General features: G+C 66.0%; 54 protein-coding genes, 2 tRNA genes and 1 riboswitch (1 of these 57 cut by a window edge). Of the genes, 41 read left to right on the top strand and 15 right to left on the bottom strand.

Translation table 11 applies throughout. From position 1 onward, the window contains the following. On the bottom strand, window positions 1-125 hold the 5' end (the start) of the coding sequence (locus tag NFC73_RS17015; RefSeq protein WP_254752077.1) for a hypothetical protein. 1270 nt of this gene lie to the left of the window's left edge; only the first 125 of its 1395 coding nucleotides appear in the window; the start codon lies at window positions 123-125; its stop codon lies beyond the left edge, outside the window. A 297-nt stretch (window positions 126-422) separates the two neighbouring features. On the opposite strand from NFC73_RS17015, the gene NFC73_RS17010 reads away from it, so the two are divergent. The 4 genes from NFC73_RS17010 to NFC73_RS16995 all read left to right on the top strand — a co-directional run bounded on the left by NFC73_RS17010 (window position 423) and on the right by NFC73_RS16995 (window position 4259). Further along, window positions 423-494, top strand: a tRNA-Gln gene (locus NFC73_RS17010). Between the two features lie 143 nt (window positions 495-637). Continuing rightward, window positions 638-713 (top strand) — tRNA-Glu (locus NFC73_RS17005). Between the two features lie 217 nt (window positions 714-930). Next, the gene (locus tag NFC73_RS17000) at window positions 931-2646 is read left to right on the top strand and encodes a dynamin family protein (protein WP_254752075.1); all 1716 of its coding nucleotides are present in this window, start codon (window positions 931-933) and stop codon (window positions 2644-2646) included. Beyond that, window positions 2643-4259: a GTPase gene (locus NFC73_RS16995; RefSeq protein WP_254752073.1), complete on the top strand. Its 1617-nt coding sequence runs from the start codon at window positions 2643-2645 to the stop codon at window positions 4257-4259. Before NFC73_RS17000 ends, NFC73_RS16995 begins: the two co-directional genes overlap by 4 nt. A 5-nt stretch (window positions 4260-4264) precedes the next feature. On the opposite strand, the gene NFC73_RS16990 is transcribed toward NFC73_RS16995, so the two are convergent. Further along, window positions 4265-4804 (bottom strand): DUF1697 domain-containing protein, encoded by a 540-nt coding sequence (locus NFC73_RS16990; RefSeq protein WP_254752071.1) that lies wholly within the window; start codon window positions 4802-4804, stop codon window positions 4265-4267. A gap of 45 nt (window positions 4805-4849) precedes the next feature. Then, a complete protein-coding gene (locus NFC73_RS16985; RefSeq protein ID WP_104061235.1) occupies window positions 4850-5569 on the bottom strand; it encodes an IclR family transcriptional regulator in 720 nt (239 codons plus the stop codon). Between the two features lie 113 nt (window positions 5570-5682). On the opposite strand from NFC73_RS16985, the gene leuC reads away from it, so the two are divergent. From leuC to NFC73_RS16955, 6 genes are all read left to right on the top strand, one after another. Then, window positions 5683-7137 (top strand): 3-isopropylmalate dehydratase large subunit, encoded by a 1455-nt coding sequence (leuC, locus tag NFC73_RS16980; protein WP_254752069.1) that lies wholly within the window; start codon window positions 5683-5685, stop codon window positions 7135-7137. 9 nt (window positions 7138-7146) lie between these two features. Then, complete coding sequence (leuD, locus tag NFC73_RS16975) at window positions 7147-7749, top strand: 3-isopropylmalate dehydratase small subunit (RefSeq protein WP_254752067.1); 603 nt, start codon at window positions 7147-7149, stop codon at window positions 7747-7749. Window positions 7750-7963: 214 nt separating this feature from the next. Beyond that, entirely contained in the window at window positions 7964-9289 is a 1326-nt protein-coding gene (gene murA, locus NFC73_RS16970) for a UDP-N-acetylglucosamine 1-carboxyvinyltransferase (RefSeq protein WP_254752065.1), read from the top strand. 10 nt (window positions 9290-9299) lie between these two features. Continuing rightward, the gene (locus NFC73_RS16965; RefSeq protein ID WP_254752063.1) at window positions 9300-10067 is read left to right on the top strand and encodes a lysophospholipid acyltransferase family protein; all 768 of its coding nucleotides are present in this window, start codon (window positions 9300-9302) and stop codon (window positions 10065-10067) included. Continuing rightward, a complete protein-coding gene (locus NFC73_RS16960) occupies window positions 10067-11116 on the top strand; it encodes an NAD(P)H-dependent glycerol-3-phosphate dehydrogenase (RefSeq protein ID WP_254752061.1) in 1050 nt (349 codons plus the stop codon). Before NFC73_RS16965 ends, NFC73_RS16960 begins: the two co-directional genes overlap by 1 nt. Window positions 11117-11118: 2 nt before the next feature. Continuing rightward, complete coding sequence (locus NFC73_RS16955; RefSeq protein ID WP_254752059.1) at window positions 11119-12267, top strand: D-alanine--D-alanine ligase family protein; 1149 nt, start codon at window positions 11119-11121, stop codon at window positions 12265-12267. 39 nt (window positions 12268-12306) lie between these two features. On the opposite strand, the gene NFC73_RS16950 is transcribed toward NFC73_RS16955, so the two are convergent. Further along, window positions 12307-12810, bottom strand: coding sequence for a DUF3515 domain-containing protein (locus NFC73_RS16950; protein WP_254752057.1), 504 nt, complete (start codon window positions 12808-12810; stop codon window positions 12307-12309). Between the two features lie 153 nt (window positions 12811-12963). Here NFC73_RS16950 and thiL point away from each other — a divergent pair, with 153 nt between their 5' ends. From thiL to rsmD, 4 genes are read left to right on the top strand one after another with little or no spacing between them, the layout of a single operon-like run. After that, complete coding sequence (gene thiL / locus NFC73_RS16945) at window positions 12964-13974, top strand: thiamine-phosphate kinase (protein ID WP_254752164.1); 1011 nt, start codon at window positions 12964-12966, stop codon at window positions 13972-13974. 22 nt (window positions 13975-13996) lie between these two features. Next, window positions 13997-15007: a DAK2 domain-containing protein gene (locus NFC73_RS16940; protein WP_254752055.1), complete on the top strand. Its 1011-nt coding sequence runs from the start codon at window positions 13997-13999 to the stop codon at window positions 15005-15007. Then, the gene (locus tag NFC73_RS16935) at window positions 14997-17279 is read left to right on the top strand and encodes an ATP-dependent DNA helicase RecG (protein ID WP_254752053.1); all 2283 of its coding nucleotides are present in this window, start codon (window positions 14997-14999) and stop codon (window positions 17277-17279) included. The genes NFC73_RS16940 and NFC73_RS16935 overlap by 11 nt, the downstream gene beginning before the upstream one ends. Window positions 17280-17288: 9 nt before the next feature. Then, on the top strand, window positions 17289-17912 hold the full coding sequence (rsmD, locus tag NFC73_RS16930; RefSeq protein WP_254752051.1) for a 16S rRNA (guanine(966)-N(2))-methyltransferase RsmD: 624 nt from the start codon (window positions 17289-17291) through the stop codon (window positions 17910-17912). 31 nt (window positions 17913-17943) lie between these two features. Here rsmD and NFC73_RS16925 read toward each other — a convergent pair whose 3' ends face one another. Together NFC73_RS16925 and NFC73_RS16920 are read right to left on the bottom strand one after the other, a co-directional pair. Then, window positions 17944-18732 carry a spermidine synthase gene (locus tag NFC73_RS16925; protein ID WP_254752049.1) on the bottom strand — a complete coding sequence of 263 codons (789 nt, stop codon included), beginning with the start codon at window positions 18730-18732 and terminating at the stop codon, window positions 17944-17946. Continuing rightward, window positions 18732-19961, bottom strand: a complete 1230-nt coding sequence (locus NFC73_RS16920; protein WP_254752047.1) for an aminotransferase class I/II-fold pyridoxal phosphate-dependent enzyme — start codon at window positions 19959-19961, stop codon at window positions 18732-18734. Before NFC73_RS16920 ends, NFC73_RS16925 begins: the two co-directional genes overlap by 1 nt. Before the next feature lie 43 nt (window positions 19962-20004). On the opposite strand from NFC73_RS16920, the gene coaD reads away from it, so the two are divergent. The 7 genes from coaD to ftsY all read left to right on the top strand — a co-directional run bounded on the left by coaD (window position 20005) and on the right by ftsY (window position 28120). After that, a complete protein-coding gene (gene coaD, locus NFC73_RS16915) occupies window positions 20005-20505 on the top strand; it encodes a pantetheine-phosphate adenylyltransferase (RefSeq protein WP_141140891.1) in 501 nt (166 codons plus the stop codon). 136 nt (window positions 20506-20641) lie between these two features. Next, a complete protein-coding gene (locus tag NFC73_RS16910; protein WP_254752045.1) occupies window positions 20642-21166 on the top strand; it encodes a YceD family protein in 525 nt (174 codons plus the stop codon). A gap of 36 nt (window positions 21167-21202) precedes the next feature. Continuing rightward, a complete protein-coding gene (rpmF, locus tag NFC73_RS16905) occupies window positions 21203-21406 on the top strand; it encodes a 50S ribosomal protein L32 (protein ID WP_009356569.1) in 204 nt (67 codons plus the stop codon). 21 nt (window positions 21407-21427) lie between these two features. Then, window positions 21428-22168, top strand: a complete 741-nt coding sequence (gene rnc / locus NFC73_RS16900) for a ribonuclease III (RefSeq protein ID WP_254752043.1) — start codon at window positions 21428-21430, stop codon at window positions 22166-22168. A gap of 8 nt (window positions 22169-22176) precedes the next feature. Next, entirely contained in the window at window positions 22177-23124 is a 948-nt protein-coding gene (gene mutM, locus NFC73_RS16895) for a bifunctional DNA-formamidopyrimidine glycosylase/DNA-(apurinic or apyrimidinic site) lyase (RefSeq protein WP_254752041.1), read from the top strand. Window positions 23125-23265: 141 nt separating this feature from the next. Continuing rightward, the gene (gene smc / locus NFC73_RS16890) at window positions 23266-26856 is read left to right on the top strand and encodes a chromosome segregation protein SMC (RefSeq protein WP_254752039.1); all 3591 of its coding nucleotides are present in this window, start codon (window positions 23266-23268) and stop codon (window positions 26854-26856) included. 55 nt (window positions 26857-26911) lie between these two features. Beyond that, on the top strand, window positions 26912-28120 hold the full coding sequence (ftsY, locus tag NFC73_RS16885; protein WP_254752037.1) for a signal recognition particle-docking protein FtsY: 1209 nt from the start codon (window positions 26912-26914) through the stop codon (window positions 28118-28120). A 78-nt stretch (window positions 28121-28198) separates the two neighbouring features. Here the strand turns inward: ftsY and NFC73_RS16880 are convergent, their stop codons facing one another. Further along, window positions 28199-29440 carry an MFS transporter gene (locus NFC73_RS16880; RefSeq protein ID WP_254752035.1) on the bottom strand — a complete coding sequence of 414 codons (1242 nt, stop codon included), beginning with the start codon at window positions 29438-29440 and terminating at the stop codon, window positions 28199-28201. 227 nt (window positions 29441-29667) lie between these two features. Between NFC73_RS16880 and NFC73_RS16875 the strand changes: the two genes are divergently transcribed. Then, the gene (locus NFC73_RS16875; protein ID WP_254752033.1) at window positions 29668-31017 is read left to right on the top strand and encodes an ammonium transporter; all 1350 of its coding nucleotides are present in this window, start codon (window positions 29668-29670) and stop codon (window positions 31015-31017) included. After that, window positions 31014-31352 (top strand): P-II family nitrogen regulator, encoded by a 339-nt coding sequence (locus tag NFC73_RS16870; RefSeq protein ID WP_056349123.1) that lies wholly within the window; start codon window positions 31014-31016, stop codon window positions 31350-31352. The genes NFC73_RS16875 and NFC73_RS16870 overlap by 4 nt, the downstream gene beginning before the upstream one ends. Window positions 31353-31483: 131 nt before the next feature. Here the strand turns inward: NFC73_RS16870 and NFC73_RS16865 are convergent, their stop codons facing one another. Next, window positions 31484-32887: a glucose-6-phosphate dehydrogenase gene (locus NFC73_RS16865; protein WP_254752031.1), complete on the bottom strand. Its 1404-nt coding sequence runs from the start codon at window positions 32885-32887 to the stop codon at window positions 31484-31486. A gap of 88 nt (window positions 32888-32975) precedes the next feature. Here NFC73_RS16865 and ffh point away from each other — a divergent pair, with 88 nt between their 5' ends. Continuing rightward, a complete protein-coding gene (gene ffh / locus NFC73_RS16860; RefSeq protein WP_056349117.1) occupies window positions 32976-34556 on the top strand; it encodes a signal recognition particle protein in 1581 nt (526 codons plus the stop codon). Between the two features lie 102 nt (window positions 34557-34658). Continuing rightward, window positions 34659-35393 carry an alpha/beta hydrolase gene (locus NFC73_RS16855; RefSeq protein WP_254752029.1) on the top strand — a complete coding sequence of 245 codons (735 nt, stop codon included), beginning with the start codon at window positions 34659-34661 and terminating at the stop codon, window positions 35391-35393. 4 nt (window positions 35394-35397) lie between these two features. Here NFC73_RS16855 and thiC read toward each other — a convergent pair whose 3' ends face one another. Continuing rightward, entirely contained in the window at window positions 35398-37215 is a 1818-nt protein-coding gene (gene thiC, locus NFC73_RS16850) for a phosphomethylpyrimidine synthase ThiC (RefSeq protein WP_372494684.1), read from the bottom strand. After that, a riboswitch (TPP riboswitch) is annotated at window positions 37210-37317 on the bottom strand. (Overlaps the previous gene by 6 nt.) Before the next feature lie 155 nt (window positions 37318-37472). On the opposite strand from thiC, the gene NFC73_RS16845 reads away from it, so the two are divergent. From NFC73_RS16845 to NFC73_RS16770, 16 genes are all read left to right on the top strand, one after another. Next, window positions 37473-38348, top strand: coding sequence for a VOC family protein (locus tag NFC73_RS16845; RefSeq protein ID WP_254752027.1), 876 nt, complete (start codon window positions 37473-37475; stop codon window positions 38346-38348). A 113-nt stretch (window positions 38349-38461) separates the two neighbouring features. Beyond that, window positions 38462-38899: a hypothetical protein gene (locus NFC73_RS16840; protein WP_254752025.1), complete on the top strand. Its 438-nt coding sequence runs from the start codon at window positions 38462-38464 to the stop codon at window positions 38897-38899. A gap of 212 nt (window positions 38900-39111) precedes the next feature. After that, complete coding sequence (gene rpsP, locus NFC73_RS16835; RefSeq protein ID WP_056349101.1) at window positions 39112-39528, top strand: 30S ribosomal protein S16; 417 nt, start codon at window positions 39112-39114, stop codon at window positions 39526-39528. Between the two features lies 1 nt (window position 39529). Next, window positions 39530-39772 (top strand): RNA-binding protein, encoded by a 243-nt coding sequence (locus NFC73_RS16830; RefSeq protein ID WP_056349097.1) that lies wholly within the window; start codon window positions 39530-39532, stop codon window positions 39770-39772. Window positions 39773-39885: 113 nt separating this feature from the next. Beyond that, window positions 39886-40431: a ribosome maturation factor RimM gene (gene rimM / locus NFC73_RS16825; protein ID WP_254752160.1), complete on the top strand. Its 546-nt coding sequence runs from the start codon at window positions 39886-39888 to the stop codon at window positions 40429-40431. Next, complete coding sequence (trmD, locus tag NFC73_RS16820) at window positions 40432-41307, top strand: tRNA (guanosine(37)-N1)-methyltransferase TrmD (protein WP_254752023.1); 876 nt, start codon at window positions 40432-40434, stop codon at window positions 41305-41307. It abuts the gene before it with no gap. A 242-nt stretch (window positions 41308-41549) separates the two neighbouring features. Further along, window positions 41550-41909 carry a 50S ribosomal protein L19 gene (gene rplS, locus NFC73_RS16815; RefSeq protein ID WP_056349088.1) on the top strand — a complete coding sequence of 120 codons (360 nt, stop codon included), beginning with the start codon at window positions 41550-41552 and terminating at the stop codon, window positions 41907-41909. An 83-nt stretch (window positions 41910-41992) separates the two neighbouring features. Next, a complete protein-coding gene (lepB, locus tag NFC73_RS16810; protein WP_254752021.1) occupies window positions 41993-42670 on the top strand; it encodes a signal peptidase I in 678 nt (225 codons plus the stop codon). Beyond that, the gene (lepB, locus tag NFC73_RS16805) at window positions 42671-43522 is read left to right on the top strand and encodes a signal peptidase I (RefSeq protein ID WP_254752019.1); all 852 of its coding nucleotides are present in this window, start codon (window positions 42671-42673) and stop codon (window positions 43520-43522) included. A gap of 11 nt (window positions 43523-43533) precedes the next feature. Continuing rightward, window positions 43534-44262 (top strand): ribonuclease HII, encoded by a 729-nt coding sequence (gene rnhB / locus NFC73_RS16800; protein WP_254752158.1) that lies wholly within the window; start codon window positions 43534-43536, stop codon window positions 44260-44262. Window positions 44263-44355: 93 nt separating this feature from the next. Beyond that, entirely contained in the window at window positions 44356-44682 is a 327-nt protein-coding gene (locus tag NFC73_RS16795; protein WP_254752017.1) for a DUF2469 domain-containing protein, read from the top strand. A gap of 123 nt (window positions 44683-44805) precedes the next feature. Continuing rightward, window positions 44806-45162, top strand: coding sequence for a YraN family protein (locus NFC73_RS16790; protein ID WP_056349077.1), 357 nt, complete (start codon window positions 44806-44808; stop codon window positions 45160-45162). Then, a complete protein-coding gene (locus tag NFC73_RS16785) occupies window positions 45163-46707 on the top strand; it encodes a YifB family Mg chelatase-like AAA ATPase (protein ID WP_254752015.1) in 1545 nt (514 codons plus the stop codon). 13 nt (window positions 46708-46720) lie between these two features. Beyond that, window positions 46721-47905 (top strand): DNA-processing protein DprA, encoded by a 1185-nt coding sequence (gene dprA, locus NFC73_RS16780; RefSeq protein WP_252601570.1) that lies wholly within the window; start codon window positions 46721-46723, stop codon window positions 47903-47905. 50 nt (window positions 47906-47955) lie between these two features. After that, window positions 47956-48882 (top strand): tyrosine recombinase XerC, encoded by a 927-nt coding sequence (locus tag NFC73_RS16775; protein ID WP_254752013.1) that lies wholly within the window; start codon window positions 47956-47958, stop codon window positions 48880-48882. 271 nt (window positions 48883-49153) lie between these two features. After that, complete coding sequence (locus tag NFC73_RS16770; RefSeq protein ID WP_056349065.1) at window positions 49154-49657, top strand: DUF3145 domain-containing protein; 504 nt, start codon at window positions 49154-49156, stop codon at window positions 49655-49657. A gap of 158 nt (window positions 49658-49815) precedes the next feature. On the opposite strand, the gene NFC73_RS16765 is transcribed toward NFC73_RS16770, so the two are convergent. The 6 genes from NFC73_RS16765 to NFC73_RS16740 all read right to left on the bottom strand — a co-directional run. Then, window positions 49816-51051, bottom strand: a complete 1236-nt coding sequence (locus NFC73_RS16765) for a beta-ketoacyl-[acyl-carrier-protein] synthase family protein (protein ID WP_141140869.1) — start codon at window positions 51049-51051, stop codon at window positions 49816-49818. Between the two features lie 152 nt (window positions 51052-51203). Next, window positions 51204-51449, bottom strand: a complete 246-nt coding sequence (locus NFC73_RS16760) for an acyl carrier protein (protein ID WP_009359314.1) — start codon at window positions 51447-51449, stop codon at window positions 51204-51206. 81 nt (window positions 51450-51530) lie between these two features. Further along, complete coding sequence (locus NFC73_RS16755) at window positions 51531-52592, bottom strand: beta-ketoacyl-ACP synthase III (protein ID WP_254752011.1); 1062 nt, start codon at window positions 52590-52592, stop codon at window positions 51531-51533. Then, entirely contained in the window at window positions 52589-53518 is a 930-nt protein-coding gene (locus tag NFC73_RS16750; RefSeq protein ID WP_254752009.1) for an ACP S-malonyltransferase, read from the bottom strand. The genes NFC73_RS16755 and NFC73_RS16750 overlap by 4 nt, the downstream gene beginning before the upstream one ends. 88 nt (window positions 53519-53606) lie before the next feature. Continuing rightward, a complete protein-coding gene (locus NFC73_RS16745; RefSeq protein ID WP_056349053.1) occupies window positions 53607-54851 on the bottom strand; it encodes a PucR family transcriptional regulator in 1245 nt (414 codons plus the stop codon). 184 nt (window positions 54852-55035) lie between these two features. After that, the coding region (locus NFC73_RS16740; RefSeq protein ID WP_443703144.1) for a transketolase-like TK C-terminal-containing protein at window positions 55036-56665 on the bottom strand (1630 nt) is incomplete at its 5' end.

The raw sequence follows: 56665 nt of genomic DNA, 5'->3' as shown, positions 1-56665 counted from the left end.
ATCCTGCCGGTGACCAGGGTGTAAAACCCAAGCAAGGCGATCAGCATCAGGGCCAGGACGGCGATGGCAAGCTGCTGTGCCCGGGTTCGGGTCGTGGTGGGCGCGGCGGCACGACTTTGTGTCACGGTGGGTCCTCTCGACGGTTTGCCGGCAGTGTGAATTCTGCCGGCCACCCACCTGGACCAGGGGCGGCAGTCCGGACGAAAAACGACACTCCGAAGGGCCTGCAGCAGAGGCAGAGGGTGGTTACTCTCGGGTAACTTACCGAGAGTAAACTTATTCCCGGTGATCTGGCAAGGGGTTCACGCTTTGGGCCTTCGGTGCCGATTTGTGCCAGCCCAAAGTCTCGGGTAGAGTAATTTCTCGTGCTGAGGCGCACGGAGCAGGGCTTGAAGCCCGAAACTCCGGCCCGAAAGTATCATTGGGATATGGTGTAATTGGCAACACTACGGTTTCTGGTACCGTCATTCTAGGTTCGAGTCCTGGTATCCCAGCTCTGTTTGGTCGCAGGCTAACCGCGGCAAATCAGTGGTTTCGGATCGGTCCGCCGATTTGAAACGCGCGCTGAGTGTATGAAATACTCACTTAGCAAACCGGCCTGGAGCCGGTTGGAAGTGAAAACTTCCTGGAAGTACACGGCCCCATCGTATAGCGGCCTAGTACGCTGCCCTCTCACGGCGGTAACGCGGGTTCGAATCCCGCTGGGGTCACCAATGAACGGTCCCGGGCATCAGCCCGGGGCCGTTTTTTCGTTTTGGAGGCTGCGCTGCGGTCTAATAGGACCAAACCGGGGCCCGGTGGAAAAGCCGGCGCAACTGGCATGATGATCCTGTGACCTCCTCAGACGGGCTTCGTCCCACGCAGCCTCCGCCGCCTAAGCGCGCACCGAGAACGCAGCCGGGCCGGCCCGACGCGGCGTCGGGGCCGGCCGTGGCCTTGCTGGAGGCCGTGCGTGGGGATCTGTCCGCCGTGTCGTTGCCGCTCGCCCTTGCGGACGTCGAACAGGCGCGCCAGGACACTCGGAACGCCGTTGCGCAGCTGGACGATTACATCCTGCCGCGGTACCGCAGCCTGGACGCCCCGCTGCTTGCCGTCGTCGGAGGTTCCACAGGTGCCGGCAAATCAACCCTGGTTAACGCCCTGGTGGGGCACCCGGTCACCCGCTCCGGAGCCATCAGGCCCACCACCCGGCAGCCCATTCTGCTGCACCACCCGGCTGATGCCGGCTGGTTCGAAGGCCACCGTGTGCTGCCCACACTCAACCGGATCCGTGGCACAGTATCCACGGACCCCGTCCCGGCCAGCCGGGCCGGCGCAACACCCGATGCGGAGGCCATTTCCTCCCTGGTGCTGGTGGCGGACGAGGCTGTTCCGCAGGGGATCGCGCTGCTGGACGCACCCGACGTCGACTCGATTTCCGACGACAACCGCAGGCTGGCCGGTCAATTGCTGGCCGCCGCGGACCTCTGGGTTTTCGTGACCACTGCCAACCGCTACGCAGACGCGGTCCCCTGGAAGCTGCTCCTGGACGCGTCCTCGCGGGACATCATGGTGGCCGTGGTCCTGGATCGCGTGCCGGCGGAGGCGGAAGCCGAAGTCAGCGCCGATCTCCGCGCGTTGCTGCGGCAGGAAGGCCTCGGCGATGCCGGACTGTTCATTGTGCCGGAGACGGACCTGGACCATCTCGGCATGCTGCCAACGAGCGCCGTGGAGCCGCTGCGGAGCTGGCTGCAGGAACTTGCTGCCGACGCCGCTGGGCGGTCCGAAATTGCCCGCCGTACCCTCAACGGGACGGTGAAGGCGCTGTCCGGGCGGGTCGGTGCGGTGGCGCACGCGGTCCAGGGGCAGGAGCGTGTCGCGGACGCGCTCCGTGCAGGCGCTGAGGCCGCCTACCGCGATGCCGGAACCCGGATCCTGGACGCAACAAAGGACGGCGCCCTCCTCCGCGGGGAAGTCCTGGCGCGCTGGCAGGATTTCGTCGGTACAGGGGAATTCTTCCGGGCGCTGGAACAGAACATCGGACGGCTGCGGGACCGCGTGGGAGCCTTCTTCCGGGGCGAGCCGACGCCGGCCGTACGCGTCGAGGCCGCCATCGAAACGGGGTTGCAGGCCGTCATCCTGGACGAGGCCGCCAACGCCGGCGAAGAGACTGACCGGCGTTGGCGCTCGGACCCGGCCGGCCGCGAGCTCCTGGGGACGGACGATCTGTCCGGCACCAGCCCAGGCTTTGCCGAGGTGGCTGCGGCGGAGATCCGGGCCTGGCAGACCGGCCTGATGGAACTGATTCGCACGGAGGGGCAAGGCAAGCGCACGCAGGCGAGATGGCTTTCCTTCGGGATCAACGGACTGGGTGCCGCGCTGATGATCGTGGTGTTTTCCATGACCGCCGGCCTCACCGGGCTGGAGATCGGCGTGGCGGGCGGTACCGCCGTCGTCGGGCAGAAACTGCTCGAGGCAGTGTTCGGCGAAGACGCGGTCCGCCGGCTTGCGAAGACTGCGCGGGATGACCTCCATGCCCGTTGCCAGCGGCTGCTGCAGGCGGAGCAGCAGAAATTCCTCCAACGCCTGCCGGAGGGCGGCGCGGACACCGGCCGGATCCTGACAGGCCACGCCGCTGCCCTGGCCCGGCTGGCGGACAAGGCATGAGCCGCCACAGCGTAGCCCGTGAGGCGTCACAGCTGGACCGCAGGCTCGAAGCACTCAACGATGCCCGCGAACTCGCCGAAGGCGTCTTGCCGGATGCGGCACTTGACGAGGTGTTCCAGCTCCTCGAACGCGCGAGCTCCCGGCGGTCACTGTCGGCTGATCACACTGTTGTTGGGTTCTTCGGTGCCACCGGCAGCGGAAAATCGTCACTCTTCAACGCGGTCAGCGGCGCTGAAATCGCGACGGCGGCCGCCCGCCGGCCCACAACGTCGGAACCTTTGGCAGGTGTCTGGGGAGCGGACGGCAGCGAGCCGCTGCTGGACTGGCTTGAGTTGCGCAACCGCCACCATGCCGAGCCCGTGACCGGCTTCGCCGACGAGGGCACGGGGCTGATCCTGCTGGACCTGCCGGACTTCGACTCCACCAGGGCCGCGAACCGCGCGATCGTGGAGCGCATGGTTGGCCTGGTTGATGTCCTGGTCTGGGTCCTGGATCCGCAAAAGTACGCCGATGCGGCAGTCCACAACGATTTCCTGGCGCCCCTGGCCGCGCATGGCGCCGTGACCCTGGTGGTCCTCAACCAGGTGGACCGCTTGCCCGAACGGGACGTGCAGCCTGTGCTGGAGTCCTTGAAAGGGATCCTTGCCCGCGACGGGCTGGGCAAGGTCCAGGTCCTGGGCGCATCCGCCCTGAAGGGCACCGGCGTGGACAACGTCCGGGGCGCCATCCGACATGTTGTGGTACAGCGCCAGGCACTTTCACAGCGGCTGGCCGCTGACGTTTCACGGGCCTCCGGGCAACTCCGGGAAGCCGCCGGCACCGGGGAAGCCGCCGGTGTCAGGCCGGCGTCGAAATCCCGGCTCACCGATGAGCTGGCAACGGCCGCCAACGTGCCCGTGGTGGTGGACGCAGTTGCGCGGTCCTACCGCATCGAGTCGACGCGCCGCACTGGGTGGCCGGTGACGCGGTGGCTGTTGCGGTTCCGGCCTGATCCGCTCCGCCGGCTCAACCTGAGAAGTTCTTCCCCGTCCCAGCTTAACCGGACCTCGCTCCCGGCGGCGGGCGCCCCGGAACGCGCCCGGACAGATGCTGCTGTCCGTGAGTTTGCGGACGCGGCGAGTGCGGGCGCACCCGGACCGTGGCGTGCCGCGATCAGGGGTGCCGCCCGGGAGGGGCGGGAGGCGTTGCCGGATGCCCTGGACCAGGCCATCGCAGGCACGGACCTGATGGCGTCCCGGAAGTCCTGGTGGTGGGGCGTGTTCAACGTGGCCCAGTGGCTCGCGCTTCTGACGGTCCTGGGCGGCCTCGGCTGGCTGGGTGTGCTGGCCGGGCTCGGCTATCTCCAGCTGCCCGTGCCCGAGGTTTCCAAGGTGGAGGGCTGGCCGGTGCCGACGCTGTTGGTCGGCGGCGGTGTGGTGTTGGGGATCTTCCTGGCGCTGACTGGAAAATTCATTGGCTCAGGAGCCGCGAGGGCGCGCGCATCCCGGGCCAGGAAACGGCTGCGGGCAGCGGTGGGCGAGGTTGCCCGAGACTTTGTAGTGGAGCCGGTTGAAATTGAGGTCAGCAGGCTCGCTGCGTTCAATAAGGCGCTGAAGGCTGCGGGCGGAAACTAGGGTTCCTAGGCCATGGCGGCTGCGGCGTCCCTGACCTTGATCAGCGTCCGCAGGTTCCGGGTGGTAGTGGTTGCCTTGAACCTGGCCTTGGACGAAATCTTGCTGAACGGGCTGTCCAACGTCCCGCCGGCCGGAGCCAGCCAGGCCAACGCCTCCGGGCCGAGGCGCTTCTGCTGGGTACCTTCAAAGCCTGCGCCGGCGGCGTCAAGCTCATCAAGCATCGCGGTGTCCGATGCCAGCGTGATGTAGGTGTGCGTTGCCTTGTCGTCCGACGGATACGGGCAGGCCGCCACCAGTTCGGAGACGCGCTGTGCCGTCAGGACAACCACCCAGGCGTCGTAGCCGAACGCGTCTCGCAGGCACTTTTCAAGCGTCCGCTTGACCGCGGCAGGATCCTCGTCGCTGGCAAGCACCACGTTGCCGCTGGCCAGCAGTGTCTTCACTTCCGCGAACCCCTGCGATGCAAGCGCAGCCTTGAGGTCCGCCATCTTGATGTTGATCCCGCCGACATTTATCCCGCGGAGGAAGACTGCGTAGCTGTTCATGCCGACAGCCTAGCCGGGCAGCCAGGCCTGGACGGAGGCGAGCCTTCAGTCGTTGCTCTTGCGCAGCGCCTCGGTGAGGAGCCGGGCGGCGTTGCAGACCACCTCGGCGTGCAGGCGGCCCGGCTGGCGGGTGAGCCGCTCGATGGGGCCGGAGATCGAAACCGCGGCGATCACGCGTCCGGACGGTCCCCGGACCGGTGCCGAGACTGAGGCGACCCCGGGCTCGCGTTCGCCGAGGCTCTGTCCCCAGCCCCGCCGTCGTACGCCTGCCAGCACGGTGGGCGTGAAACGGGCGGCCTGCAGGCCCTCGAGAAGCCGGTCGTGGTCTTCCCAGGCGAGCAGCACCTGCGCGGCGGAGCCGGCCTTCATGGAGAGCTTGGTGCCGACGGGGATGGTGTCGCGCAGGCCGATGGGGCGTTCCGCGGAGGCGACGCAAATACGCCATTCGCCCTGGCGGCGGAAGATCTGGGAGCTTTCGCCGGTGGCGTCGCGCAGCTGCATCAGGACCGGCCCGGCAGAGGCGATGAGGCGGTCCTCACCGGCGGCGGAGGCGAGCTCCACCAGGCGGCTGCCGAGGACAAACCGGCCCTGGATGTCGCGGCTTACAAGCCGGTGATGGATCAGGGCGAGGGCGAGCCTGTGTACGGTCGGCCGGGCCAGGCCCGTGGCGGCCACCAGCTGTGCCAGCGTGGTGGGTCCGGCCTCCAAGGCATCAAGCACATGGGCCGCTTTATCAATGACGCCGACTCCACTAGAATTGTCCATGTAATGATATTGCCGTCTCATTATCTGAGATGCAAATCTTTGGGCTGGCACAAAATGCAGCCCTGCTGGTTCAGTGGAACCAAACAGCCAAACAGCAGTGAAGGGAGAAGGCCGTGGCAAAGACATTGGCCGAGAAAGTCTGGGACGCGCACGTGGTGCGCAAAGGTGACGGCGAAGGAGCCAACGCCCAGCCCGACCTCCTCTTCATTGACCTTCACCTTGTCCATGAGGTGACGTCCCCGCAGGCCTTTGAAGGTCTGCGCCTGGCCGGCCGCAGGCTGCGCCGCCCGGACCTCACCATCGCCACGGAGGACCACAACACTCCCACGCTGGACATCCACAAGCCCATTGCCGACCTCACCAGCCGCACACAGATCCAGACGCTGCGCAACAACTGCGCGGAGTTCGGCGTCCGCCTGCATTCGCTCGGCGACGCGGAACAGGGCATTGTGCACGTGGTCGGCCCGCAGCTTGGCCTCACGCAGCCTGGCATGACCGTCGTCTGCGGCGACTCCCACACGTCCACCCACGGCGCGTTCGGTGCCCTGGCCATGGGCATCGGCACGTCCGAAGTGGAGCACGTCATGGCCACCCAGACGCTGTCCCTGAAGCCGTTCAAGACCATGGCCATCAACGTCGAAGGCACGCTGCGCCCGGGCGTTACCGCCAAGGACATCATCCTGGCCGTGATTGCCAAGATCGGCACCGGCGGAGGCCAGGGCTACGTCTTGGAATACCGCGGTTCCGCCATCCGCGCGCTGTCCATGGAAGCCCGCATGACCATCTGCAACATGTCCATCGAAGCCGGTGCCCGCGCCGGCCTGGTGGCCCCGGACCAGGTCACCTACGACTACATGTTTGGCCGCCCGCACGCGCCACAGGGCGCCGACTGGGATGCCGCCGTCGAGTACTGGAACACGCTCAGGACCGACGACGACGCCACGTTCGACGTCGAGGTGGCCCTGGACGCCGACACGCTGGAGCCGTTCGTCACCTGGGGCACCAACCCGGGGCAGGGTGTTTCGCTTTCGGCCAAGGTGCCGTCCCCGGAGGACTTCGGCGACGAAAACGCCAAGGCCGCCGCCGAACGCGCACTGCAGTACATGGGACTGACCGCCGGTACGCCCATGAAAGACATCCGAGTGGACACGGTCTTCCTGGGCTCCTGCACGAACTCGCGCATGGAGGACCTCCGGGCTGCTGCGGACATCATCCGGGGGCGCCAGAAGGACCCCAACATCCGGATGCTCGTGGTACCCGGTTCGGCCCGCGTGCGGCTGGAAGCAGAGGCCGAAGGCCTGGACAAGGTCTTCAAGGACTTCGGCGCCGAGTGGCGCTTCGCCGGCTGCTCGATGTGCCTGGGCATGAACCCGGACCAGCTGGAGGTGGGGGAGCGTTGCGCTTCGACCTCCAACCGTAACTTCGAAGGCCGCCAGGGCAAGGGCGGCCGGACCCACCTGGTATCGCCGGTGGTGGCGGCGGCCACAGCCGTCCGTGGCACCCTGAGTTCGCCGTCGGACCTCGATCCGGCTCCCGAGTCCGCCGCCATCCGCACCAACGCAGCCTAGGAGGCCGCCATGGAAAAGTTCACCACCCACACCGGCGTCGGCGTGCCGCTGCGCCAGAGCAACGTTGACACGGACCAGATCATCCCCGCGGTCTACCTCAAGCGGATCACCCGCACCGGCTTCGAGGACGCACTGTTCTCCGCCTGGCGCAAGGACCCGGCCTTCATCCTGAACCAGGCGCCGTTCAACGCCGGCTCCGTCCTGGTGGCAGGCCCGGATTTCGGCACCGGTTCGTCCCGTGAACATGCCGTCTGGGCGCTGAAGGACTACGGCTTCAAAACCGTGCTGTCGTCCCGGTTCGCTGATATTTTCCGCGGCAACTCCGGCAAGCAGGGTCTGCTGGCCGCTGAGCTCGCCCAGGACGACATCGAGCTGATCTGGAAAGAGCTCGAGAACGCTCCCGGCACCGAAGTCACCGTTGACCTCGTCTCCAAGACTGTCACCTGCGGCACCATCGTGGCACCCTTCGAAATCGACGATTACACGCGCTGGCGCCTCCTGGAGGGCCTGGACGATATCGGCCTGACACTCCAGCACGAAGAGGACATCACTGCCTTCGAGGCCACCCGTCCGGACTTTATGCCCACAACGCTTCCGGCCCGGCTGTCCTAAGCGCCAGCTAAGGCAACGCGGGGTCACATAAGGGCCGATAAAGTCGAATTATCGGGCGTGGAGTGACCCCGCGTTGCCTCCGTCGTTAACGGGCACGACGGCGGAAAACGACCGCGCCGGGCACGCCGTATTTCGGTTCGGTAACGCAACCTCCTATGCTTAGCTGGAGCCTTTGCAAGGATTTTGGGGCGAGTAATCGTAAGGAAACCGGTATATGAGTAGTGTTCTGACAATCCGCGGCGGAGTCCCGCTTACAGGCCGCGTCAGCGTCCGGGGCGCCAAAAACCTTGTTCCCAAGGCCATGGTGGCAGCACTGCTGGGCAACGAGCCGTCGGTGTTGCGGAACGTTCCGGAAATCAAGGACGTCGAGGTTGTCACCTCGCTCCTGCAGCTGCACGGAGTGACGGTGGTCAAGGATCCCCTCAGCGGTGACCTCACCCTGGATCCGAAGGCGGCCAAAACCGCCCCCAGCACGGCGATCGATGCCCACGCCGGTGATTCGCGGATCCCCATCCTGCTCTGCGGACCCCTGATCCATGCGATCGGTGAGGCCTTCATTCCGGACCTTGGCGGCTGCAAGATTGGTGACCGGCCCATCGACTACCACCTGAACGTGCTCCGCCAGTTCGGCGCCGTGGTGGAAAAGCGCCCGGGCGGCATTCACATATCCGCACCCAAGGGCCTGCATGGCGCCAAGATCAATCTGCCGTATCCTTCGGTCGGCGCCACGGAACAGGTGCTGCTCAGCGCCACCCGCGCCGAAGGGATCACCGAGCTTTCCGGCGCCGCCACCGAGCCTGAGATCATTGACCTCATCGCCGTGCTGCAGAAGATGGGCGCCATCATCAGCGTCCAGACCGACCGGACCATCCGCATTGAAGGCGTCCGGGACCTGGGCGGCTACAACCACCGTGCACTCTCGGACCGCAACGAATCGGCGTCGTGGGCTTCGGCAGCACTGGTGACCCGCGGTGACATCTTCGTCGAGGGCGCCTCGCAGCGGGACATGATGACCTTTCTGAACACCTACCGGAAGGTGGGCGGCGGCATGGACATCGGCGAGGACGGCATCCGCTTCTACCACCGCGGCGGCAAGCTCAACCCGCTGGTCCTGGAGACGGATGTGCACCCCGGCTTTATGACCGACTGGCAGCAGCCACTCGTGGTGGCACTGACCCAGGCCGACGGCGTCTCGATCGTCCACGAGACCGTCTACGAAAACAGGTTCGGCTTCACCGATGCGCTCATCCGGATGGGGGCCAGCATCCAGGTGCACCGCGAGTGCCTGGGCAGCGTGCCGTGCCGCTTCGGCCAGCGCAACTTCCTCCATTCCGCCGTCATCTCCGGTCCCACCCAGCTCAAGGGGGCCGACATCGACGTACCGGACCTGCGTGGCGGCTTCAGCCACCTGATCGCGGCGCTGGCCGCTTCGGGCACGTCGCGCGTGACCGGGATCGACATCATCAACCGCGGCTACGAACGTTTCACCGAAAAGCTGTCCGGCCTCGGCGCCGACTTCGACATCACCTCGACGAAGTAGCGGTGGGTACGTGAAGGAAACGGCCAAGAGCCAGGCCACATTTGTTGTGGTCGCGGCCATAGTGCGCACGGTGCTGAACGCAATGATGAACAAGAAGTGGGAAGGCCTGGAGAACCTCCCCGCCGGCGGGTTTATCGCCGCGCCCAACCATTGCACGGAAATCGATCCGCTGATCGTGGGGCACATTCTCTACAACCAGAACCGCGCCCCGCACTTCCTGGCGAAGGCCGGGCTGTTCAAGGTTCCCGTCCTAGGTGCGGTCCTGCGGGCCACCCGGCAGATCCCGGTGGAACGCTCGACGGCGGGGGCGAACCGCTCGCTGCAGCTCGCCCAGGAGATTGTGGCGGACGGCGGGGCCATCATCATCTACCCCGAGGGCACACTCACCCGCGATCCTGGGCTGTGGCCGATGAAGGGCCACACCGGCGCTGCCCGCCTTGCCTTGGAAGGCGGCATTCCCGTGGTGCCGATCGCGCACTGGGGCGCCCATGAGGTGTTCCCGCGTTATGCGAAGCGGTTCCACCTTTTCCCGCGCAGGACATCCCGGGTGATGGTGGGCAAGCCCGTTGACCTCAGCCAGTTCACGGGCCTGCCCCTGGACAAAGCAACGCTGACCGCGGCCACCGAGAAGATCATGGATGCCGTGACCGGTTTGCTGGCCGACATCCGCGGGGAGGAGCCGCCCGCTGAACGCTGGGACCCTTCCAAGCACAATCAAGCCACGCATGGTCGCTTCGTTGAGCGCGGAAATCCTGACGACGCTGCGGATGCCACCTGATGGCTGACGGAACACGTCAGGGTTCGGCCCGCTCTGTCGCCGTCCTGGGTGCCGGTTCCTGGGGAACGACGTTCGCCAAGATCCTCGCCGATGCGGCGGGCGCCGCAGGGGAAGCGCGGAGCATCCGGATTTGGGGCCGCCGCAGCGAAGTGGTGGAACAGATCAACAGCGCACACCGCAACGTCCAGTACCTGAAGGACACAGAGCTGCCGCCCAGCATTACGGCGTCCACGGACGTGCGTGACGTGCTGGCGGGCGCGGATCTGGTGGTCCTCGCAGTTCCGGCCCAGTCACTGCGTCTCCAGCTGCGTGAATGGAAGCCGCTGATCGCCCCTGATGCCATCGTGGTATCCCTGATGAAGGGCCTGGAGCTCGGCACGGACGCCCGCATGAGTGAGGTCATCAGCGACGAACTGAGGATTCCCAAGGACCGCATTGCCGTGGTCTCCGGCCCAAACCTTGCATTGGAGATCGCCCGGGAGGAACCCACAGCTTCTGTGGTGGCCTGTTCCGACGCGGCAGCCGCAGGCTGGATTGCCAGGAGCTGCACCGCACCGTACTTCCGTCCCTACACCACGGCGGACGTGGTTGGTGTGGAAATCGGCGGCATCGTCAAGAACGTCATCGCGCTGGCGGTAGGCATCTGTGAAGGTAAGCAGATGGGCGACAACACCAAGGCCTCGGTGATCACCCGCGGCCTGGCCGAAACGTCCAGGCTCGCCCTTGCACTCGGTGGCGAGGCCCAGACCATGGCCGGCCTGGCCGGCCTGGGGGACCTCGTGGCAACGTGTTCCTCGCCGCTGTCCCGAAACCATACGGCCGGGCGGATGCTGGGCCAGGGACTTACCCTCGAACAGTTGGCCCAGCAAATGACCCAAACCGCCGAAGGCATCAAATCCGGACCTGCCGTGCATGAGCTTGCAGGGAAACTGGGTGTCGAAATGCCCATCACTGCCGCCGTCGTAGCCGTCCTGGCCGGCAAACTATCCGTTGACCAACTGGGGCCGCTGTTGCTGGCCCGGGACCTGAAACCCGAAGGCGATTACTGACGATGTCCGACGATAACCTGACCGCAGCGGACTCAGCCCCCCGGGCCAAACCCCGCGTCGCGGTGCTTTTTGGCGGCCGGTCCAGCGAACACGCCGTGAGCTGCGTGACTGCCGCCGGCGTGCTGGGCGCCATCAACAAGGACAAGTACGACGTCATCCCTATCGGCATCGCCAAGTCGGGGCAGTGGGTGCTGGCCGCGGGGGATACCGCCCAGTGGTCGCTGTCCGCGTCGTCGCTGCCGGAGGTCCCGCCGTCGTCGGAGACTGTGACGCTCGCCGAAATCGGCGGCGAGCATCAGCTGATCGTCGCCTCGCCCAACCAGGTCCCACAGGAACTCGGCACGGTGGACGTTGTGTTTCCGCTGCTTCATGGTCCCTTCGGCGAAGATGGAACCATCCAAGGGCTGCTGGAATTGTCCGATACCCGCTACGTTGGCGCCGGAGTGCTCGCATCGGCTGTCGGCATGGACAAGCACTACATGAAGGTTGTTTTCGAAGCGGCCGGCCTGCACGTGGGGCCGTACATCGCCGTCACTGACCGGCAGTGGGTCAAAGACGCGGAGTCCGTCCGCAAGCAGGTGGACCAGCTCGGCTTTCCCGTGTTCGTCAAGCCGGCACGGGCGGGTTCGTCCATGGGGATCTCCAAAGTGGACTCGCTTGAGGAACTCGACGCCGCCGTCGAGGAAGCCAGACGCCACGACCTCAAGCTGGTCATCGAGGCCGGCATCGTAGGGCGCGAGATTGAGTGCGCGGTCCTGGAGGGACGCGGAACCGATTCCCCCCGTACGTCCATGCCCGGTGAAATTTCCGTCGCCGCCGGCACGCACGAATTCTACGATTTCAACGCGAAGTATGTTGAGGACGACGCCGCCGCATTGAGCTGCCCCGCCGACATCCCCGAGGAAGCCATCGTGCGCGTGCGGGAACTCGCGGCAGCTGCCTTCGACGCTGTAGGTGCGGAAGGCCTGAGCCGCGTGGACTTCTTCTACACGCCCGACGGTGAACTCATCATCAACGAGATCAACACCATGCCCGGGTTTACGCCCAAGAGCATGTACCCGCAGATGTGGGCAGCATCGGGCCTGGACTATGCGGACTTGATCGATGAGCTGATCTACCTGGCCCTGAACCGGAAGACGGGCCTGAGGTAAACCGGAGGCCCGTGGCCCGGTGGTCGAGCCTCTCTTGACCTACTTGCTGGACGGCAGGTTCTGCAGGTCTTCCTGACCCACGCAGTTCCGGCTGGCGGGGATCTTTGCCGCTGAAGCGGAAAGATCCGCCAGTACCGTCGCGGAGCTGATCTTCTCCGGATCCATCAGGATTTCCGTGGCGGGTTCGCGGCCGAAGGTAGTCAGCGTCCACACCGGATCACCCTCCTTGATGACCCAGTCGATGCCGTTGACACTCACGCATCGGTCCGTCGTCGGGCCCGGAACGTTGACGCCGCAGCGGAGGATCACCTGTGACGGGTCCCCCCAGGCGGCAGTGGCCTGGCTGTTGGTTTTCCGCAGGGCAGCATCGCCGATGGCGTCCGGAAGGGCCACCATCATCGGAGCGCAGGCCGGGTTCGCCGCATCGCCGGCGGCCGTGACATCCACAGCCGGGGCACAGGCGGACAGAACAGCTCCTGCGAGGGACGCAGTCAGCAGGATTCCGGACACGCGGACAGGCAAGGAAGAACGGGGATGGTGCATCCATCCAGCCTATCGCCGCTGCCGTGTGGAGCGGGACGCACAACGGACCGTGCGCCCGTTGAGCGCGCCTGATCGTCCAAGCGGTGGATCAGCAATGTCGGTGCCGCGCTGTAGCGTAGGGGCGTGCCTGAAATTCCGTTGACTGAAGAAACAATGACTGTCGCCGCGCTGTCCGAAACCGAATTGCTGGCCCGGATCTTTCCGCGGCTGGACATGGGCGGACCGCACAGTTCCGCAACCCTGCTGGGCCCGGGAGACGATGCCGCCATCGTCGCCGCGCCGGATGGCAGGACGGTAATCAGCATCGATACCCAGGTGCAGGACCAGGATTTCCGGCTTCAGTGGCTCAACGGGTACCGGACCACAGGCTTCGATGTGGGCTGGAAGGCGGCTGCCCAGAACCTGAGCGATATCAACGCCATGGGCGCAGTGGCTACATCGTTGGTGGTGAGCCTGACGTTGCCGCCCGACACCCCTGTCAGCTGGGTGGCGGACCTGGCCGACGGTCTGACTGCGGGAATCCGGGAGCTCGGTGCCACCGGCTGCTCGGTGGCCGGAGGTGACCTGGGCCGCGGCAGGGAAATTTCCGTTACGGTCGCCGTGCTGGGCACACTGGCTGGCGGCAAGGCGGTCCTGCGGTCGGGGGCCTGTGCCGGCGACGTTCTGGCCCTGGCCGGTACGGTGGGCAGGGCCGCAGCCGGGCTCGCCCTCCTGGAGTCGGAGATCGCGGTGCAGTCCCTGGCACCCGCGCAGCGGGTGCTCGTGGAACTTCAGTGCAGACCCCGGCCGCCACTGTCCGCCGGGCCGATGGCCAGGTCAGCCGGTGCCACCGCCATGCTGGATGTCTCCGACGGCCTGGTGCGCGACGGCGGCCGCCTCGCCGCAGCCAGCGGCGTCGTCCTTGACCTTGACCCCGCAGCACTGAAACCTTTCGCGGAAGCCCTGCGCCCGGCGTCGGACCTTCTCAGAGCTGACCCCATGGTCTGGGTGCTGGGCGGGGGAGAGGACCACGGGCTGCTGGCCACATTCCCGGCCGGCGTTCAGCTGCCTGCCGGATTCACTGCGATAGGCTCAGTACAAGCCTTGGGAAGCGCCACACTTCCGGGCGTCACAATTGCGGGCCACGCCGTTGGCACCGGGGGATGGGATCACTTTGCAGACTAAGGTTGCCGCCAACGCGCAAGCGATGAAGCGGTGGTTGGACAAGGCTGAAACCGCCATTGCCAACCACAGCGACCGCCTCAATGCCATCAACATCTTCCCCGTGGCGGACGGTGATACCGGCACCAACCTTTACCTCACCGTTCGGGCGGCCGCCCGTGCCCTGCACAGCGGCCCGGCGGGCCGAGGCGCTGCAGTCCCGGCTGACGCCGGCCACGCGGATGTCGGAGCGGTGCTGGCGCGTGCCGGAAGGGCTGCGATGGAGCAGGCCCGCGGCAATTCCGGAACTCTCTTCTCAGTCTTTCTCTGCGCCGCTGCTGAACCCCTGGCCGGTCACACCCGCCTGACGTCTACCCTCCTGGCCGCCGCGCTGAACCGTGCCCAGATCCGGGCCTGGTCCGCGTTGAGCGACCCCGTGCCAGGCACCATGCTTTCGGTGATGGAAGCCGCGGCCCGGGCCGCGGCGGCAGTGGACGCCGGACACAACGGCGACGACAGCAACCAAGCCCTGGGCAAAGCCCTCGACGCTGCCGTCAACGGCGCGCTGAAAGCAGTAGTCAGCACCGAAAGCCAGTTGGCGGCCCTTGAAGCCGCGCATGTGGTCGATGCCGGGGGCGTTGGTATGCTACTCATCCTCGACTGCCTCCGCTCCGCCGTTCTTGGCGAGGAACTGCGGGGCGAACTCCTCGACGGGCTGCACGGCTTCGACGTCCAGGACCCCCACATCCACGCCGACATGCCGGCTGACGACGGCGTTGAGGTCATGTGCACCATCAGCCTTTCGCCGCTCAGCGCGGCCACGCTGCGCCAGCGACTCGACGAGGTCGGCGAGTCCGTCATCATGAGCCAGGTGGACAGTTTGGCCGATGCTGAAGGCAGCTACCGGTGGCGCGTCCATGTCCACGTCCCCGACGCCGCACCCGCGGTGGCCCTGATCCGTTCCCTCGGCGAGCCCAGCGACATTTCGGTCAGCGAACTCGCCCTGGCCCGCGAACCCGAACCAGCTCCGGTGAACTCCAGTGGGCATGAACGCTGAACTCGACCTGGGCCTGGAACGGCTGATCGGAAGGCGGTCAGCATCGGCTATTGAGAAGCATCTGGGCATCGCTACAGTCGGCGGCCTCCTGAACTACTTCCCTCGCCGCTACCTGAACCGCGGCGAACTGACGCCCATCAGCGAGCTGCCGCTGGACGAAGAGGTCACGCTTTTTGCGCGGGTGCTCTCCAACAGCACTCGCAAGATGCATACGCGGCGTGGTTCCATCACGGACGTTGTGATCACCGACGACGCCGCTTCCCACGGTCGTCCGCGCCTTTCCGCAGTCGGCCCAGGCAGCGGGCACGGCACGCTCAAGATTACGTTTTTTAGCGGACACCGGGCACAGGCGCAGCTCCTGCCTGGCCGGCGGGTGATGTTCTCCGGCAAGGTGACTCGCTACGGAACGTCCCTGGGTTTGACCAACCCGGACTTCCACCTCCTCGACGAGGACCCGGACATGCCGGCAATGGACCCCGAAAAGCTCGCCGCGATGCCCATCCCGGTCTACCCGGCCACCGCAAAGCTCACCAGCTGGTCGATTCAGAAAGTCATCGCCACGCTCCTGGAAACCGTGGATCTGGAGGCCCTGCCGGATCCGCTGCCGGAGGCGGTGGCCCGCAGGGAGAAATTCCTTCCCGTGGCCGAGGCCTACCGGCTCATCCATAGGCCGGAATCGCAGGCTGACTGGATGAAGGCCCAGGAGCGATTGCGCTACCAGGAGGCCCTGGTCCTGCAGGCGGCCTTGGCGCGGCGCCGTGCCCAGCTGGCGGCAGAGGAAGCCACGGCGCGGCGGCCGGCCATCAACGGGCTGCTGGCGGCGTTTGACAGGCAGCTTCCCTTCACACTCACCGGCGGCCAGGCCGCCGTCGGAAAAACGCTGGCCACGGAGCTGGCGCAGGACAGCCCCATGAACCGGCTGCTGCAGGGTGAGGTCGGCTCGGGCAAAACCATCGTCGCGCTGCGGGCGATGCTGCAGGTGGTGGATGCCGGCGGGCAGGCTGCGCTTCTGGCGCCCACCGAGGTCCTCGCCGCGCAGCACTTCGATTCCATCCGGCGGACCCTGGGCTCCCTGTCCCGCGACCCGATGCTGTCCGCGGACGGGCTGCTGGGCAGCCTGGCCGAACGGGCGGTGCAGGTCACCCTCCTCACGGGCTCCATGCCCACCGCCGCCCGGAAACGGGCCATGCTCGACGCCGCATCCGGCGCCGCCGGGATTGTGATCGGCACGCACGCGCTGCTCAGCGGCAACGTCGCGTTCTACGACCTTGGCCTGATCGTGGTGGACGAACAGCACCGGTTCGGCGTGGAGCAGCGGGACGTCCTCAGGTCCAAGGCCAACAAGCCGCCGCACCTGCTGGTCATGACGGCCACGCCCATTCCGCGTACCGTGGCCATGACGATCTTCGGCGACCTCGAAACGTCGGTCCTGGACGAGCTCCCGGCCGGCCGGGCACCGATTTCCACCCATGTGGTGGGCCTCGCCGAGAACCCCGGCTGGGCAGAGCGCATCTGGTCCCGTTCCCGTGAGGAGATCGACGCCGGGCACCAGGTGTACGTGGTGTGCCCCCGGATCGGAACGGACGACGACGGCGACTTCAGCCCGGGGGAAGCGGAACCTTCCGCGGCTGACCTCGCGGGCGACGGCGCTGCGCGGGAGCTCGCGTCCGTGACCGCCGTCGTCGAACATCTCCTGCAGGTGCCGGCCCTGGCCGGGGTGCCCCTTGGGCCGATGCACGGCCGTTTGGACACCGCAGTGAAGTCCGCCGCGATGGCCGACTTCACCGCCAACCGGACCAAGCTCCTGGTCTCCACCACAGTCATCGAAGTCGGCGTCGACGTCCACAACGCAACACTGATGGTGATCCTCGACGCCGACCGTTTTGGCATTTCGCAGCTGCACCAGCTGCGCGGCCGGGTGGGCCGTGGCGGGCTTCCGGGAACGTGCCTGCTGGTCACCAACCTCGAACGCGGGCACCCGAGCCGGCGCCGGCTCGATGCCGTGGCGGCAACCACCGACGGCTTCGAACTGTCGCAGGAGGACTTGAAGCTGCGCCGCGAGGGCGACATCCTGGGCGCTTCGCAGTCCGGCGGCCGCTCCACCCTGAAACTGCTGCGCGTGCTGGAACACGAGGACATCATTGCGCAGGCGCGCCAGGACGCCCAGGAAATCGTGGGCTCAGATCCTGCACTGGCGCGGCATCCGCGGTTGGCGGAGGCCATTGACGAGTACTTGAACCCCGAGAAGGAGGCGTTCCTTGAGCGCGGATAGGAGGCGGCCATGAGCCGCATCATCGCGGGCGCCGCAGGCGGGACCCCCCTGGTCAGCGTCCCCGGCTCCCTGACCAGGCCCACTACCGACCGCGTGAAGGAAGCACTGTTCTCCCGGCTCGAGGCCTTCGGGATCATTGCCGGTGCCCGGGTCCTGGACCTGTACGCAGGGTCCGGATCGTTGGGCGTGGAGAGCGGCAGCCGGGGCGCTGAGGCCGTCGACCTCGTGGAATTCGATGCCAAGGCCAGTTCCGTGTGCCAACGCAACGCGGACCTGATCAACGGCGTGCTGGGCCGCAAGGCAGTGACGGTCCACCGGTCCAGGGTGGAGTCCTTCCTGGAGCGCACGGCCGAGACGGCCAGCTGGGACCTGGTATTCCTGGACCCGCCGTATCCGCTGGATGACCCTGCCCTGTCGGCGGTGCTGGGCAAACTCGCCGATCATCTGGCTCCGGCGGCGGTGGTAGTGGTGGAGCGGTCCTCGCGTTCACCGGAGCCGTTCTGGCCCGCCGGCCTGGAACGGTTTGCCGAGAAGAAGTACGGCGAAACGCGACTCTGGTTCGCGGAGCCATTTGTGCCGGACGCCATCACGCCGGACGTCGTCATTGAGGAGCAGTCGCCGAAGCAGGTTTAGGGCCCGGCCCGGGACGCGGGGAGTCCGCGGCTCAGTCGGCGAGGCCATCCAGGTCCAGGCCGGCCAGAACCTTCGCAGGGTGCGGGCCTCGTGCCGTCAGTTCGGCGGTCCAGGCTGCGGGCCACGGAGTCTGCGTTCCGGCGAGGATGATATTGCCGGGGTAGCGGCCCGCGAACATCCCGGTTTCGGCGAAGGCTGCCACGTCGGTCATGGCGCGGCGCATGGCGGCGGCCTGGCTTCGCACCAGGGTCAGTCCGGGTTCATCACCCACGTTGACGATCAGCAAGCCTTCCGGTCCAAGGCGAGCACGGGCCTCCTGGTAGAACTCCTCGCAGGCGATGTGGGCCGGGGCGTCCGGACCGGAAAAGATGTCCAGGATCACGACGTCGAACTGAAGTGCCGGGTCCAGGTCCGCCAGGGCATCGCGGGCATCGCCGATGACGGTGTGCAGGTCGGTACCGTCAGGCAGGGGGAGTTGCTGCAGGACAAAGTCGAGGAGCTCGCGTTCCAGCTCCACCGCATACTGGACGGATCCGGGCCTCGTCGCCTGGATGTAGCGGGCAAGGGTCAGGGCTCCGGCCCCAAGGTGGAGCGCGGTGATTGGCCGGCCTTCGGGAGCGGCGAGGTCCACAATGTGGCCGATCCGCCGCAGGTACTCGTAAAAGATCTCCTCAGGATGCGCCAGGTTGACGTGGGACTGCTCGGCCCCGCCGATGCTCAGGACGTAGCCGCCGTCGGTGAAAGCATCGGGCTCGATGGACGCGTGCTGTCCCGTGGTCCGCAGGAACCGCGTGGAACGTGTGCCGCCGGGCTCCGCCATCAGAGCTTTCCGCTGAGGGTCGCCAGCCTGGCGGCGGCCTCCTCGAGGAGCTCCACTTTCTTGCAGAACGCGAATCTGAGCAGGCTCCGTGTCCGTTCCGCGCCCTCCGGGTGGCAGAACACGGGGACGGGGATCGCGGCCACTCCCACCAGGCCGGGCAGCCTGCGGGCCAGGTCCACGGAGTCGCCAATGCCAAGGGGTGCGGTGTCCACGTTGACGAAATAGGTTCCCTGCGGCGTGTAAACGTCGAATCCTGCAGCGCGAAGGCCTTCGCTGAGGATGTCCCGTTTCTTCTGGAGAGTGGCCGCAACACCCTGGTAAAACTCATCCGGCAGTGCGAGGCCGGTCGCAATGGCCGCCTGGAACGGGGTACCGGAGCTGTAGGTCAGGAACTGCTTGACGGTGCGGACGGCCGCCACCAGGTGTTCCGGGCCGGTCAGCCAGCCGATCTTCCAGCCGGTGAAAGAAAAGGTCTTTCCGGCAGACGAGATGGTGATGGTCCGCTCAGCTGCACCCGGCAGGGTGGCGACAGGAATGTGCCTGGCCCCGAAAGTGAGGTGCTCGTACACCTCGTCGGTGATGATGAGGCAGTCATGCTTTGCGGCAAGCTCAACGACGCGCTGCAGCACCTGGCGGGGGAAGACCGCGCCGGTGGGATTGTGCGGGTTGTTCAACAGCACCACCCTGGTGCGGTCGGTGAAGGCCGCCGCCAGGGCTGTCATGTCAGGGTAAAACTCGGGAGCCAGCAGCGGGGCGGTGACGTGGGTGGCGCCTGACAGGCCGATGACGGCGCCGTACGAGTCATAGAACGGCTCAAAGGTCAGCACCTCGTCGCCGGGGCCAACGAACGCCAGCAGCGTTGCGGCGATACCCTCTGTGGCGCCGGTAGTGACGATGACCTCGGTGTGCGGGTCCGGAGCCAGCCCGTAGAACCGTTCCTGGTGGGTAGCCACGGCCTCACGGAGTTCCAGGATGCCCTTGCCGGGCGCGTACTGGTTGGCCCCGGCTTCGATGGCGGCCATCGCTGCCGCCTTGATTTCCCGCGGTCCGTCCTCGTCAGGAAAGCCCTGCCCGAGGTTGATGGCGCCGGTCTGCGCCGCCAGCGTGGTCATCTCTTCGAAGATGGTGACGCCCAGTTGGCCGGCAGGTCCCAGAAGGTTGGCGCCTGAGGCAGTGCGCTGCCACGGGGCAGGCACGGTGGGCATGGAAAGGTCCCGTGGTGGATGCATCCAGTCATGGTATCCCGGCCGTCCCATGCGGTAGGTTCGGTGCATGAGACGCGCTGTCTGCCCCGGATCCTTTGACCCCATTCACAACGGCCATCTCGAGGTCATCGCCCGTGCCGCCGGCCTCTTCGATGAGGTGATCGTGGCGGTTTCGACCAACTATGCGAAGAAGTACATGTTCAGCCTGGGGGACCGCCTGGATATGGCGCGCGAAACCCTGGCATCCCTCAAAGGCATTGTGGTGGAGCCGGTGGGCGACGGTCTTCTGGCCGAGTACTGCCGCCAGCGCGGTGTCTCCGCGATCGTCAAAGGTCTCCGCTCATCCTCAGACTTCGACTACGAACTTCCGATGGCCACGATGAACCGCCAGCTCAGCGGTGTGGAAACGGTGTTCCTGCCCGCGGAGGCGCACTACCTGCATTTGTCATCCACCCTCATCAAAGAGGTGGCCGGGCTGGGTGGCAGCGTGTCCGACTATGTGCCCCGGTCGGTACATAAAAGGTTGCTCGCGGGCGGGTCTGCGCCCGATCAGCCGGCAAGAGGGTAGGCTAGTCCGGTACTTCGGCGTCCGCTGCCTTGTGGTTCGCAGGCCTGGTTTGAGTCCCTGCGGTTCTTCAGGCTAAGATGGTACGTCGGTCATATGTTCAACAGGAGTTCTCATTAAACGAGATGCTAGTTCGCCCTTGGCGTTCGACGTCAAGGACCTCGGGCGCAGCCCGGGCAGCATGCGGACACTGAAGGAACATGTACCCGCACCAAGTGATCTTGGTGTGGCACTCATTGGCGTTCAGGAAGGCTCGGACATCGAGCTGGATCTGAGGCTTGAGGCCGTACACGAAGGAATCCTGGTATCAGGAACCGCAGTCGCCGAAGTAACAGGCGAATGCGGCAGATGCCTGGATCCCCTTGCGTATGACCTTGAGGTCAATGTGCAAGAACTTTTCTTCTATGAGGGCGTTGTGCTTTCGGACGAAGAAGACGAAGAAGAGCAATATCGAGTCGAGCGCGATGTTATCGATCTTGAGCCGGTGTTGCGGGACGCAGTTGTAACCATGCTGCCGTTCCAGCCGGTGTGCCGGGAAGACTGCCAGGGCCTTTGCTCCGAATGTGGAGTCCGCCTGGAAGACGAGCCGGGGCATCACCACGAGATCGTAGATCCTCGCTGGGCCGCCCTAGCCGACTTGGCTAAGCCTGACCGGCAAAACTGATTTGTACGTGTTTGTCTAGAGAGAAATGAGTTAGCCGTGGCTGTCCCGAAGCGGAAAATGTCTCGCTCGAATACCCGCGCCCGCCGCTCCCAGTGGAAGGCAACTGCCCCCCACTTGGTGAAGACTGTCGAAAACGGCCAGGTTACCTACAGCCTGCCGCACCAGGCAAAGGTCGTTACCGACTCGGCTGGCACCGCGCTGTTCCTTGAGTACAAGGGCCGCAAGGTCGCAGACGTCTAATCGGCCGCTTGGGCTGACATGATGTCTTCAACTGAAGAGCTTCTGAAGCGTCTCGGTGTCTCCATTGACGCCGGGACGCTTCGTCTTGCTCTCACGCACCGTTCCTACGCCTACGAAAACGGCGGCATCCCCACCAACGAGCGGCTCGAATTCCTGGGCGACTCCATCCTGGGCTTCTCCGTGACCGATGCCCTGTACCGGGACAACCCCACACTGCCCGAAGGCGACCTCGCCAAACGCCGCTCCGCGGTTGTCAGCACGCGAGCCCTCGCCGGCATCGGCCGCAGCCTGGGCATCGGGGACTATATCTACCTGGGGCAGGGCGAAAAGCTCACCGAGGGCAAGAACAAGGCCTCCATCCTGGCGGACACCATGGAGGCACTCATTGGTGCCACGTACGTGTCCAACGACATTGAGACTGCCCGTCAGCTGGTCATGCGCCTGATTGGTCCGCTCCTTAGGGATGCGGGCGCACTCGGCGCCGGCACGGACTGGAAGACCAGCATCCAGGAACTGGCAGCCAGCCGGCAGATGGGCACTATCTACTACGCCGTTGAGGGGACGGGGCCGGACCACGCCCGTACTTTCACGGCTGTCCTGAATATCGGGGGCAAGCCATATGGCAATGGGTCGGGCCATTCGAAGAAGGAAGCGGAGCAGGAAGCTGCCGCGGACGCCTGGCGGCAGCTCTCCCCAGGCGCGGGAGCCGCCGTGGCCTCAGCGGCGGAGGGCACATCGCCAGAGTCCTCCCGCAGCGTCTAGGCTGAGCCGTGCCCGAACTGCCTGAAGTCGAAGTAGTCCGCCGCGGACTGGTGAGTTGGGTCCGCGGCCGGACCATCACATCGGTGGACGTGCTGGACCCGCGCTCCCTCCGCCGCCATGCCCTGGGCGCCGAGGATTTCAGGGGCAACCTCCAGGGTGCCACGGTGGTGGACGTGGTGCGCCGGGGAAAATTCCTTTGGATGCCGTTGCGTGAGACACCCGGCGCCACCGACACGCCCACCGTCGCACTGATGGCCCACCTCGGGATGAGCGGCCAGCTCCTGATGCAGGACAGCGACGTGCCGGACGAGAAACACCTCAAGGTCAGGCTGCGCCTGAGTCCTGTGGCCGGTATGCCCGAACAGCTCAGGTTTGTTGATCAGCGGATTTTCGGCGGATTGTTCGTCACCGGCATGGTTCCCACGGACGACGGCGGCCCGGGCGGTCAGGCGGAATCTCCCGTTGCGCTGATCGCCGAGGAAGCCTCCCACATCGCCCGGGATCCGCTGGACCCGGCATTTTCCTTTGACCTTTTTTACAGCCGGCTGCGGAAGCGCAAGACGGGCCTCAAACGCGCTCTGTTGGACCAGGGCCTCGTATCGGGAATCGGCAACATCTATGCTGACGAGTCCCTGTGGCGGGCAAAACTGCATTACGCCAGGCCGACCGATACGCTGCGACGCGGCGACGCGGAACGGCTCATCACCAGCGCGCGCGAAGTCATGCTGGACGCACTTGCCGCCGGCGGTACCAGTTTTGATTCGTTGTACGTCAACGTCAACGGGGCCTCTGGTTACTTCGACCGCTCCCTGAACGCCTACGGGCGGGAAGGGAGACCCTGCAGCCGTTGCGCCGCCGTCGGGATTAACTCCATACTCCGCCGCGAGGTGTTCATGAACCGCTCGTCCTACACCTGCCCGGTCTGTCAGCCGCGCCCGCGCAACGGTCGCTGGTAGGCCGCCGTCGCCCTGCCGGCCATGATCGGACGCTGCCCAGTGCAGGGACAGACACCCGGAAATCCGTGGAAACCCGCAGGGACGCAGTAGATTTGGGGCAGCAAAGCAGCCGCTTCAGCCATTCAGGAGACCAGAAACACCTTGCACCTCAAAAGCCTTACCGTCCGTGGGTTCAAGTCGTTTGCGTCGGCCACGACCTTCGATTTTGAGCCCGGAGTCACGGCAGTGGTGGGGCCGAACGGTTCCGGCAAGTCCAACGTGGTGGACGCCCTCTCCTGGGTGATGGGGGAGCAGGGAGCCAAAACGCTCCGCGGCGGCAAAATGGAGGACGTCATTTTCGCCGGGACTTCCGGGCGGCCGCCGCTTGGCCGGGCCCATGTGTCCCTGACGATCGACAACGCGGACGGGGCGCTGCCCATCGAATACAGCGAGGTCACCATCTCGCGGACCCTCTTCCGCACCGGGGGCTCTGAATACGCCATTAACGGCGCCAGCTGCCGTCTGCTCGACATCCAGGAACTGCTCTCGGATTCCGGTATGGGCCGCGAAATGCATGTCATCGTGGGCCAGGGGCAGCTGGACAAGGTCCTGCACGCCACTCCGGAGGACCGCCGCGGCTTCATCGAGGAAGCGGCCGGGATCCTCAAGCACCGCCGCCGCAAGGAAAAAACGGTGCGCAAGCTTGAGGCCATGCAGGCGAACCTGCAACGGCTGAGCGACCTGACGGGGGAGATCAGGCGCCAGCTCACGCCCCTCGGCAAGCAGGCGGATGTGGCGCGGCGTGCCCAGCGGGTCCAGTTCGATGTCCGGGACGCACGCGCACGGCTGTTGGCCGACGACCTCGTCCAGCAGCAGGGTTCTCTCGAGCAGGACGTGGCTGACGAAACGGCGCTGAAGGCCCGCCGTGCCGTCGTGGAGCAGCAGCTGGAGGAGGGGCGCCGCCAGCAGGCAGCTGTGGAACAGCTCGCCGCCGAGGCCACGCCAAAGCTCAACGCCGCGCGGGATACCTGGTACCGGCTCTCCGCGTCCAGGGAGCGGCTCCGTTCGCTGGGCTCACTGGCCCAGGAACGCGGCCGGCTGCTGGGCGCCGTTGATGCTGAACCGTACTCGGGCAGGGATCCTGAGCAGCTGGAACGGCAGGCCGTCCGGGTCCGGGACGAGCTGACGGAGCTGGAGCGCCACATCCTGGACCGGCGCAGCGTGCTGGACTCAGCGACGGCTGCGAAGACCGGGGCCGAACTCGAGGCGTCTGCCGAGGAAAAAAGGCTCACTGCCGTCCTGCGGGCCGCAGCGGACCGGCGCGAGGGCTTGGCGAAACTTGCCGGAGCCGTTGGTGCGGCAAGATCGCGGGTTGAATCAGCGCAGGCCGAACTGGGCAGGTTGCGGGAATCACTCGCCGCCGGCCAGGAACGCCGCCGCCGGGCCCAGTCGGAGTTCACCGCCCTCGAAACCCAGGTGGCGGGGGTCGAAGAGGGGGAGGAAAGCCTCGACGCCGACTACGAGGACGCCAGCGCAGGGCTCGACGCCGTCGTCCAGGAGATTGCCGATCTGACCTCCGCAGGGGGAGAAGATGTCCGCCAACGTGACGCCCTCGTGGCCCGACGGGACGCACTGCAGCTCGGCCTTAACCGAAAAGACGGCACGGCGCACGCCCTCAACTCCGGGCTGGATGGCGTTGTGGGCACGCTTGCCTCGGGCCTCACCATTCAGCCGGGTTATGAAACGGCGATTGCCGCGGCACTGGGCGATGCCTCCGAAGCGATAGTGGTCCGGGATCCAGCCGTGGCCGCAGTCGTGGTGCACCTCCTGAAGGACGACGATGCGGGGCGTGCCTCCCTGCTACTGGCGTCTGCTTTGCCCCTGCCGGACGCAAACTCCGGCCCGGGCGGACCCTTGCCGGCGGGCGCAAGCTGGGCTGTGGACCTGGCATCCGGCGGGGGCGTCACCGCACCCGCCGTGGCCGCGCTCCTGACCGGGGTGGCAGTTGTTGAAGACCTGGATGCTGCGGGGCTGCTGGTTGCCGAACGCCCGGACCTGACAGCCGTGACCCGGGCCGGGGACGTGTTTACCGCCCTCACAGTGACTGGAGGCTCGGCGAAGGTTCCGTCCTTGCTTGAGGTGCAGGCCGCCGTGGACGACGCTGAGGCCCGGCTGGCCGTTGTCACCGCGGATCTGGAACGGAACAGGTTCGCCCTGGCCGGCGCCGAGGTCCGGCGCGCCGAGGCCCGGACGAGGGCAGAGGCTGCCCTGGACCGCCTGCACGATTCCGACGCCCGGCTGGCGGCTGTGGCCGAAAAGCTCGGCCACCTGAACTCCATCCTTCGCAGCGCCGTCGGCGAAAGCGACAGGCTGGCCACCTCCCTGGCCAGGGCCGAGGCCAATGTTGTGACCGAGGAACAGGCGCTCGCCGCCGTTGCGGCGCGGCTGGCTGCGGCGCAGGAGGCGCCCGCCGAAGAGGAACCCTCCACCGAACACCGTGATGCGCTCGCCTTGGCCGCATCCCTGGCCAGGTCCGCGGAGATGGACGCGAGGCTGTCGCTGCGCAGCACGGAAGAGCAGCTGACCGCCACCCGCAACCGGGCCCTCTCGCTGGAACGGGCCGCGGCCACCGAACGACGGGCGCGTGAAGAGGCTGCAGAACGGGCGCGGCGCCGTCGGATCCAGGCCAGACGGGCGGCCGCCGTCTCCGCTGCGGTGGAGCTGGCAATCCGGTTCATCGATGTTTCTGTTGAGCTGGCCCGGCATGAACGTGACCTCGCCGAAGAGAACCGGGAAGAGCGGGACCGTGCACTGCTGGCGACCCGGACAACCAATGATGCGCTGGCCCGCGAACTGGCAGAGCTGACCGACTCGGTTCACCGGGACGAACTGGCCCGCGCCCAGCAGCGGGCGCGGATTGAAGCCCTGGAAACACGTTCCATCGAGGAACTCGGGATCACCCCCGACGTGCTGGTGGCGGACTTCGGCCCGCACGTTCCCGTGCCCGTCCCCGCGGACGAAAGCGGGGACAAATGGGCGGCACTGCGGACACCCGTGGACGACGACGGCACACCGGTCCCCGAAGGCAAGCCCTTTGTCCGCGAGGAACAGGAGAAGCGCCTCCGGAAAGCCGAGAGGGACCTGTCAGCCCTGGGCAAGGTCAACCCGCTGGCACTGGAGGAGTTTGCGGCCCTGGAGGAACGCCACCAGTTCCTCAGCACCCAGCTGGAGGACCTGAAATCCAGCCGCAAGGACCTGCTGGACATCATCAAGGAAGTGGATGACCGGGTCCAGCGCGTCTTCACCGAGGCCTTTGAGGACACCCGGGACCAGTTCGTCCACGTGTTTGAACGCCTCTTTCCCGGCGGCGAAGGCCGGCTGGTCCTGACGGATCCTTCGGACATGCTCACCACCGGAATCGAAGTCGAAGCACGACCTGCCGGCAAGAAAATCAAGCGCCTCTCACTGTTGTCAGGAGGCGAACGGTCCCTCACCGCCGTCGCACTCTTGGTTGCCATCTTCAAAGCCCGCCCCTCGCCGTTCTATGTCATGGACGAGGTAGAAGCGGCCCTTGATGACACCAACCTCGGCCGGCTTATCACCATCTTCGAAGAGCTTCGGGAGTCCAGCCAGCTGATCGTGATCACCCACCAGAAACGGACCATGGAAGTGGCTGATGCGCTGTACGGCGTCACCATGCGCGGGGACGGCGTGTCCACCGTCATCAGCCAGCGCTTGGGCGCCGACGTCTAGAGTCCGCGCAGGTGGCGGCCCCGAACGCCTGCCACGTTTGTGAGAAGCTAGGGGAGTGAATGACATCCTCCCCATTATTCTGTCCATTGTTGCTGCCCTGGCGGTTATTGGCGGGCTGATCCCGGTCCTGTTGAAGACGCGGAAGAACATCACCCAGTACCCCGGGACCCGCGACGCCAACGATCCCCCCACCCCGCAAGGCGGTGGCACGCTGCTCGAGGACGCGCCGGTGGTTCCGGCCGAGCGCAACGCTCCCGCCGGCGTCGACCTCGAAGACCTCGAGGTCACCGATGTACCCGATGACGTGGCTGGCCTGGAAACCATCCAGGTTGAGACCCCCCTTCCCGTCGCCGGCCGCCTGACCCGCCTCCGTGAGCGCCTGGTCCGGTCGAACAACATCCTCGGCAAGAGCCTGCTCGCGTTGCTGTCCAGCGACAAGATCGACGAGAGCGTCTGGGACGAAGTGGAGGAGACCCTCCTGCTGGCCGACCTCGGCACCGAACCCACCATGCAGCTGGTCGACGCCCTCCGGGAGCGCGTGAAAATACTCGGCACCAGGACCCCCGAGCAGGTCAAGGCACTGCTCCGCGAGGAACTGATCAAGCTCGTGGATCCCACCATGGACCGCGCCCTGCGCACCGACCGGCACGCGGACAAGCCGGCCGTCGTGCTGGTGGTAGGCGTCAATGGCGTGGGCAAGACCACCACCGTGGGCAAGCTCGCCCGCGTGCTCGTTGCCGAGGACAAGGACGTCCTGCTGGGCGCGGCGGACACGTTCCGCGCGGCAGCCGCGGAACAGTTGGCCACGTGGGGCCAGCGTGTGGGTGTTCCCACCGTGAAGTCCGACGTCGACGGCGCGGACCCGGCGTCCGTCGCCTATGAGGCGGTCAAGGCGGGCATTGACCAGGAAGTCGACGTTGTCATGATTGACACGGCGGGCCGCCTGCAGAACAAGACCGGCCTCATGGACGAACTCGGCAAGGTCAAGCGCGTCATCGAGAAGCTGGCCGAGGTGGATGAGGTACTGCTGGTGCTGGACGCCACCACCGGCCAGAACGGCCTGAACCAGGCCCGCGTTTTCTCGGAGGTCGTGAACATCACCGGCATCGTCCTGACCAAGCTGGACGGGACCGCCAAGGGTGGCATCGTGGTGGCCATCCAGAAATCACTCGGCGTGCCGGTCAAGCTGATCGGTCTTGGCGAAGGCGCCGATGACCTGGCTCCGTTCGAAGTTGAAGGCTTTGTCGACGCCCTGCTGAACTAGGGACCGGGTCCACGCCACGGGTCGACACCAACGAGGGGTGAGTTCCCGCCGCTAAGCACAGGCTTTAGCGGCGGGAACTCACCTCTCGTTGCGTTTCAGCGGCTCGCGCGTCACGGACCAGCAGGCCGCCGCGAGCACCAGCACACCGCCGGTGACGCCGAAGGCCCAGCCGTAGCCGAGCCGGTCCGCCAGGACGCCCACCAGCACCGGTCCGGCAATGGCCCCGACGTCCGAGGTCATCTGGTAGGCCGCCAGGACCCGCCCGCCGGACCGTTCATTGCCAATGACATCCGCGACGGCGGCCTGCTGGGCAGGTCCCAGCAGGCCGGACCCCACCCCGGCCACAACCGATGCGGCGAGGAACCAGCCCAGGTGGGACGTGAAGCCGATGGCGGCTGTGGCGAGTCCGGCGACCAGGAGCCCCACGACCATCAGCGGCCGCCTGCCCAGGCTGTCCGCCAGCCGGCCGGAGAACGTCAGTGCAGCGGCATTGCCCGCGGCGAAAACGGCCAGCGCAAGGCCGGCGGCCTCGGGACCGGCGCCCAGCGCAGCAACGGCAAACAGCGGGACGGTGGCCATCCGTACACCGAATGTGGCCCAGCCGTTGGCGAAGCTGGACAGCAACGCCGAGCGGTACACACCAGTTCCCCAGGCCTCGGCGAAGCGCATGTCCGGGGCGCGGCCCACTGCGGACCGGTCCGCGGACGGCGCGTGGCTGAGCTGGGTCTGCACCACCGCGGCAGCAAGGATCAGCGCGGCGGCGTAGCAAAGGAACGGCACCCGCAAGCCGAATCCGGCGAGCAACCCACCTACCACAGGGCCCAGGACGCTGCCGATCAGGAACGCGGACGCGTAAGCGCCGGATACCCTGCCCCGGCTTTCCGGCGGCGCCAGCCGCACCACAAGGGCCATGGAAGCCACCGTGAACATCACCGAGCCCACGCCGCCGAGCCCCCGGAAGACCAGCAGCTGCCAATAGTCCTGGGCAAAGGCGCACGCCGCCGTTGATACGGCCACAATCAGCAGCCCCGCCACATATACGGGCCGCTCACCCCATCGGCCGATCAGGGCCCCGCCCGCCGGCGCGAACACCAGCCGCATGAAGGCGAAGATGCTCACGATCACGGCGGCGGCCGTTGCCCCGACGTCGAAAGTGGTGGCGAACTGGGGCAAGACCGGTGCCACCAGGCCAAAACCGAGTGCAATCAGGAACGCCGCAGCGAGCATCACCTTGATGTCGCGCGGAAGCGTGGGCCTCTGCGGGCGGATAACAGACAAGATCCGTGTTGTGGCGCGGCTCACGCGTGATGTTGCCGTCATGGGGCGGGAATCCTTGCAAGGTAGGCAGCCGGTGGCCGGCGGCAGTGGTGAAACATAACCGTAACAAGCCAGATATGCACCATTTACTTCCGGGAGGTTGTTGTAACAATCCGGCAATGTAAATCCTCCGCGGGCGAAACACGGCAGCGACACACTCGATACAGGACGCAAAAGGCGTTAGTAAGGCGGAGCATTCCGCAGCATCGATCATAGGGAGGACGTGCACCATGGAACTTACCGCAGGTCACGTATGGCTCATGGTGGCAGCAGCACTCGTGCTGTTCATGACACCGGGTCTGGCATTTTTCTACGGCGGCATGACGCGCGCCAAAGCTGCACTGAACATGATGATGATGAGCTTCATCTCCATCGGCATGGTCGGCGTGGTCTGGGTGCTCTGGGGCGCTTCGATGAGCTCCGGCGAGGGCTTCATGCAGATTGTCGGGAACCCGTTCGCCACCTTCGGCCTTGAAGGCATCACCAGCCCGGACGGGCTCATCAAGGTCGGCTACGCCGCCACCTTCGCCATCATCACGGTGGCACTCATCAGCGGCGCGATCGCTGACCGCGCCAAGTTCGGCGCCTGGGCCCTCTTCGTCCCCGTCTGGGTCACGCTCGTCTACTGCCCCCTGGCCTACATGGTCTGGGGCGGCGGCCTCTTCGGCCCGGAAGGCGCCATTGGCCAGGCGCTCGGCCCGGCCATCGACTTCGCCGGCGGCACCGTGGTCCACATCAACGCCGGTGTGGCAGCCCTTGTTCTGGTCCTGATCATCGGCAACCGCCGCGGCTTCGGCAAGGACCCCAACCACCGCCCGCACAACATCCCGTTCGTGATGCTCGGTGCAGCCATCCTGTGGTTCGGCTGGTTCGGCTTCAACGGCGGCGCGGCCACAACTGCTGAGCAGGGCGGCCTGATCTGGGTCAACACCCTCGCAGCCCCGGCCGCGGCAATGCTCGGCTGGCTCGTCACCGAACGCATCCGCGACGGCCACCCCACCTCCCTTGGTGCTGCCTCCGGCGTGGTTGCCGGCCTGGTTGCCATCACCCCGGCCTGTGCCAACGTCAGCCCGGTGGGCGCACTCGGTCTCGGCGTCATCGCCGGTGTCGCTTCGGCCCTGGCCGTCGGCCTCAAGTTCCGCTGGGGCTTCGATGACTCCCTGGACGTTGTGGGCGTTCACCTGGTCTCCGGCATCATCGGAACGGTGGCCCTGGGCTTCATCGCCCTCCCCACCGACGGTGTGGGCGGCGGCCTCTTCTACGGCGGCGGCGCGACCCAGCTTTGGGCCCAGCTCGCAGCAGCCGGCATCGCCATCGCGTACTCGGCAATCCTCACGGCGATCATCGCCTACGCCATCCACAAGACCATGGGCTTCCGCGTCTCGCAGGAGCAGGAAGTTGTTGGTGTTGACCTCAGCCTGCACGCGGAGACGGCGTACGAGTTCGGAGTGGGCGGCCACGGCGGGAGTTTCCAGCCACTCCACGAACTGATCACGGGCAAGGGAACGGCCACTGAAGGCGGAGCAGCCGGCTCCAAGAAGACCGAACCGGCAGCGGGCAAGGAAAGCGTGGAAGCATGAAACTGATCACAGCTATCGTCCGCCCGGAGAAGCTCGAAGCCATCCGGGAAGGCCTGGAGTCCTACGGAGTCCAGGGGCTGACGGTCAGCGCGGCCAGCGGCTACGGCCGCCAGCGAGGCTACACGGAGGTTTACCGCGGAGCTGAATACAACGTGGACCTCCTGCCAAAGATCCGGGTTGAAGTCCTCGCCACCGACGAGCAGGCAGATGACATCCTGGACGTCATCATCGCCAGCTCCAACACGGGCCGCGCGGGCGATGGCAAGGTCTGGACCGTGGACGTCTTCGAAGCAGTCAGGGTCCGCACGGGAGAACGCGGCGTCGCCGCCATCTAGCAGTCCGGAAGCTGATTGATCGGCAAAGCCGACTGTTCCACACAAAAGAGCGGGCAGGGAACCTCGAAGGTTCCCTGCCCGCTCTGTTTGTCGGGACCCACGGAGCCGCCGCTCAGCCAGCCAGCGGACACTTAGCCAGCCGCCTCGGAACGTGGCCATCCGGCGGGGCCGGCCGAGCCGGCGTCGTACTTTTCCAGCGGCACCGTGCCCCGCTGCCAGGCCTTCAGCACCGGTTCAAGAATCCGCCAGCAGTCCTCCGCCGTGTCGCCGCGCACCGAGAGCAGCGGGTCGCCACTCAGGACGCCCTCCAGCACTTCCCCATAGGGCAGCAATTCAGAAGCACTGAGCTCCGCATTCAGCGTTGTCCGGCTCAGGCTCAAGATGCTGCCGGGGCCGTTCACGTCGACGTCGAACGCCAGGGTATCCGGCCCGAACCCGATCCGCAGCTGGTTGGGGGAGTCCACGCCCGTGAATCCTGCCGGCAGATGCGGGACAGGGCGGAAGGTGACCACGGCTTCCTTGCGTTTCACCCCGAGGGCCTTGCCCGACCGCAGGATGAACGGGACCCCCTTCCAGCGCCAGTTGTCGATGTCCACCCGGACTTCCGCCAGGGTCTCTGTCCCGCGGGCTGCGTCCACGCCTTCTTCCTGCGTGTAGTCCGGGACGTTCCGGCCGGCAATCGAACCCGCCGTGTACGTGGCCCGGCGGGTGGAGTTCGCGTACGGCGCACTGATGCTGCTGGCGCGGAGCACGGCGGCGATGGCGTCCCGGAGGTCCCGTTCCCCGATGGTGGCCGGCGGCTCAATGGCCATCAGGGCCATGATCTGGAGCAGGTGGCTCTGGATCATGTCGCGCAGGGCACCGGCGTTGTCGTAATACCGCGCCCTTCCCTCCAGTGCCAGGTCCTCGTCGAAGATGATCTCGACCTTCTCCACATGCTCGCGGTTCCAGACGGGTTCCAGGAAATTGTTCGCAAAACGCAGGCCCAGGATGTTGAGCACCGTCGCCTTGCCCAGGAAGTGGTCCACCCGGTGAATGTGGTCCTCCGGCACCAGCGCGGCGAGTGTGTGATTAAGGGAACGGGCCGAGGCAACACCAGCGCCGAACGGCTTCTCCATCACCAGCCGTGTTCCGGCCGGAACCTGGTCGCGGTGCAGTGACTCGCAGGCCAGCTGGCTGACATGTGGAGGCAACGCAAAATAGATCGCGGTGGGGCCCTCCAGGCCCGAGAACAATGCCGCCAGGGCTCCGTCCGCCGTAACATCCAGCTGGTGGTAGGGGGTAGCTTCCGCCAAGGCACTGAGTGCCTTCTTGCCAGCAGCGTCGGCGGCCTCCGCGGCGGGGGCGAAGGCTTCGTGGACCCGGGTCCGCCACTTTTCCGGCGTCCAGGCATCGGAGCCGGCGCCCACCAGGGTCAGGCCATCGGCGCGGCCGCTCGCCACCAGCCGGGCCAGTCCCGGGAGCAGGAGGCGTCCCGTCAGATCGCCTGAGGCACCCAGAATGAGCAGGGTTTTTACACTTGTTTGGCTGGTCACCCTGCCAGCATGTCATCCGGCAAGCCCGACTTGGTACCCTAGATAGTCGAGTCCCCCCTGTAAATCCACTGAAAGAAGTGCGCGGCGCGTGTTTAATTCACTCTCTGACCGGTTGACAGCAACCTTCAAGAATCTCCGTGGCAAGGGCCGCCTCACTGAGGCCGACGTCGATGCCACAGTCCGGGAGATCCGCCGCGCTCTCCTGGATGCCGATGTCGCCGTGCCCGTGGTGCGTGAGTTTACGGCCCGCGTCCGCGAGCGTGCCCTCGGGGCAGAGGTATCGGGGGCCCTGAACCCCAGCCAGCAGATCGTCAAGATCGTCAATGAGGAACTTGTTGAGATCCTCGGTGGCGAGACCCGCCGGATCCGCCTTGCCAAGACCGGTCCCACCATCATCATGCTGGCCGGCCTCCAGGGTGCCGGCAAGACCACCCTGGCGGGCAAGCTCGCCAAATGGCTCAAGGCCCAAGGCCACAGCCCCCTGCTGGTGGCATGTGATCTCCAGCGGCCCAATGCCGTCACCCAGCTCCAGGTTGTCGGCAACCGCGCCGGCGTGCCCGTTTTCGCGCCGCACCCCGGAGCCACTTCGGAACTGGAGCACCCCGCCGGTGACCCGGTCGCCGTCGCCCGCGCCGGCGTCGAGGAAGCGCGCCAGAAGCTGCACGACGTCGTGATTGTTGACACCGCCGGGCGCCTCGGTGTTGACGCCGAGATGATGGAGCAGGCGAGCGAGATCCGCCGCGCCATCGTCCCCAATGAAGTGCTGTTCGTGATCGACGCCATGATCGGGCAGGACGCCGTGAACACGGCTGTGGCGTTTGACGAGGGTGTGAACTTCACCGGAATCGTGCTGTCAAAGCTCGACGGCGACGCCCGCGGCGGTGCCGCACTCTCGGTTGCGTCGGTCACCGGTAAGCCGGTGATGTTCGCCTCCACCGGCGAAGGCGTGGATGACTTTGAGCTGTTCCATCCGGACCGCATGGCCTCCCGCATCCTGGACATGGGTGACGTCCTCACCCTGATTGAGCAGGCCGAAAAGAACTGGGACAAGGACGAGGCCGCCCGGATGGCGAAGAAATTCGCCGACCAGGAAGACTTCACCCTCGACGACTTCCTCTCCCAGATGCAGCAGATCCGCAACATGGGCTCCATGAAGAAGATGCTCATGATGATGCCCGGTGCGCAGAACATCCGCGAGCAGCTGGAGAACTTTGACGAGCGCGAAATCGACCGTGTCGAAGCGATCGTGCGTTCCATGACGCCGCACGAACGCGTCGCCCCGAAGATCATCAACGGCTCCCGCCGGGCACGCATTGCCCGGGGTTCCGGCGTGCATGTCTCCGAGGTCAACGGCCTGCTGGAGCGCTTCGGCCAGGCCCAGAAGATGATGAAGAAGATGGCCCAGGGCGGCGGCATGCCCGGAATGCCCGGGATGCCTGGTATGGGCGGCCCCGGCGGTGCGCGGAAGGGCGGCAAGAACGCCCCGAAGAAGAAGGCCCGCTCAGGCAACCCTGCCAAGGCTGCCCAGGAGTTGAAGGACGCCGAGGCCCGGCGGGCCGGCGCGGCGAAGGCGCTCCCCACGGGGGCAGCATTCGGCCAGCAGGGCGGCGACTTCGACCCGTCGCAGCTGAACCTACCCAAGGGATTCGACAAGTTCCTCGGCAAGTAACCACCCTCCCGACTGGGTAGCAGCAGGCGTCGTTGTGGGCACTCATAACCACACTGGCTCCTGCCCAATAGGGATGTCGGTGCCGTGGAATAGGGTTGGGTCATGTTCAAACAGCGGGTAGTGTTCGTGCACGGCGCCGGACCTTTCGGTGCCGCGGCGTGGCTGCGCCAGCACGGCATGGCGCTGACGTACGACGCCCTGTTCCTGCGGCGGCACGGTTTTGACTCCGTCGCTGAACCCGTGGAGTCCTCGTTCTCCGAAGATACCGCCATCATCCTGCGCTCACTTGCCGATGACGGCCGCGGGGCCGCCGGCGGCCATGTTGTTGCCCACGCCGAGGGCGCGATTGCGGCCATGATGGCTGCCGTGGAACGCCCCGAGCTGGTGTATTCCCTCACGCTGGTAGAACCGGCGTGCCTGTCCCTGACCGCAGAACTGCCGGCCACGGCCGCACACCGCGCCCTGATGCAACCGCTGTTCGACCTCCGAAACCAGCTCAGCGATGAAGACTTCCAGCGGGAGTTCGTGCGGCGAATGTTCGCGGCGGACCTGCAGGAGCCCGCCACGCCGGAGGAAAAACGGTCGGCGCGCCGGCTCCGGTTGCAGGCGCCGTCCTGGGAGGCCCCGCTGCACATTGTTCCGGGCGTCCCCACCCTGGTCCTGACGGGTGGGTGGGAACCGCTCTACGAGGAAATCGCCGGATATCTGCAGGAAACCGGTGCCCTGCACCGCATTGCTGCGGGAGGACACCGGCCCCAGGACTCTGCCGAAGGTGACCGTGCCATCCGGTCCTTCATCGCCGACGTCGGCAGGTCACGCTCGGTTCAGGCTTCCTGAGCCGTCAGCTGCCGGCCGGGATCCGAAGCTCGGGGAGGTAGACCTTCCCGCCGGCGGCCAGGAACTCCGCACTCTTTTCGCGCATCCCGCTGTAGGCCTCGGCGATGGCCGCCTGCGAGTCTGCCGAACCGTATTCGTCCCTGATGTCCTGGCTGATCTTCATGGAACAGAACTTCGGGCCGCACATGGAGCAGAAGTGGGCGGTTTTGGCCGGTTCGGCAGGCAGCGTCTCGTCGTGGAAGGCCTCCGCCGTGACCGGGTCCAGGGACAGCGCGAACTGGTCGCGCCAGCGGAACTCGAACCGGGCCTTGGACAGGGCATCATCCCTCTCATGGGCGCCGGGGTGGCCTTTGGCAAGGTCTGCTGCGTGGGCGGCGATCTTGTAGGTGATCACCCCGGTCTTCACGTCGTCCTTGTTCGGCAGGCCAAGGTGTTCCTTGGGCGTGACGTAGCAAAGCATCGCCGTGCCGTACCGGGCGATTTCGGTGGCGCCGATTGCGGACGTGATGTGGTCATAGCCCGGGGCAATATCCGTGACCAGCGGCCCCAGGGTATAGAACGGGGCGCCCTTGCAGAGTTCCTGCTGGCGTTCCACGTTCTCCCGTACCAGGTGGAACGGGACGTGCCCGGGACCTTCCACCATGACCTGCACGTCGAATTCCCACGCCCGCTGGGTCAGTTCAGCCAGCGTGTCCAGCTCGGCGAACTGGGCGGCGTCGTTGGCGTCCGCCGTCGCCCCCGGGCGCAGTCCGTCGCCCAGGGAGAACGCGACGTCGTACTTGGCGAAGATTTCGCACAGCTCGTCGAAGTGGGTGTAGAGGAAGTTCTCCTGGTGGTGCGCCAGGCACCACCCGGCCATGATCGCGCCGCCTCGGGAGACGATGCCGGTGACGCGGTTGGCCGTCAGCGGCACGTAACGCAGCAGCACGCCGGCGTGGATGGTCATGTAGTCCACACCCTGCTCGCATTGCTCAATGACCGTGTCCCGGTAGATCTCCCAAGTCAGGGCGTTGGCCTCGCCGTTGACCTTCTCCAGGGCCTGGTAGATGGGCACCGTGCCGATGGGGACGGGGGAGTTGCGGATGAGCCATTCCCGGGTGGTGTGGATGTCGTCGCCGGTGGACAGGTCCATCACCGTGTCGGCACCCCACTGGGTGGCCCACTGGAGTTTGTCTACTTCCTCGGCGATGGAGCTGGTCACGGCCGAGTTGCCGATGTTGGCATTGATCTTCACCAGGAAGGCCTTGCCGATAATCATTGGTTCGGATTCCGGGTGGTTGATGTTGTTGGGGATGATGGCCCGGCCGGCCGCCACCTCGCTGCGGACCAGTTCCACGTCGCAATTTTCACGGAGGGCGATGAACTGCATCTCGGGGGTGATGACACCCTTCCGCGCGTAGTGCATCTGCGTGACGGTCTTGCCTTCGACGGCGCGGCGGGGAACCGGCTGAGCACCCTTCCATTCCGCAGAGGCTGCGCCCCGGCGCACGGCCGACTTGCCGTCGTCGAGCAGGTTCCGCTCCCGGCCGCTATAGGGCTCGGTGTCTCCGCGGGCGGCGATCCACTCCGAGCGGAACGGGTTGAGGCCCACCACCGGATCGCTGCCCGGTCCCGCCGTTCGGTAGGTCCGGAAAGGCCCGTTCGCCTCGCCGTTTGGCGACGGTTCGAGGGCGATTTCGGTCACGGGAACGCGGATCCCGGTGGCCTCATCGTTGATAAACGCCAGCGAGTGGGACTTCAGCGACTGGGTTTCAGGTTGGAGCGTTTGATCCACGTCGGCTTCATTTTTGGCAGGGATCAGCTGTGTTTCTTGTGTATTCAATGAATACTCACTTCCTTCGCCGGCATTACCCGGACAGGTTCAACGGTCGCAGGCTGCGTCAGCCCGATCTCAGCCCCTGCAAGGGCTCCCGTGTGGTCAAGTTGAAGCTACCACAGGCCGAGGGTGGACCCGTCACAGCAATCACGGGAATGCGGTCGCAATCCGTCTGCTCTGCCACTTGAATTAAATTGAAGGTTCAAGTAAATTGGAACCATAGCGGCCTTCCGTCCGAAGGCCAGCGGACCGGGAGTGTTCACATGACTGCAGAAGCCACCAGCCGGGATCTCCTTCCTGCTGCCCTCTCCATGGGCACCGTGATGCTCAAGGTGGGCGACATGAAACTGATGACCGACTATTACCAGCGTGCGCTCGGCCTGGACGTCGTCGCGGAACAGGATGGCGGCGTCTATCTTGGCCGCCTTCAACGCCCGCTGGTCCATCTCGCGGCCGCCCCGTCCTTGAATCTGCCTGGCAGGGGAGAGGCCGGGTTGTTCCACACCGCACTGCTGTTTGACGACCAGGCTTCGCTGGCCGCCACGGTAGCCACCGCCGCCCAGTATGAACCCCGGTCCTTCACCGGCAGCGCCGACCACCTCGTCAGCGAGGCCTTCTACTTCAACGACCCCGAGGGCAACGGCGTCGAACTGTACTGGGACAGGCCCCGCGAAAACTGGTCCTGGAACGGGAAGGATGTCGTGATGGACAGCCTGGCACTGCCGCCGCAGCGCTACCTCGAGCAGCACCTGACCCAGGAATCCGTCGCCGGCCAGCGGGCCAGCGAAGCCGGCGTGGGCCACGTCCACCTCCAGGTGGGCGACGTCCAGTCAGCGCACGATTTCTACGTCGGCACGCTGGGCTTCGAAAAGACCGCCGGCTGGCACGGGCAGGCACTGTTTGTCTCCGCGGGCCGGTATCACCACCACATGGCCATGAACGTCTGGAACAGCCGCGGAGCCGGTCCCCGCAAGGACACCCTGGGCCTCGGCGAAGTGCTCATCGAGGTCCCTTCCGGGGATGACGTCGGAGCGCTCGCCGACCGCCTGAGGGTCGCCGGTGTGGCCTCGCACCACACGGGCGCCGAGCTTCGCTTCGAGGACCCGTGGCGCAATAATATCCGGGTCGCCGTCCGCTGAGTGCGGATGCCAAGTGTGCGGCTTGCCTTGTACTAGGCTGATTCTGAACGGCCGGGGCGGCACTTGCTGCTGCCCTTCCAGGCCGCACCGTCGACGGAATGAGGGCTGTTCCCATGGGCTTCACTGAAATTTTTGTTTCCACTCACGATGCCGCGCTGAAGCGGGCGGCCGTCCTGGATGCAGGGGGCTCCCCGGAGGGCCAGGCCCTGCGGATTCCCGGAATCAGCGATTTCGAAATCGAGCAGCTTGGCGACCTTGCCGGCGTTGCGGTGCACGCCGGTGGCGCGGACTACGAACTGGCCATGGTTGACGTCGCCAGTGATTCCCTCCTAGGGGTACCGCCGGCCATGGTGCGTGCGCTCGCGGACCTGCTCAGCTATGAGACTGAAGGCGAAGGCAATGTCCTGGACGACGTCGCTGAAAAGTGGGCCGCCCAGGATGACATGCCGTTCGGCGTGGCCGAGGCCCGGACGTATGTCCAGCAGTTCGCTGAGCTGGCAAACTCAGTCGATGACGCCGCGCGCACCGGCGTGTACGTCTGGTCGTCGTAGGCAGGCCGTGGCCCGCCGGGTCCGCCCGGCTACCCCATCCCGACGTGTCAAGTCGAAATCCGGACGCTGATCTGGCACAATAAACAGGTACTCGATCTGCGTGGCCCCTCTCTCCGCGTCCGGATCCTGTCCTTCGAACCCTCAAGTATGGCCCGCCCCACGGGTGCAGAACGTCGGTTCACCCCTTTTCTGAAACAGGAGTGACCACAAAAGTGGCCGTAAAGATTCGCCTTAAGCGCTTTGGCAAGATGCGCGCACCGTACTACCGCATCGTCGTCATGGACGCACGCTCCAAGCGTGACGGCCGTGCCATCGAAGAGATCGGCAAGTACCACCCCACCGAAGAGCCCTCATACATCGAGGTGGACACGGACCGTGCCCAGTACTGGCTCGGCGTCGGCGCACAGCCGTCCGAGCAGGTTGCCGCGATCCTGAAGATCACCGGTGACTGGCAGAAGTTCAAGGGCCTGCCGGGCCAGGAAGGCACCCTGAAGACCAAAGCTCCGAAGGCTGCCTTTGTTGCTCCGGAAAAGGGTTCCGTGATCATCCCGGAAGCCATCACCAAGAAGTCGAAGCAGTCTGACGCAGCCGAGGCCCCGGCCGAGGCAGAGACCACCGAGGCTGAGTAGATTGCTGGCAGAAGCGCTCGAACACCTCGTCCGGGGAATCGTTGATTCGCCGGAGGATGTCAAGGTCAGCTCGAAGAACAACCGCCGCGGGGACACCCTCGAGGTTCGTGTTCATCAGGATGACCTGGGACGGGTGATCGGCCGCCAGGGCCGCACTGCACGGGCATTGCGCACCGTTGTGGCGGCACTGGCAGACGGCGAGCCGGTCAGGGTCGACGTCGTCGACACCGACCGCCGCCGCTAAGCGCTCGGCAACATCAGTTTTTGCTCCGGCCCTTCCACCAGCAACGGTGGAGGGGCCGGAGTGCTTTCACCACAAGACCCGTGGAGAATCCACAAACCGAAACAGAGGAACAGATGCAGCTTCAGGTGGCACGAATCGGCAAACCGCATGGAATCCGCGGCGAAGTGACGGTCCAGGTGCTGACCGACGCTCCGGGGGACCGGTTTGTTCCCGGTACCGAGTTTGTGGTGGAGCCTGCATCGGCCGGCCCGCTCATCGTTGAGGGTGCGCGCTGGAACAAGGACATCCTGCTGCTCGCATTCGAAGGAATCGAGACCCGCAACCAGGCAGAGGCCCTGCGCGGCGCCAAGCTTTTCATCGAAACCGAAGAGCTGGGCGAGGACGACGACGAAGGCTGGTACGAGCACGAACTGGTAGGGCTCGAGGCGCGCGTCGGGTCGCAGGTGGTCGGCAAGATCGCCGCCCTGCACACCTTGCCCGTCCAGGACCTGCTGGTGGTTGAAACGCCGGACGGCAAGGAAATCCTTGTCCCGTTTGTGGAGCAGATCGTTCCGGAGGTCAATGTGGCCGATGGCTTCGTCCTGCTGACGCCGCCGCACGGTCTCTTTGAGGTCAACGACGGCGAAGCCGGCCCCGGTGAAGCGGAGGAAAACGCGTAGATGAGAATCGACGTCGTCAGTATCTTCCCGGAGTACCTGGCGCCCCTGGAGCTCTCGCTCATTGGAAAAGCCCGCCAGGACGGCCTGTTGGACCTGCGCGTCCATGACCTGCGTGATTTCACCACCGACAAGCACCGCTCAGTGGACGACACCCCGTACGGCGGCGGCGCCGGCATGGTGATGAAGCCTGAGCCTTGGGCGCAGGCGTTGGCTGCCGTTGCCGCAGCTGCTTCTGTCGCCGGAGCCGGTGAAGCCGCAGGTGGCGCCGGGGCCATGGCGGCCGAGCCCGCCAAACCGGTCTTGATTGTTCCGTCGCCGGCAGGGGAGCGCTTCAACCAGGCCCTGGCCCATGAGCTCGCAGAAGAGGACCGGCTGGTTTTTGCCTGCGGCCGCTATGAGGGCATCGACGAGCGTGTCATCGAGTGGGCGGAAGAGCACTTCACGGTCCGCCCCATGAGCCTTGGTGACTATGTGCTGAACGGCGGCGAAGTGGCTGTTTTGGCCATGGTCGAAGCCATTGGCAGGCTGCTGCCGGGCGTTGTGGGCAACCCTGATTCCCTGGTGGAGGAGTCGCATTCGGACGGGCTGCTGGAATACCCGGTGTATACCAAGCCCGCCAGCTGGCGGGACCGGGATGTCCCGGCAGTGCTGCTGAGCGGCAACCACGGGAAGATCGCGCAGTGGCGCCGCCACGAGCAGTACCGGCGGACGGCGGAACGCCGTCCGGACCTGCTGGAAGCGTTCGACGCCGGTAAGCTGCCACGTGCCGACCGGACGGCTTTCGCCGACCTCGGGTACGACGTCGTCGACGGGCACCTCCTGGCGCGACGGCAGGCCGATACCAGCACGGACGCTGGAACCGACGCCTCAACCTGAACCGGCGCGCCTGTGGTCCGGGCGATTGGCTGTAGCCCCGCGAGTGTGGCAAAATTAGTCTTTGTGTCTGCTGGGTCCGCACCTGCCACAGGGGGAGCGCAACCAACAGTTGGACACCCCGGGACCTTCAATCAGTGAAGGAACCGGCCCCACTTAATTTTCGGCGGTAATTTCCGGTACTTCCGGGCTTGCCCGCCGTGACCCAAAGTGAATGACCTGTGGCGTTCACCAGGAGTGCAATTATGCATATTCTCGATTCCGTAGATGCAGCCTCGCTGCGCACCGATGTTCCTGTCTTCCGTGCGGGTGACACCCTCAAGGTTCACGTGAACATCATCGAAGGCAAGAACTCCCGTGTCCAGGTATTCCAGGGCTTCGTCCTGGGCCGCCACGGCGACGGTCTTCGCGAAACCTTCACCATCCGCAAGGTCTCCTTCGGCGTCGGTGTGGAGCGTACCTTCCCGGTGCACTCCCCGATCATCGACAAGATCGAAGTTGTCTCCAAGGGTGACGTGCGCCGCGCGAAGCTGTACTACATGCGCGACCTGCGCGGCAAGGCTGCGAAGATCAAGGAAAAGCGCGACTTCCAGCCCAAGAAGTAAGTCCCCAGGGACCTACAAAGCAGGCCCAGCCGCACCAGGCCAGCGCCGGAGCCCTTCGCATCAGCGCCCCAGGAATACGGATCATGGACCAGACAAAACGCCAGCCCAGAAGAATGGGCTGGCGTTTTGCGTTCCTGGCAGTTCTCGTGGCCGTGGCCATCAGCGGGCTGGTCCGTTCCCTGTGGCTGGATGTCTATTACATACCGTCCGAATCCATGGAGCCGGTCCTTGCGAACGGGGACCGCGTCCTGGTCTCCAGGACAGGCTTCCATGCCGAACCCATCCGTCGGGGCGACATTGTGGTCTTCGACGGCAGGGGTTCGTTTGCTCCCCTGAACAGTGGGAAGGGCCCCCTTCTGGATTCCCTTGCAGCGGCCGGGCAGTGGCTTGGCCTGGCCGGCAGTGACACCACCTACGTCAAACGTGTCATCGGTCTGCCGGGGGACACCGTGGTCTGCTGCGATGCAGACGGAAAGATCACCGTCAACGGCGGGGCACTCGATGAGCCATACGTGTTCGGCGGAGACAGCCCAAGCACGCAGGTCTTCAGCGCCGTGGTGCCTGACGGAAGGCTTTGGCTGCTCGGTGACCACCGCTCGGCGTCCGCCGATTCGCGCAGCCTGCTCGGTGCGCCCGGCGGCGGCATGGTGCCAATGGACCGTGTGCTCGGCAGGCCGGTCCAGATCGTCTGGCCACTTGATAGATTTGCTGCAGTACCACGGCCGCCAGCGGCAGGATCAACAACAGAGAACGGACAGTAGATGCCCGAGAACAAAGCCCGGACACCTGAGCCGCCTCGCGACGGCGCCCCCGGTGCCGACACCGACGGTATGTCCGCCAACGCGATTTCCGGCGGCAGGACCTCCGACGGTGTGCCGGATGGCAGCCCGTCGGCGCCACAGTCCGGCAGGCGATCCGCGGCACCGACTTCCGGGCCCGCCGCCCCCAGCCAACTCTTTGTCTGGCTGAAGGAGGTTGCCACGGTAGTGGTGATCGCCGTCGTGCTGTCCTTCCTGATCAAGACCTTCCTGTTCCGGGCGTTCTACATTCCGTCCGAGTCCATGGTCAGCACCCTGGACGTCAACGACCGCATCTTTGTGAACCTGCTGGTACCGGAGCCTTTCTCCCTCTCACGCGGCGACGTGGTGGTCTTCCGGGACACCAAGGGCTGGCTGACCGCGGTGCCGAACGAGCCGAACGGGCCGTTCACGTGGGTCCAGGACGGTCTGACATTTGTGGGACTCTTGCCGGACAACTCGGAACAGCACCTCGTCAAACGGGTCGTCGGGCTACCCGGTGACCACGTGATCTGCTGCGACGCCGGCGGTAAACTGACCATCAACGGATCTCCCATCGATGAAACCTATGTCAACAGGGCTGAGGAACCGCAGATCCGTGCCTTCGACGTCGTTGTTCCGGAAGGGAAGGTCTGGGTCATGGGCGATAACCGCAACCACTCCGCAGACTCCCGGTCGCACCTGGAGTCCAACGGCGGATTCGTCGACCTCGTGGACGTGGAGGGCAAAGCCGCCGTCATCGCATGGCCGCTGAACCGGATCACTGTCCTTGACAATTATCCGGCCGTCTTCCGGAACGTGCCTGCGGGAGGCTAAGAGTGTCCGCAGTGATACCGGCCACCGGCCCCAGGGCTCCGGCCCGGCAGACGGACGGGGTCCGCTCCAAGGCACCGACGCTCCGGCATGAGCGGACGTTCAAAGCGCAGGGCGCCCGTTATCTGGCCGGCGTGGACGAAGTGGGACGGGGGGCGCTGGCTGGACCGGTGAGCGTCGGAATCGCCGTCGTGGACCTCCACACCCAGAAGCCCCTGGCCGGTGTGCGGGACAGCAAGCTCCTCAGCCCCGCCGAACGGGAACGGCTGGAACCGCTGGTCAGACGCTGGAGTGTTGCGTCCGCCGTCGGGCACGCTTCCGCGCGGGAGATCGACGCAGTGGGGATCATTGCTGCGCTGCGGCTGGCCGGTACGCGCGCCTGGCAGGACATCCTTGCGGCCGGCATCAGCCCAGATGTGGTGCTGCTCGATGGCAGCCACAACTGGCTCTCGCCCGCCGGGCAGCCTTCCCTGTTTGACGAGCCGCCCGTGGATTTTGCGTGCCTTGCCCCGGTCCACACCAAGATCAAGGCGGACATGCAGTGCCTGAGCGTGGCCGCAGCCAGCGTGATTGCGAAGGTGGAACGCGACGAGCAGATGCGCGGTCTGCACAGTGAATACCCCGAGTTTGGCTGGGACGTCAACAAGGGCTACGCCACTGCAATTCACCGGGACGCGCTCCGCGCCGCCGGAGCCACACCGTACCACCGGGTGAGTTGGAACCTCCTGGGCGTCGAACTCTGATTCCGTGCCGCTCCAGTGCCTGTTGCAGTGGTGTGGGGCTCATGCGGCGCGGACGCTGCGACTGCGGCGCCCTGGATGGTGCAAGATGGAAGCATGAGTGCAGAGGATCTTGAAAACTATGAAACCGACATGGAGCTGCAGCTCTACCGTGAATACCGCGATGTTGTCGGGCTGTTCAGTTACGTTGTCGAGACCGAACGCCGCTTTTACCTCGCAAACCACGTTGACCTGCAGGCCCGAAGCGCCGACGGCGAGGTCTACTTCGATCTGACGCTCCAGGATGCCTGGGTGTGGGATGTTTACCGTTCGGCACGGTTCGTGAAGACAGTCCGTGTCCTGACGTTCAAGGATGTCAACGTCGAAGAACTGCCCCGCAGCGAGGAACTCGCCCTGCCGAAGGACGCTGACCTCGGCAACTGACGCCGGCCCACTGCTCCTCCACAGCCCCGCTGTATTGGGGCGGTTTTCCCGGGTTGCCCACATAGGCGAATAGCCTGCTGTCCTCCGCTGTCCTGCCACTGCAGGCTGGTTGCGGAGGTAGAAATGAAATCCAAAGACCTGTTGGGCCGGCGCGGCGAGGAACTCGCGGCCGGCTATCTTGAATCGCTCGGCATGCTGGTGGTGGAACGCAACTGGCGCTGCGCCGAGGGTGAAATAGACATTGTGGCCCTGGACGGTGACGCCCTGGTCATCGCAGAGGTGAAAACCCGCCGTTCCCTGGACTACGGGCACCCGTTCGAAGCCGTGGGGCCGGACAAACTCGCCCGGCTGCATCGGCTCGGTTCGGCGTGGTGCCGGGACCGGGAGCTTCGGATGCCGCTACGGCGCGTGGACGTCATTGCCGTGGTGGACGACGGCGGCGGCGAACCCCTGGTGGAACACCTCAAGGGGGTGGGGTAGATGGCGCTGGGCCGGGCCTACTCCGTGGCGCTGGTGGGATTGAACGGGTACATCGTCGAGGTAGAAGCCGATATTGGCCAGACCCTGCCGGCATTCGTGATCCTGGGCCTCCCGGACGCCGCCCTCAACGAGGCCAAGGAGCGCATACGTTCCGCGGCCAAGAATTCCGGAATTCCGCTGAGCCGGCGGAAGATCACGGCCAACCTCATCCCCGCGTCGCTGCCCAAACGCGGTTCCGGCTTCGACCTTGCCGTGACCATGGCAGTCCTGAGGGCCGCAAATGACATCAAGCCCACCGGCCGGACTGTCTTCATCGCCGAACTCGGGCTGGATGGCCGGCTACGGCCGGTGCGCGGCATCCTGCCGGCAGTGATGGCGTCGGTGCAGGCCGGCTATCCGGACGTGGTGGTCGCGCACGCCAACCTCGGCGAAGCATCGCTGGTCCCTGGAGCCAACGTCAAGGGGTACCGCACGCTGGCGCGGCTGGCGCTCGACTTCGGTGCAGACCCGCAGGAGCTCGCACTGGACTTCGAGCCGGAGGACGAGGCCGGTCACGGGGACTCCGAACCGGGGGCCCAGGCTGTTCCTGACATGGCCGACGTCTCCGGCCAGGGCGAAGCCAGACGCGCGCTCGAGGTGGCCGCTGCCGGGGCCCACCACCTGCTCCTGACCGGACCTCCGGGTGCGGGCAAGACCATGCTGGCCGAAAGACTTCCCGGTCTCCTGCCGGACCTTGCCGACAATGAGGCCATGGAAGTCACCGCCATCCACTCCCTCTGCGGCCTTCCCTCATCCGCCGTTCAGCTGGTGCGGCGGCCGCCGTTCGAAAACCCGCATCATTCGGCCACAGCCGCCGCCATTATCGGCGGGGGATCGGGGTTGCCGCGCCCGGGTGCGGCGTCGCGGGCACACCGCGGTGTCCTGTTCCTGGACGAGGCCCCGGAATACGAACGGCGCGTCCTGGACGCCCTCCGCCAGCCCCTGGAGAGCGGGGAGCTGGTCATTCACCGCTCGGCAGGAACGGCAGCCTACCCTGCCCGGTTCCAGCTGGTCCTTGCCGCCAATCCCTGTCCCTGCGGCAAGGCTTCGGGAAAGGGCCTGGACTGCACATGTACGCCCATGATGCGGCGCCGCTACGTGGCCAGGATGTCCGGTCCGCTGCTGGACCGGGTGGATATCCAGCTGCAGGTGGAGCGCGTGTCACTGGCCGACTTCGGCCAGGCGGGCGCCGAAGAAGACACAGCCGCCGTGGCACGGAGGGTAGGCGACGCACGCCGGCGCCAGGCCGAACGGCTGCGGGCGCTGGGAATGGAAACGAACTCGCAGGTGCCCGGCCGGATTCTGCGCGGCGCCCTGCGGCTGCCGGCCGGCGCCACGCGGATTCTGGACCACTCACTGGAGCGGGGCGTGCTGACCGCCAGGGGCTACGACAGGGTTCTCCGGCTGGCCTGGACCCTGGCGGACCTGTCGCACCGCGACATGCCCGACACCAACGACATCGGCCAGGCCCTTGGCCTCCGGCAGGCTGCCTCGGCAGCTGCGTGAAGGAAGAAACCACATGGACAACGAACGGATCGCCCGGGCCGCCCTGTCGCGGCTTATGGAACCGCAGGACGCGGCCGGACTGGCCCTGGTACAGGCCACCGGCGCACCCGACGCCTTGAAAATCGCCACGGGCCAGGCGGCCGCCGGCCCGGCACTGGAGCGGGAGATCACCGGACTGCTGGCGGACAACGGCGCCGGAACCAGCTGGGCGGGGATGGCTGCCTCCCTCAAACGCTGGGCTCCCCGCATTCCGGATCTGGCGCCCGAGCGTGACCTTGCCACCATGGCACGCCTTGGCGGCCGGCTGATTATCCCGTCGGATGATCTCTGGCCTGCCCAGCTCGGGGACCTTGGGATGCAGGAGCCCATCTGTCTCTGGTGGCGGGGCCTGGAACAGGAACTTCCCGGTCCGGCCCGGAGCGTGGCGCTGGTGGGGTCCCGCGACAGCACCAGCTACGGCGCCTCGGTGACCGGGGACCTGGCCTACTCACTGGCCCAGCGGGGCTTCACCGTGGTCTCCGGGGGAGCGTACGGCATCGACGCCCACGCGCACCGGGCAGCACTGGCCGGGGGCTCAGCGGCGGTGCCAACCATCGCGGTGATGGCTGGTGGTGTGGACCGGTTCTACCCGTCCGGCAACGAGGATCTCCTGAGGGCGGTCTGCAACCAGGGAGCGGTGCTCGCAGAGGTGCCGCCAGGGTCGGCGCCCACCCGCTACCGCTTTCTCCAACGGAACAGGCTGATCGCGGCCTTGGCCGCAGTGACGGTGGTGGTGGAAGCGCGCTGGCGGTCCGGTGCGCTGAACACGGCCCACCACGCGGAGACGCTTGGCCGCGCGGTGGGAGCTGTGCCAGGGTCCGTGCACAGCGCCAACTCCGCCGGCTGCCACCGGCTGCTCCGGGATGGCGGGGCTGTCTGCGTGACTGACGCCGCGGAGATCGCCGAACTGGCATCCCCAAGCGGCGTGGGGCTTGCGGCGCCCGGGACAGCGCATGCGGCCGACCATGACGGACTGACCTTGGAGGATCTGATCCTTCTGGACGCCCTGCCGCTGCGGTCCACCACGTCCGTGGACAAGCTCTGCGCAGTTGCCGGCCTCAGTGCGGACTCCGTGCGGGCCGGGCTGGGCAGGCTCGGCCTGCTGGGGCTCGCAGCTTCCGAAAGGGGCGGCTGGAAACGGGCCAAGGAATTAGCGTAGTTGCCCGTGTCCGGGACGGGATTCCCGCGGAGTTCTGGGACTGTGGAACAGTGCAGAATCAGGAACTGTCCCGGGCATTTGAGCAGGCACTTGCCAACTTCGGCAGATACCTGATTGCCGAGCGGGCACGGTCCGGGCATACGCTTCGGGCATACCTGTCCGATCTTCGATGCCTCCTGGAATACGCCACCTCCGAGGGCATCACAGATCTGCCGGAACTGGAGCTGGGCACTCTCCGACGCTGGCTCGGGGCGCAGAGCCAGGCCGGGATATCCCGGGCCACTCTTGCGCGGAGATCGGCCACAGCGCGTTCCTTCACCACATGGGCCATGCGGGAAGAACTCATCGAGACCGACCCTGCCCTCCGTCTCAGGGCTCCCAAGGCGGAAAAGTCACTGCCGGGGGTGCTGCAGTCCCAACAACTCCTCAGGCTGCTGGACAGTCTGGAAGAATCCGCGGCTGACGGGTCACCGGTGCCGGTGCGCAACCGTGCCATGGTGGAGCTTCTATACGCCACGGGTCTGCGCGTGGGGGAGCTGGCCGCCTTGGATGTGGACGATCTCAACCCGGACCGCCGGACCCTGCGGGTGGTCGGCAAGGGCAACAAGGAGCGGACGGTTCCCTATGGCGTCCCGGCCGCTGTGGCCGTGGACGACTGGCTCCGCAGGGCCAGGCCGCTCCTGGCCACCGGCCACAGCGGACCGGCGCTCTTCCTGGGCGCCAGGGGAAACCGTGTTGACCAGCGCCAGGTCAGGACCGTGGTGAATGCTCTCTTTGAAGCTTTGGGCGACACCTCAGCAACCGGTCCGCACGCGCTGAGGCATACTGCGGCAACGCACCTGCTCGATGGCGGGGCGGATCTTCGTGCGGTCCAGGAAATCCTGGGCCACAGCAGCCTCGCCACCACGCAGATCTACACCCATGTGTCCGTTGAACGGCTCCGTAGCAGCTACCAGCAGGCCCATCCCCGGGCGTGAGGGCCGTGGATCCGCGCCAATGCGGGGTAATTCCAGGACCGTGTCACCTGCGGCGGATCGCACTGGCGTAATTACGCGGCGTACGGCACAATAAGAATCACGTCCGGCAACTTTCAAGTTTCGCTTGAAGCTATTTCGCTTCGCGCGTCACCCGCAAGTCCGGACACAGCTTAATAATCAGGGAACACCGCCGCTGGAACGTACGGCACCGGGCAGTTTCATCCAGGCAGAGGTCGTTGGGGAAGACGTACCTACAGCTATGGAGGATGGAATGTCTGTTGCAATGACCCGCGGTGTGCTGTTTGTTCACTCAGCCCCTACAGCACTGTGCCCGCACGTTGAGTGGGCCATTGGATCCGTCGTGGACAAGCGGACGGATCTAGAGTGGACCCCTCAGCCTGCCGCGCCCGGAATGTTCCGCGCCGAGCTCTCCTGGACAGGAACCCCGGGCACCGGATCGCTGCTGGCATCCTCACTTCGCGGCTGGGCCCATCTTCGCTACGAGGTCACTGAAGAGCCGAGCCAGGGAGTTGACGGCGGCCGCTGGTCGCATACCCCCGAACTGGGAATCTTCCACGCCACAACGGACGTCCACGGCAACATCATGGTCTCAGAGGACCGCATCCGCTACGCCTACGAATCGGGTGCCGGCGATCCCTCCGCCGTGTACCACGAGCTTTCCCTGGCCTTGGGTGAGGCGTGGGACGAGGAACTAGAGCCGTTCCGCCACGCAGCCGAGGGCGCACCGGTCCGCTGGCTGCATCAGGTGGGCTGACCGCCGTCGGACTTCACGACGTCGTGCTTCCTGACCGCTGTCCCGGCAGAAGCCGTGCCGGATTGGAAGGCGGCGCTCCATAGCAAAAGCAGAGGCCCCGCCACATGGCGGGGCCTCTGCTTCGTCTGCGGTACTTGCTGTTCCCGCGGGGCTGCTAGCTAGATGCTGCGGACAGCGATCACGGCGTTGTGGCCGCCGAATCCGAACGAGTTGCTGAGCGCCACGATGTCGCCTGCCGGCAGATCCCTCGCCGACGTGACGACGTCGAGCGGGATCTCCGGGTCCTGGTTCTCGAGGTTGATGGTGACCGGGGCCTTGCGGTGGTACACGGCAAGCACGGTGAGTACTGCCTCCACGGCACCGGACGCGCCCAGCAGGTGGCCCATCTGTGATTTAGTGGCGGACACTGCGACGTTGTCGAGGTGGTTCCCCAGCGATGCGCGGAGGGCCGTGTACTCGGGCTTGTCGCCGACGGGAGTGGAGGTGGCGTGCGCGTTGACGTGGACAACGTCCTCGGCCTGGATCCGGCCGTCGAACATGGCTGCCTTCAGCGCGCGCGTCGCGCCCAGGCCCTGGGGGTCCGGGGCGGTGATGTGGTAGGCATCAGCCGTCACGGAGGTGCCGGCCAGTTCGCCGTAGATGCGGGCGCCGCGGGCAATGGCGTGTTCCTCGGCTTCGAGCACCAGCGCGCCGGCGCCTTCGCCCATCACGAAGCCGTCGCGGCCCAGATCGTAGGGGCGTGAGGCGCCCTGGGGGTCGTCGTTGCGGCGCGAGAGGGCCTGCATGGACGAGAACGCGGCCAGGGGCATGGGGTGGATGGCTGCCTCGGCGCCGCCGCACATCACGACGTCGGCCTTGCCGGAGCGGATCAGCTCCAGCCCAAGGTGAAGGGCCTCGGTGCCCGACGCGCAGGCCGAAACAGGGGTGTGGGCGCCGGCACGGGCGCCAAGGTCAAGGCTGACGGCTGCTGCGACGCCGTTGGGCATCAGCATGGGCACCGTCATGGGCAGGACGCGGCGCGGGCCCTTTTCCTTCAGCGTGTCCCACGCGTCCAGCAGCGTCCAGACGCCGCCGATGCCGGTGGCGAAGGCGACCGCAAGGCGGTCGGGGTCAATCTCGGTGATGCCGGAATCGGCCCAGGCTTCACGCGAAGCGATGACGCCGAACTGGGTGGACGGGTCCATCCGCTTGGCCTCAACGCGGCTCAGGACCTCCAGGGCCGGAGTGGAGCAACGGGCAGCAAAGTGGACAGGCAGTTCGTACTTGGCGACCCATTCGTCTTCGAGCGTGCGGGCACCGGAGACCCCCTTCAGCGCGTTGTTCCACATGGTGGGTACGTCGCCGCCGATGGGCGTGGTGGCACCCAGACCGGTAATGACTACTTTGCGTGTCATTGGATCACTCTCTGTCGGTGGGCAGGCCGTATCCGGTTGTCCGGCGGGGTCCCGCGTGTGGGGCAGCTGGCTGCCGAAAAATGTGGTGGACTGCCGGTCCGGCCTGGGCACGGACCGGCAGTCCAGTCAGCCTTAAGGGGCTGAAGCCTTGGCTAGGCCTGTGCGCCTGCGATGAAGCTGACGGCGTCGCCCACGGTCTTGAGGTTCTTGACCTCTTCGTCCGGGATACGCACGCCGAACTTCTCTTCGGCGTTGACCACGATGGTCATCATGGAGATGGAGTCGATGTCCAGGTCCTCGGTGAAGGACTTGTCCAGTTCCACAGCCTCGGGGGCAAGGCCGGTTTCTTCGTTGACGATTTCAGCCAAGCCGGCCAGGATCTCTTCGTTGCTAGCCATTGATGGCTCCTTTTCTTGTTATTGCCGGCAGGGGGTGCCGGAAACGGTGCAGTCCGCGGATGCGGCCTGTATGGGGCGTTCCTAAGGAAGGACGATTACCTGGGCACCGAAGACCAGCCCGGCGCCGAAGCCGATCTGGAGTGCGAGGCCGCCGCTGAGCTCAGGGTTTTCCTTGAGCAGGCGGTGGGTAGCAAGGGGGATGGAGGCCGCCGAGGTGTTTCCGGCATCAGCGATGTCCCGGGCCACGGTGACGGATTCAGGAAGATTCAGTTTCTTGACCATCTCGTCGATGATCCGCATGTTGGCCTGGTGCGGGATGAACGCAACGAGGTCTTCAGCCTTGACGCCCGCGGCATCCAAAGCCTGCTGTGCCATTTTGGCCATTTCCCAGACCGCCCAGCGGAAGACGGTCTGCCCGTCCTGGCGGAGTGTGGGGTAGAGCTCCTGCGCTTCTTCGAGCAGGGCAAAGTCGCCGGGCTCGTCGGACTGGCGGGCGGCCATGCTGAGGTCGCGGACATCCAGGATGGAACGCGTCATGCCGATGGCGTCCCACTTACTGCCGTCCGAACCCCACACCGAGGGTCCGATGCCGGGGGTGTCCGAGGGGCCGATGACAACAGCGCCCGCTCCGTCGCCCAGCAGGAAGGAAATGGTGCGTTCCCGGTTGTCGATGACGTCGGAGAGCTTCTCCGCACCGACCACCAGCACGTAGGTGGCTGTGCCTGAGCGAACCAAGGCATCGCCCTGGGCGATGCCGTAGCAGTACCCGGCACAGGCGGCCGAGATATCGAAGGCCGGAGCCGGCGTCGCACCGATGCGGTCAGCCAAGGCGGCGGCGGCCGACGGCGTGGCGTACGGGTGGGTGACGGTGGAAACGATGACGGCACCAAGCTGGGAGGCTTCGATGCCTGCCTGCTGCAGGGCCTCCCGGGCAGCGCCCTCGGCCATATCGATGACGCTGACGTCGGCAGGGGCCCGGTGCCGGGTCACGATGCCGGTCCGCTGGCGGATCCATTCGTCCGAGGAATCAATCCACTGGCAGACGTCGTCGTTGGTGACGATGACGTCAGGCCGGAATGCGCCGAGGCCCATGATGCGGCTGTATTCGTTGACGGGAACCTGTTTCAGCGTGGGAACGCTCATGCGTTTCCCTCCAGTTCTGCGAAGAGTGCCAGTGCGGCAGTGAGGTCGTCCGGGGTTTTGACTGCAACGGTCTTGACGCCGGGCATGCCGCGCTTGGCGAGCCCGGCCAGCGTGCCGGCCGGGGCCAGCTCAATGACACCGGTGACGCCGCGCTGCACAAGGGTTTCCATGCAGAGGTCCCAGCGGACCGGCCGGGAGACCTGCGCGATGAGGCTCTCGACGACGGCGCCGCCGTCGGTCACTTCCCGCCCGTCAAAGTTGGACAGCAGGGGCACCTGCGGCTTCTGCGGCTTGAGGCCGGACTTGAGCGACTCGAGGGCGCTCACGGCGGGGGACATGTGCGAGGTGTGGAACGCCCCGGCCACTTTCAGCGGGATGACCCGGGCCTTCGCCGGAGGGTTGTCCGCCAGGGCCTTCAGCTGTTCGAAGGTTCCGGCTGCCACCGTCTGGCCCGCGCCGTTGACATTGGCCGGTGTCGCGCCGGTAGCCTCGATGGCGGCCAGGACCTCTGCAGGGTCCCCGCCCACCACGGCACTCATGCCGGTGGGGGTTACGGCAGCGGCGGCGGCCATGCTGTTGGCGCGTTCACGGACGAACGTCATGGCTTCGTGCTCGGTGAGCACGCCGGCGAGGGCCGAGGCGGTGATTTCACCGACGGAGTGGCCGGCAAGGATCACGGGAAGCGTGCCGAGTTCGACGTCGAACAGCGACTTTGCGGCCACCAGCCCGGCGGCAACAATCAGGGGCTGAGCAACGGCGGTGTCCTTGATTGTGTCCTCGTCAGAGGTGGTCCCGTGGGCTGTCAGGTCGATGCCTGCGATCTCACTGAGGGAGGCCAGATGGCCTGCTACCGAAGGCAGTTCCAGCCAAGGGGCCAGAAAACCCGGGGTCTGTGAGCCCTGTCCAGGGCAGACTATTGCAAGCACGTATCCAGCTTTCCAAATTACGGGGTCATCCAGCGGTGTTTCACTGCACCAAGCTCAAGGGGTCAGGTTGTAGGAAGTCTACAACGACTCACGGCTGATTCCGCGCCGGATGACGCTCCGCCGGGGCTTTTGGCGGCGCCGACAGCCGCCCGACAACCAACGCAGCCTGCAGCACAAACGCCTCCCGGGGGAGCAACGGATCCCAGCCCGTGACGTCGCAGACGCGCTTGAGCCGGTACCTGACGGTGTTCGCGTGGACAAACAATTCGCGGGCAGTCGCCTCAAGGGAATGGCCCAACTCCAGGTAGGTGCCCAAGGTCTCCACCAGCCCGTTGGAAGCGGCGACAAGCGGACGGTAGATATTCTTCACCAGGGAGCGGCGCGCCGCCTCGTCACCGGAGATGACGCGTTCCGGCAGCAGGTCATCGGCGGCCACGGGCCGGGGAGCGGCGGGCCACGCCCTGGCCGCGGTCAGGCCGGCAAAGGCGGACTGCGCTGAGCCGCTGGCCTCCAGCAGGGAGCCGGCTTCCGGACCGTAGACCACCGGGCCGGGGGCGAACATTTCGCTGAGTTTCAGGTATGCGGTCTCGCGGTCCTGGACGCCGCCTAGGATCAGGATCAGCCGGTCGCCCTGGATGCCCACCAACGCATCCTCGGCGTAGCGGCCTGCCAGGCGGCGCAGTTCGCTGACGTAGCTGGCACTGGGTTCAGACGGCGAATTGCCCACCATCACAGTGAACCTCTCCTGTGCCTTCCAACCCAGCGCGGCGATCCGGGACCGCAGTGCGTCGGTGTTTTCGCCACGGAGGATGGCGTCCACGATCAGCGCTTCCAGCCGCGTGTCCCAGGAACCACGGGACTCGGCCGCCCGCGCGTACACGTCGGCCGCCGCGAAGGCCACTTCCCGTGAGTACCGCAGCACCGCCTCGCGGAGGGAGGGCTGGTCAGCTTCCGGTGCGATGACCGGCACCTGGTCTTCCACCACTTCCACCACGATGCGGATGAGCTGGAGCGCCTTCTGGAGGCTGATGGAGCGCGTCAGCTCGGTGGGGGCAGTCCCAAAAACGTCGGTGAGGATCCACGAGGGTGAGCTGGGCCGCTCATACCAGGTGACAAACGCTGCGATGCCGTTTTGAGCCACCATGCCCAGGGCCGAACGCTCGTCGGAGCTGAGGCGCGAATACCACGGCAGCGACTTTTCCAGCTGGCGAAGGGTGGTGGTGGAGAGCTGGCCCACGCTTGCCCGGAGCTTTTTCAGGGTTTCGGATTTCTCCGGCGTCATGCTGCGCGAGGAGGGCTTGCGCTTCACAGGCGGGGTGGTTGGCTCTGGCATCCTACGAGCATACGGTGCCTGCCCGGCAAGCTCCATTTGTGCAAAGGCTACAACGCAGTTGGACCTGCATCACAGACTGCCTCCTGTCCGGAAAGGCAGGGGACGACGACGGCGACCCTCGCCTTTTCGGTGAGGGTCGCCGTCGTCGTTCATTTCCGCTGACAAGCAGGTCAGCGGGAGTTGATCAGGACTCGCCGCCCGCGTTGCCGGTGGAACCGGCGTTGACGTTGTGCAGCTTGTACTTCTCGATTGCCTGGGCCGGGGCCTGGGCATCAACTTCGCCGCGGCGCGCCAGCAGTTGCAGGGAACGGACCACGATGGAGTGGATGTCGTTCTTGAAGAAGCGGCGGGCTGCTGCGCGGGTGTCGGAGAAACCGAAGCCATCCGCACCCAGCGTGGCGAACTCGTTCGGCACAAACTGGCGGATCTGGTCCGGGACGGCCTTCATGTAGTCCGAGACCGCAACCACGGGTCCTGTGGCACCGGCAAGCTGCTGGGTCACAAACGGAACACGGGCGGGCTTGCCCGGGTTCAGGAACGCCTCTTCCTCGGCGGCCATGCCGTCGCGGCGCAGTTCGTTCCAGGACGTGACGGACCAGACGTCGGCGGAGACGCCCCAGTCCTCGGCGAGCAGCCGCTGGGCTTCGATGGCCCAGGGAACCGAGACGCCGGAAGCCAGGATCTGGGTCCGGGGACCGTCGATCTTCGCCGGAGCCAGGAGGTAGATGCCCTTGAGGACACCTTCCACGTCGAGCTCTTCGGGTTCTGCGGGCTGCGTGATGGGCTCGTTGTAGACCGTGATGTAGTACATCAGGTTACGGTCAGCCGAATCGGGCCCGTACATGCGCTCGATGCCGTCCCGGATGATGTGGCCCATCTCGTACCCGTAGGCGGGGTCATAGGTGACCACTGCCGGGTTCGTGGAGGCCAGCAGCGGGGAGTGGCCGTCGGCGTGCTGGAGGCCCTCGCCGGTCAGCGTGGTCCGCCCGGCGGTGGCGCCGATGATGAACCCGCGGGCCATCTGGTCCCCGGCGGCCCAGAAGGCGTCGCCGGTGCGCTGGAACCCGAACATGGAGTAGAACACGTACACCGGGATGAGCGGTACGCCGTGGGTGGCGTAGGCCGTGCCGGCGGCGGTGAACGCCGCGACCGCACCGGCCTCGTTGATACCGGGGTGGATCAGCTGGCCCTGGGCCGATTCCTTGTACGCCAGGACCAGGTCCCGGTCCACGGACAGGTAGTTCTGGCCCTTGGGGTTGTAGATCTTGGCCGTGGGGAAGAACGCGTCCATGCCGAACGTGCGGGCCTCGTCGGGGATGATCGGCGCGATGTGCTTGCCGAAGTTCTTGTCCCGCATGAGGTCCTTGAGGAGCCGGACAAACGCCATGGTGGTGGCCGCCTGCTGCTTCCCGGAACCGCGCTTGGCGACCTCGTAGGTTTTTGCCTCCGGGAGGGCGATCTCCTGGTGCTTGGAGCGGCGCTCAGGAACAGAGCCGCCCAACTGGGCGCGGCGTTCCATCATGTACTGGATCTCCGGCGCATCGGTGCCCGGGTGGAAGTACGGGGGCTGGTACGGGTCCTTCTCCAGCTGCTCGTCGGTGACCGGAATCCGGAGGTGGTCGCGGAACTTCTTCAGGTCATCGAGGGTGAGCTTTTTCATCTGGTGGGTCGCGTTGCGGCCCTCGAAGTGGGGTCCGAGTCCGTAGCCCTTGACCGTTTTGGCCAGGATCACGGTGGGCTTGCCCTTGAATTCGGTGGCAGCCTTATACGCGGCGTAGACCTTGCGGTAGTCGTGGCCGCCGCGCTTGAGGTTC

This window comes from Pseudarthrobacter humi (assembly GCF_024294965.1).
Taxonomy (GTDB): domain Bacteria; phylum Actinomycetota; class Actinomycetes; order Actinomycetales; family Micrococcaceae; genus Arthrobacter; species Arthrobacter humi.
Note: the sequence above shows the minus strand (reverse complement) of the source record. Positions and strands in the feature narration are given on the sequence as shown.

What these genes read in the sequence shown, in the direction of transcription:
- NFC73_RS16995 (WP_254752073.1), top strand. Translation starts at nt 2,643, where the DNA reads ATGAGCCGCCACAGCGTAGCCCGTGAGGCGTCACAGCTGGACCGCAGG.
- NFC73_RS16990 (WP_254752071.1), bottom strand. Translation starts at nt 4,804, where the DNA reads ATGAACAGCTACGCAGTCTTCCTCCGCGGGATAAATGTCGGCGGGATC.
- NFC73_RS16985 (WP_104061235.1), bottom strand. Translation starts at nt 5,569, where the DNA reads ATGGACAATTCTAGTGGAGTCGGCGTCATTGATAAAGCGGCCCATGTG.
- leuD (WP_254752067.1), top strand. Translation starts at nt 7,147, where the DNA reads ATGGAAAAGTTCACCACCCACACCGGCGTCGGCGTGCCGCTGCGCCAG.
- murA (WP_254752065.1), top strand. Translation starts at nt 7,964, where the DNA reads ATGAGTAGTGTTCTGACAATCCGCGGCGGAGTCCCGCTTACAGGCCGC.
- NFC73_RS16960 (WP_254752061.1), top strand. Translation starts at nt 10,067, where the DNA reads ATGGCTGACGGAACACGTCAGGGTTCGGCCCGCTCTGTCGCCGTCCTG.
- NFC73_RS16955 (WP_254752059.1), top strand. Translation starts at nt 11,119, where the DNA reads ATGTCCGACGATAACCTGACCGCAGCGGACTCAGCCCCCCGGGCCAAA.
- NFC73_RS16950 (WP_254752057.1), bottom strand. Translation starts at nt 12,810, where the DNA reads ATGCACCATCCCCGTTCTTCCTTGCCTGTCCGCGTGTCCGGAATCCTG.
- thiL (WP_254752164.1), top strand. Translation starts at nt 12,964, where the DNA reads ATGACTGTCGCCGCGCTGTCCGAAACCGAATTGCTGGCCCGGATCTTT.
- NFC73_RS16940 (WP_254752055.1), top strand. Translation starts at nt 13,997, where the DNA reads ATGAAGCGGTGGTTGGACAAGGCTGAAACCGCCATTGCCAACCACAGC.
- NFC73_RS16935 (WP_254752053.1), top strand. Translation starts at nt 14,997, where the DNA reads ATGAACGCTGAACTCGACCTGGGCCTGGAACGGCTGATCGGAAGGCGG.
- rsmD (WP_254752051.1), top strand. Translation starts at nt 17,289, where the DNA reads ATGAGCCGCATCATCGCGGGCGCCGCAGGCGGGACCCCCCTGGTCAGC.
- NFC73_RS16925 (WP_254752049.1), bottom strand. Translation starts at nt 18,732, where the DNA reads ATGGCGGAGCCCGGCGGCACACGTTCCACGCGGTTCCTGCGGACCACG.
- NFC73_RS16920 (WP_254752047.1), bottom strand. Translation starts at nt 19,961, where the DNA reads ATGCATCCACCACGGGACCTTTCCATGCCCACCGTGCCTGCCCCGTGG.
- coaD (WP_141140891.1), top strand. Translation starts at nt 20,005, where the DNA reads ATGAGACGCGCTGTCTGCCCCGGATCCTTTGACCCCATTCACAACGGC.
- rnc (WP_254752043.1), top strand. Translation starts at nt 21,428, where the DNA reads ATGTCTTCAACTGAAGAGCTTCTGAAGCGTCTCGGTGTCTCCATTGAC.
- NFC73_RS16880 (WP_254752035.1), bottom strand. Translation starts at nt 29,440, where the DNA reads ATGACGGCAACATCACGCGTGAGCCGCGCCACAACACGGATCTTGTCT.
- NFC73_RS16875 (WP_254752033.1), top strand. Translation starts at nt 29,668, where the DNA reads ATGGAACTTACCGCAGGTCACGTATGGCTCATGGTGGCAGCAGCACTC.
- NFC73_RS16870 (WP_056349123.1), top strand. Translation starts at nt 31,014, where the DNA reads ATGAAACTGATCACAGCTATCGTCCGCCCGGAGAAGCTCGAAGCCATC.
- NFC73_RS16855 (WP_254752029.1), top strand. Translation starts at nt 34,659, where the DNA reads ATGTTCAAACAGCGGGTAGTGTTCGTGCACGGCGCCGGACCTTTCGGT.
- NFC73_RS16845 (WP_254752027.1), top strand. Translation starts at nt 37,473, where the DNA reads ATGACTGCAGAAGCCACCAGCCGGGATCTCCTTCCTGCTGCCCTCTCC.
- NFC73_RS16840 (WP_254752025.1), top strand. Translation starts at nt 38,462, where the DNA reads ATGGGCTTCACTGAAATTTTTGTTTCCACTCACGATGCCGCGCTGAAG.
- rimM (WP_254752160.1), top strand. Translation starts at nt 39,886, where the DNA reads ATGCAGCTTCAGGTGGCACGAATCGGCAAACCGCATGGAATCCGCGGC.
- trmD (WP_254752023.1), top strand. Translation starts at nt 40,432, where the DNA reads ATGAGAATCGACGTCGTCAGTATCTTCCCGGAGTACCTGGCGCCCCTG.
- rplS (WP_056349088.1), top strand. Translation starts at nt 41,550, where the DNA reads ATGCATATTCTCGATTCCGTAGATGCAGCCTCGCTGCGCACCGATGTT.
- lepB (WP_254752021.1), top strand. Translation starts at nt 41,993, where the DNA reads ATGGACCAGACAAAACGCCAGCCCAGAAGAATGGGCTGGCGTTTTGCG.
- lepB (WP_254752019.1), top strand. Translation starts at nt 42,671, where the DNA reads ATGCCCGAGAACAAAGCCCGGACACCTGAGCCGCCTCGCGACGGCGCC.
- NFC73_RS16795 (WP_254752017.1), top strand. Translation starts at nt 44,356, where the DNA reads ATGAGTGCAGAGGATCTTGAAAACTATGAAACCGACATGGAGCTGCAG.
- NFC73_RS16790 (WP_056349077.1), top strand. Translation starts at nt 44,806, where the DNA reads ATGAAATCCAAAGACCTGTTGGGCCGGCGCGGCGAGGAACTCGCGGCC.
- NFC73_RS16785 (WP_254752015.1), top strand. Translation starts at nt 45,163, where the DNA reads ATGGCGCTGGGCCGGGCCTACTCCGTGGCGCTGGTGGGATTGAACGGG.
- dprA (WP_252601570.1), top strand. Translation starts at nt 46,721, where the DNA reads ATGGACAACGAACGGATCGCCCGGGCCGCCCTGTCGCGGCTTATGGAA.
- NFC73_RS16770 (WP_056349065.1), top strand. Translation starts at nt 49,154, where the DNA reads ATGTCTGTTGCAATGACCCGCGGTGTGCTGTTTGTTCACTCAGCCCCT.
- NFC73_RS16765 (WP_141140869.1), bottom strand. Translation starts at nt 51,051, where the DNA reads ATGACACGCAAAGTAGTCATTACCGGTCTGGGTGCCACCACGCCCATC.
- NFC73_RS16760 (WP_009359314.1), bottom strand. Translation starts at nt 51,449, where the DNA reads ATGGCTAGCAACGAAGAGATCCTGGCCGGCTTGGCTGAAATCGTCAAC.
- NFC73_RS16755 (WP_254752011.1), bottom strand. Translation starts at nt 52,592, where the DNA reads ATGAGCGTTCCCACGCTGAAACAGGTTCCCGTCAACGAATACAGCCGC.
- NFC73_RS16745 (WP_056349053.1), bottom strand. Translation starts at nt 54,851, where the DNA reads ATGCCAGAGCCAACCACCCCGCCTGTGAAGCGCAAGCCCTCCTCGCGC.